Origin of the sequence: Dyella sp. 2RAB6 (assembly GCF_052115385.1) — a bacterium.
Classification (GTDB): domain Bacteria; phylum Pseudomonadota; class Gammaproteobacteria; order Xanthomonadales; family Rhodanobacteraceae; genus Dyella_D.
On record NZ_JBFRGP010000010.1, the window covers coordinates 56486 to 113423 of the forward strand.

Here is a 56938-nt window from a genome sequence, read left to right on the forward strand (position 1 = left end):
TCCCCGAAGGCGGCACCGGCCACAACGGCGTGATGCGCGTATTCCACGCGCGCATCTTCCAGGCCGCGCTGGACGCGGAGGTGCCGGTGCAGCCGGTGGCGCTGCGCTTCGCGCGCGCCGGGCGCCGGGTGGTCGACGCGGGCTTTCGCGAGCACGAGAACTTCATGCAGAACTTCCTGCGCCTGTTGGGCGAGGCGCCGCTGGACGCCGAGGTGCACTTCCTCGAGCCGGTCCCCGCCATGCCGGATGCGCGCCGCCGCATGGCCGAGCTGTCACGCGAACGCATCGCCGCGGCGCTGGAAGACCGCACCGCATGAGCCTCCCCCGAGGCGCCGATTTCCGCCCGGCATGGCCGCTGACCAGCGGCCATATCCAGACCATGCTGTCTTCCAGCGGCGTACGCCGCCAGCTGCTGCCGCGCGCCGCGCAGACCGTGCGCGAAGGCGCGGAAGAAGTGATGGTCAACGGCGGCGATGGCGTGCGACTGACCGGCGCCTACACCAGACAGCACAAGCTGCCCGAGGCGCGCGGCCTGGCCGTGCTGTTCCACGGCTGGGAAGGCAGCGTCGATTCCACCTATGTGCTGCAGACCGGCAGCCGGCTGCTGGCCGAGGGCTGGGACGTGTTCCGCCTGAATTTCCGCGACCACGGCGACAGCCACCCGCTCAACGAGGCGCTGTTCCATTCCTGCCGTATCGACGAAGTGGTGCATGCACTGGGCGATATCGCCAGGCGCTGGCCCTCGCGCAAGCTGGTGCTGGCCGGTTTCTCGCTGGGCGGCAATTTCGCGCTGCGCGCCGCACTGCGCGCGCCGGAGACCGGCGTGCCGCTGGATTACACGCTGGCGGTGTGTCCGATCGTCGATCCGGGCGAGGGCCTGTTCTCGCTGGAGGAAGCGGCGCCGTGGTTCTACCAGGCGTACTTCCTGCGCAAATGGCGCCGCTCGCTGCGCGCCAAGCAGGCGGCGTTTCCGCATCGGCAATATTTCGAGCTGGACGAGCTGAAACAGAACCTGCGCGGCCTCACCGAATCGCTGGTGCTGCGTCATACCGACTTCGGCTCGCTGCAGGCTTATCTGGACGGCTATTCGGTGGCCGGCGCCGCGCTCAAGCAGATGCGGATCCCGACCACCATCCTCACCTCGCGCGACGATCCGGTGATCCCCGTCGATGCGTTCGAGAAGCTGGAGCTGGCACCCTGCGTGGAGCTGGACATCGCACCGCACGGCGGCCATTGCGGCTTTATCCGCGGCATGGACATGACCAGCTTCACCGATGAGTACATCGCCGCGCGCTTCAACGCGCTGGCGGACTGAGGCTCAGGCGCGCCGGCTCAGATCGGCGAACCCGGCTCGCGCCGGCGCATCCAGCAGGCGATGCTCATGCGCTCGCGCGTGGCGGGCAGCACTTCGTGCTCGAAGCGCGAGGACAGGAACAACACCATCGCGCCCGCGTGCGGCAGCACGTCGTGGTGGCTGCCGTCGTCCAGATACAGGCGCAGCGCGCCGCCATCTTCCGCGCGCCAATCCGGGTTGAGGTAATAGACCGTCGATACCACGCGCGCTTCGAGCTGCCGCGGCTGATCCAGGTGGCGGGCATAGCGCGCGCCGGGCGGATACACGGCGTAATGCGCTTCGCTTTCCACCAGGCCCAGCATCAGGCTGCGATTGAAAGCCACGCGCAGCGCTTCCAGCGCATCGACGTAAGGCCGCTGCGCCGCGGTGGGTGCCTGCATCTCGAACCAGCGGGTGTGATCACCACGCAGGGTGGAAGCCACTTTCTCCCGCCCGATACGCGCGGCCGTCAGGTCGCCCGACGCATGCAGCGCCGCACACTCGCTCGCCAGCGCTGCCGTCGCTTCATCGGGAAGCAGGCCTTCGAGCACGCACCAACCCTCGGTGGCGAGTGCATCGATAGCGGCATCGATACGGGCGTGATCCATGAACGCTTCAATCCGCCGGCACGCAGCGCCCGCGCGCCCAGATGCGCAACGCCTCGACCTGTTCGCGCATCAGCACCGACAACGGCCGCGTGGCGCCGAGTGCGGCCAGCAGCATCGGCTGGTCCGGCGGTGTCGCGGCGCTGCTGGCGTCGTACAGCGCACTGACCACCGCCTGCTCGATCTCCGCGCCGGAGAAACCTTCGCTCGCGGTCGACAACGCCGTCAGGTCGAACTGCTCCACCGGCAACTTGCGGCGGCGCAGATGCATCGCAAAGATGTCGTTGCGCACCGAAGGCTTGGGCAGGTCGACAAAGAAGATCTCGTCGAAGCGGCCTTTGCGCAGAAGCTCTGCCGGCAGCTCTTCCACCGCATTGGCGGTGGCGACCACGAACACCTTCGACTTGCGCTCGGCCATCCAGGTCAGCAGATAGCCGAGTACGCGGCGCGACACGCCGCCATCTTCGCCGCCGCTGGCCAGGCCTTTTTCGATCTCGTCGATCCACAGCACGCACGGCGCCAGCAGCTCGGTGCTGTGCAGCGCCTCGCGCAGGTTCTTCTCGGTCTCGCCCTGGTACTTGTTGTACAGCGCGCCGAAATCCATGCGCACCAGCGGCACGCCGAAGCCGCCGGCGATCGCCTTGGCCGCCAGGCTCTTGCCGCAGCCCTGCACGCCCAGCAGCAGCACGCCCTTGGGCGGATCGAGCATGGGATCGGCTTCGGCGGCGAGGAAAATAGTGCGCCGCCGCTGCACCCAGTCGCGCACGCGGCTGACGCCGGCGATGTCGGCGAAGCTCGCGGTGGCGTATTCGTAATGCAGCAGGCCGGAGCGGTTGAGCAGCTCGAACTTGGTGCGCATCAGTTCCGGCAGGTCGTCGGCGGTCAGCGCGCCGTCGTTGTAGACCAGCTTGCGCACGATGCGGCGCGCGTCGGTCGCGGCCAGGCCCAGCAGGTTGCGCACGATGGTGCGCGCCGCGTCGCCATCCACTTCCACGCGCCGGCCATGCTCGCGCTGCCAGGCCAGCGCCTCGGCGCGCAGGATCGCCGCCAGTTCCTTGATGTCCGGCAGCGACAGCGGCACGCGCGTGCACAGCGCTTCGAGTTCTTCCGGCAGCTCGATGCGCGCGCCGACCAGCACCACCGTGTGCGCGGCCGAGCGCTGGCGCTGCACGATCTCGCGCAACTGGCGCAAGGTCATGGCGTAGCGCAGGAACGGGTGGAAATCGAACAGCAGATAGATGCCACGCTCGGGTGCCTCGCGGATCGCGTCGAGGGTGGCGCCGGCATCCGGCGCGATCGCCTCGCCGCCCTGGGCGAAGTCCAGCCGGGCCAGGCCGTCGGTCAGGGTCCAGCGCCACAGCGGCCGCAGCGCCTGCGCAATCACGTGGCGAAAGCACTCGATCACCCGCTGCTCGTCCACCGTCTCGATGACCAGCAGCGGCGTGGCCGCGCGCACCAGGGTGGTCAGGTCCTGCAGTTCGCTCATGCGTGATCCCTTGCTCAGGCGGCGCACATTATCAGAGCGGCAGAGGCAACTTCACGCGGGTCGGTATAGGCTTCGGGGCTCCGCCCACCCGGAGGTCACCCATGCGTTCGCTCCTTGCTCTCGCGCTCGGCTTGCTCGCCTTGCCGGCCCTGGCCGATCCCCAGCTGGACAAACTGACCCTGCCCAAGGGTTTCCATATCGCGCTCTATACCGACCAGACCCCCAATGCGCGCGAGATCGCGCTGGGCGCCAAGGGCACCGTGTTCGTCGGTTCCAACGACGCCGGCAAGGTCTATGCGCTGACCGACAGCACGGGCAGCGGCAAGGCCGACAAGGTGCGCGTGATCGCCACCGGCCTGCAGTTGCCGGTGGGCGTGGCGTTCAAGGATGGCGACCTGTACGTGTCCGCGGTGAGCAAGATCGTGGTGCTGCGCGATATCGAGAATCACCTGGACAGCCCGCCCAAACCCGAGGTGGTGTACGACAAGTTCCCCACCGAGACGCACCACGGCTGGAAGTTCATCGCCTTCGGCCCCGACGGCAAGCTGTACGTGCCGATCGGCGCGCCCTGCAATATCTGCGACAAGGGCAAGGACTACGCCAAGATCACCCGTCTCAACAAGGACGGCACGGGCCTGGAAGATGTCGCCTACGGCATCCGCAACACGGTCGGCTTCACCTGGCGCCCGGGCAGCAACGACCTGTGGTTCACCGAGAACGGCCGCGACCTGCTCGGCGACGACATGCCCAGCGACGAGCTCAACCGCCTCACCCGCGTGGGCGAGCACTTCGGTTACCCCTATTGCCATCAGGGCGACACGCTCGACCCGGAATTCGGCAAGGGCAAGAACTGCAAGGACTACACCGCGCCGGTGCTCAAGCTCGGCGCGCACGTAGCTTCGCTGGGCCTGCGCTTCTATGAGGGGCAGCAGTTTCCGGCCGCGTACAAGGGCGCGCTGATCGTTGCCGAGCATGGTTCGTGGAACCGCACCAAGAAGTCCGGTTACCGTGTGATGACGGTGCGTCTCAACGGTAACAAAGTGGTGTCATACGAACCGCTGATCGAAGGCTTCATGCAGGACGAGAAGGCCTGGGGCCGTCCGGCCGACGTGCAGCCGCTGCCGGACGGCAGCCTGCTGGTCAGCGACGATCTGGGCGGCGCGGTGTATCGCGTCACCTATCAAGCCAAATGATGACGACCGCGCGACCACGAGGAGACCGCCGTGCAACTTCGCAGTGACAGCTTCCAGAACGGCCAGCCGATTCCCGCGCGCTGCGCGTTCGGCAAGCCGGGCGATCCGGTCGCTCTGTCGGACAACTTGAGCCCGCACCTGGCATGGAAGGACGCGCCGCCGGCCACGCGCTCCTACGTGCTCACCTGCATCGACACCGACGTGCCCAGCCGCGGCGACGACGTCAACCAGCATGACCGCACGGTGCCGGCCGATCTGCCGCGCGTGGAATTCGTGCACTGGCTGATGGCCGATATTCCGGTCGAGTACACCGAACTGGGCGAAGGCGCATGCAGCGACGGCGTCGTCGCGCACGGCAAGCGTGCGCCGTCCGGCCCGCCCGGCAGCGTGCAGGGCAAGAACGATTACACCGGTTGGTTCCACGGTGACAAGGACATGGGTGGCGAGTACCTCGGCTACGACGGTCCATGTCCGCCGTGGAACGACGAGCGCGTGCACCACTATCAGTTTCGCGTGCATGCACTGGACGTGGAGAAGCTCAAGCTCGCCGACGGTTTTACGCTCGACGAACTGCGCAAGGTGATGCACGGCCACGTGCTGGCGCAGGCCGAGATCGTCGGCACCTATGCGATCTACGCCAAGGCCGTGGTGCACGCTTAGCGCAGGTTCAAGCGCAAGCTGATGTGTTGCGCGCCGATGTGGTGACGATGTGGACGCCGCGGTGCGCAACCTTCACGCGAGCGCGGCGCGGCGTATGGATGAATGCAGACAGGGGCTTTCGTCGCAATCATCCGAGGAATCGCGCCATGCTTCACTACGCCCTGGTCTTTCTGGTCATCGCCATCATCGCGGCGCTGCTGGGCTTCACGGGAATCGCAGGCACGGCCGCCGGCATCGCGAAGATCCTGTTCATCGTCTTCCTGATCCTTGCCGTGATCGCCTTCTTCCGACGAGCCAGCTGAACAAACGCGCGTTGCCGCGCCCATCCGGGCGGAAATTTCGCTACAGTCGATAGCCCGCAGTCCACGATCCCGTCCCAAGGAGAACGCCATGAGCAAAGAAGTCCAGGCGAAGGAAACGGCTCCCGAGCAAGCCCTCGGCACGGGCGGCAGCCGCATCGACGAGAGTGCCGAGCGCTTCAAGCGCGCCACCTCCGATGCGGTGGCCAATGCCAAGGACAAGGTCGACCACGTCGCCGACCGTGTCGAAGACGGCCTGCATCGCGCCACCGACAAGGCCGCCGATGCGGCCACCCGCGCCACCGACAAGGCGGGCGAATACAGCGAACGCGGCCGCGAGGCCTATGACGAGGCGATGGATCGCGCCGATGTATGGCTGGAACGCGCGCGCGATTACGTGCGCGAGAAGCCGGTGCAGTCGGTGGCCATCGCGCTCGGCGCGGGTTGGCTGCTCGGCCGCATTCTGCGTCGCTGATCCTTTAAAGAGCTCAAGCGGATGCATGATCCCGGCCGCGACGGCGGTGGGCGCGAGGACGGCCCCGCCGGCCCCGGGGAAGCACGTTCCAACGACGAGGAGCTGCGCGGACAGCCGTCCGGCGCAGCGGACGCCGCCGATCCAGGCATCCTCGACGACATCGGCCGCGCAGGACGCGCGGCCAGGCATCTGTTCGGCGCGCAGCTCTCGCTGCTGATCGCGGAACTGGGGCTGGCGCGCAGCGCCATTTCCTGGATCCTGGTGGCAGGGCTGGCCGCCACCGTCGCCGGCGTGGGGCTGGGCCTCACCGTGATGGCGCTGATCGGCGTGCTGCTGGCCTCGTGGCTGCATTCCTGGCCCTGGGCGCTGGCGGTGCTGGGCGTGCTGCAGCTGCTGTTCCTGGGCGGCATGATCATGCTGTTCCGCCGCTGCATGCATTGGCTGACCCTGCCCGACTCGCGTAACGCATGGCGTGAGACGATACGGCAGGCGATGCGCCGCTCGGAGCGCGAAGCGCCAGCGGAGCCGGCCGCCAAGCGGGAGGAGGGGATATGAGTCTGTTCAAGCATCTTCGTGCCGTACGCGAAGCACGCGAGCGGGTCGCCGATGCGCGGATGGCGCTGGCGGAACCGGCCGGCGCGCTGCTGGCGCGTGGCCGGGAGCATCCACTGGGCACGGTGAGCGTGGCCGCCGGCCTCGGCTTCGTGCTGGGCCAGTTGAACGTGCATCCGCTGCGCATTCCCGGCCTGGGCGCCTTGCTCAACGGCACCGTCGCCGAACTGGTCACCCAGGCCGTGCGGCTGGTGGCCGAATTCAGCGAAGGCGGCTTCGACCCGTCATGAGCGCCATCGGTCCGCTGGCGCCGCCGCCGGAGGGCAGCGGCGACGATGCACGCGCGGCGCTGCCGCCGCTCGAGGAACCGCCACCGCGCCATCGCCATCTGCCATCGGTGCGTTTCACCCAGCGCCATCTGCTGGGCATCCGCGTGGTGCTCAACCTGTTGCTGCTGCTGGCCCTGCTGTACACCGTCACGCTGGCGCGCGACCTGCTGATTCCGCTGGTGCTGGCCGGTTTCATCGGGCTGGCGCTCAATCCCATCGTCGCCTTCGCCGCGCGCCGGCGCGTGCCGCGCTGGCTCAGCGCCAGCTTCCTGGTGATCGCGCTGATCGCCGGCATCGGCACCGGCATCGCACGGCTGACGCCGCCGGCGCTGGAATGGTTTCACGACGCGCCCAGCCTGGTGCGCAACTTCGTGCCCAAGCTGCGCGCCATCATGCAGCCGTTCGAAGCGGCCAACCGCGCCACCCAGAGCCTGGTCGGCGGCCAGCCGGCGCGCGCCGCGCCGCGTCCGGACGCGATGGCCATCGACGCCTGGAGCGTGCTGGCCGGCACGCCGAAAGCGCTGGCCGCGGTGCTGACCGTGGTGCTGCTGGTGTTCTTCTTCCTGATCTACGGCGACACCTTGCTGCGGCGGCTGGTCGAGATCGCGCCGAACTTCCGCTACAAGCGGCGCACGGTGTCGATCGTGCGCAGCATCCAGGTGGAGGTCTCGCGCTACATCCTCACCACGGTGGTGATCAACGCGATCCTGGGCGTGTTCACCGCCACCATGCTGTGGGCGTATGACGTGCCCGATCCGCTGCTGTGGGGCTCGGTGGCGATGATCGCCAATTTCATTCCCTATGTCGGCGCCATCGCCACCACCACCATGCTGGCCCTGGTCGGCCTGATCCATTTCAACCAGCCCGGCCAGGCTTTGCTGCCGGCGCTTACCTTTGCCGGCATCACCGCGGTGGAAGGCAATTTGATCACGCCGCTGATCCAGGGCCGCCGCCTGCGCCTGAGCCCGGTGGCGATCCTGCTGTGGCTGCTGGTATGGGGCTGGTTGTGGGGTATTCCGGGCGCGCTGCTGGCGGTGCCGATGCTTACCAGCTTCAAGCTGATCGCGGAGAAGATCCGCGGCTGGCGCTGGTTCGCCCTGGTGGTGCAGCGCTAGGCGCATCCATCGAGGCGTCGTCCTCGCGCAGTTCGAACATCGCCCGCACGCGTTGCGCGCGCGCTTGCGCATCGCTGGCGAAGCACAGGCGGAAGCCATCGACGCGCGCCGATGGCCTCCGTTCGGTTCGCCTCACCAGTTCACCCGCACGCCCAGCGTGCCGCTCACCGCCTGCACGCCGCGGCTGAAGCCCTTCTGGTAACCCAGGTTGGCGTAGATCGAGGTGATCCGCGTGACCTGCGCGCTGGCACCTGCGCTCAGTTCGTACCACGAGCCCTTGAGGTTGGACTGGAACGGCACGTAGCCGGTCTCCGCGGAGATCTCGGTCTTGGGATTGGCCGAGAACTCATGCCACAGATTGCCGCGCAACCACGCCGTGACCAGCCGCGGCCTCGCGCCATCGTCCAGCGTCCAGCTACGCGCCAGCCGCGCGCCGACCCGTCCGGCCACGGAGTTGGCATTGCCGAAGCGCACCTGCGCCGCACTGTCGGAAGCCTTGTCCACGCTCACGCCCTGGTACATCAGCTGCGCCTGCGGCTCGACGATCCACTGGTTGCGCCACTGGAACGGATAGCCGGCTTCGACCGAGGCGCCGAACGCGAAAGCATTAGTCTTCAGATCCGCGAGCTGGCCCGAGCCGGATTTCGCGTCATACCAGCTGCCCTGCATCACCGCATCGACGTACCAGTTGCGCGCGCCGTACCAGGTCCAGTAGCCGCCGAAGCCGATCGCATCGAACTTGTTCTTGCCCGCGCGGCTGCCGTCGTAATGCGTGACGCTGCCGTTGCTGTGGCCCACCACGCCGTACAGGCCGGCGCGTTCGCGCGTGCCGTCGGCTTGTTCGCCGTGATAGAGGTCGGCGCCGGCCTGCACCGCCACGAAGTCGTCGTCGAACGACGGGCCCTGGTTGTAGAGGCCGCCGGGCTTGGCATTCCACTTGCCGTTCTGGCCGATCACGCGGGCCCAAGCGCCGTCGACGCTGCCGTTCGTGCCGGGCAGCTGCGCCTGCTCGCCCATGCGCTCGTGCAAGGTGCCGAGCGTGGCGCGGCCGAAGTTGAGCATCATCGACGACAGCGCGGTGTAGTCGGACACCTCGCGGCGATAGTCGGGGCGCGGATCGGGCTCAGGTTCCGGCGGCACCACCTTGTTGTCGATGTCGGTTTCCTTGATCTCAGTGCGCAGATACCACGCGTTCGGTGTGCTGCCATTGCGGCCACCGCGGTACAGCGAGTACTCGTACGGACCGGCGACCGCGCGGCCGCCCAGCGCGAAGGCATTCGCCGCGGTGCTGCCGCCGTTGATCGCATCGACCACCAGGATGCCGTTGCCGGGCGTTTCCTGGCCCAGGCCGCCGACGTTGGCGATCTTCAGCACGGACGATCCGGAGGCACGGCCGCCGTCGATCACCAGCCGGTCCGACGGCGCGTTGTCGCCGGCCAGCAGCGTGTTGAGCGCCAGCGTGCCGTTCTGGCCCACGTAGCCGCCGACCTTGAGCGTGTTGCCGATGCCGGCGCCGCCGAGCTGGGCGAGGCCGGCGTTGGTCAGCGTGCCGTTGATGGTGAAGCTGCTCTTGGCGCTGCCGGCAAAGGCCGGCAAGGCATCGGCCACCGCGATGGTGCCGGCGTTGTTCACCGCGCCGCCGATGCGGCCATAGCCGCCCAGCGTGGCGCCGGTCGCCACCTGCGCACTGCCCGCCACAGACGCCGTTGCATGCGCGGCATCGCCGACGGCGAGCGCACCGGCGGTGACGGTGGTCAGTCCGGTATAGGTGTTGGCGGCATTGAGCACGGTGGTGCCGCTGCCGAGCTGGTTGAGCGTGCCGCTGCCGCTGATGCTGCCGTTGAAGCTCACCAGGTCCGAGCGGTTGAAGGCCAGCGTGCCGTTGTCGATCACGTCGCCGACGAGGCTGCCGCTGCTGCCGCCATTGCCCAGCTGCAAGGTGCCGCCGTTGATGGTGGTGCCGCCGGTATAGGTGTTGCTGGCGGTGAGGATCGCCGTGCCGGTGTCGCTCTTGCCCAGGGCGCCCGCGCCGGTGATCGCGCTGTTCACCGTCAACTGGGTGCCCGCGGCGGTGGATAGCGTGCCGCCGCCGGCGCCCAGCGTGATCGCGCGGCTGGTGGCGAAACTGGTGCTGTTGCGCAGGGTGCCCTGGTCGAGACCGATCGCGCCGGCCGCGGCGCCAAGGTTGGCATCGCCGGACACCTGCACCGTGCCGCCGTTGATCTGCGTACCGCCGCTGTAGGTGTTGGCGCCGCCCAGCACCAGGATGCCCAGGTCGGTCTTCACCAGCGCGGAGCTGCCGGTCAGCACCGAGTTGATGGTGGCGGTGTACGCCGCGCCGCCGCTGCTGCCGTCGCCCACGCGGATCACCGAATGCGCCGGATCCGCCGCCGTGCCGACCAGCGCGATCGGATCGCCCTGGACGGTATAGCCGTTACTGGCGAACTGCATGCCGGCGACGCTGACATTGCCCAGGCTGTTGTCCACCGTCACCGTACCCGGCGTGGCGGTGAAGATGGCGAAGGCGCGATCCGAGAACGGCGCGTTGATCGCACCGGTGGCTTCGGTCCAGTTGTCGTTGCCCTTGGAGGTCTGCCACAGGCCGTCGCCGCCGTTGATCGCGCCGTTGTCCTTCGGGCCGGCCGCGCCATCCCAGTAATTGAGGGTGAGGCCATTGGTGTTGATCAGGTTGACCTGCTTGTCCACCGAGGTCTGCACGTAGAAGTTCGGCGACGGAATGGTGCCGATGTTCAGACCATGGTTGGTGAGCGTGCCCTGGTAATTGATCACGCGGTAAATGCCGGTGCCGAAGCTGCCGCCCGCCGGCACCTGCACGTTGAGCGTGCCGGCCAGCTTCAGGTCGCCGCCGACATTGACCAGGTCGTTGAGCGTACCGCCCGGCACATTGGCCTGGCCGAAGCGATAGTCGAGCACGCTGCCGCTGCCCAGGCTCAGGTCCTTCTGGATATTCAGCGTGCCCGGCGCACTCAGGCCGCCGGGCGACAGCGTCGCGCCATCGGCCACCAGCACCGTGCCGCCGATGGTGCCGGTGCCACCCAGCGTGGCGCCGCTGGCGACGGAGACGACGCCGGTGGCGGCGGCCTGGTTGCCGTTGACGTACAGCGCGCCGGCATTGACGTTGGTCGCGCCGGTATAGCTGTTGCTGCCGGTAAGCACGGTGGTGCCGGCGCCGACCTGATCGAGCACACCGCTGCCGCTGATGGCGCCGTTGAAAGTGACGGTGTCGGCGCGATCGAACACCAGGGTGCCGTTGTTGGCGACGTTGCCCACGATACTGCCGCTGGTGCCGCCATTGCCGAGCTGCAAGCTGCCGCCGTTGATGGTGGTACCGCCGGTGTAGGTGTTGTCGGCAGTGAAGATGGCGGTGCCGTCTTCGCTCTTGCTCAGCGCACCGGCGCCGGCGATCGTGCTGTTCACCGTCAGCTGCGTACCGCTTGTCGTGGCCAGCGTGCCGCCGCCCGCATTGAGGGTGACGGCGCGGCTGGTGGCGATATCCGCGGTGGTGCGCAGCGTGCCCTGGTCGAAGCTGAGCGCGCCGGCCGCGGCGCCGAGGTTGCCATCGCTAGATATCTGCACGGTGCCGCCATTGAGCAGCGTGCCGCCGGTGTAGGTGTTGGTGCCGCCCAGCACCAGGGTGCCCAGGTCGGTCTTCACCAGTGCGGAGTTGCCGGTGAGCACCGAGTTGATGGTGGCGGTATAGGCCGCGCCGTCGCTGCTGCCGTCGCCCACGCGGATCACCGAGTGAGCCGGATCGCTGGAGCTGCCGACCAGGGTCACCGGATCGCCCTGGATGGTGTAGCCGTTGCTGGCGAACTGCATGCCGGCGACGTTGACGTTGCCCAGGCTGTTGTCCACCGTCACCGTGCCCGGCGCGGCGGAGAAGATCGCGAAGGAGCGGTCGGAGAACGGCGCGTTCGGCGTGCCGTTGTCGTCGGTCCAGTTGTCGTTGCCGCTGAAGTTCTGCCAGGTGCCGTTGCCGCCGTTGATCTGGCCGTCGTTCTTGGGTCCGGCCGCGCCGTCCCAGTAATTGAGCGTGAGGCCGTTGGTGTTGACCAGGTTGACCTGCTTGTCCACCGAGGTCTGCACGTAGAAGTTCGGCGACGGAATGGTGCCGATGTTCAGGCCGTTATCGGTGAGCGTGCCCTGGTAGCTGATCACGCGGTAGATGCCGGTATCGAAGCTGCCGCCCGGCGGCGTCTGCACGTTGAGCGTGCCATCCAGCACCAGGTTGCCGCCGACCTTGGTCAGGTCGTTGAACGGACCGCCGACCACGCCGGCCTGGCCGAAGTTGTAGCTGAGCAGCGAGCCGCTGCCGAGATTGAGGTCGTTGCGGATGGTCAGCGTACCGGGCACGCCGGTATTGCCGCCCGGCGACAGCGTGCCGCCGTTGGCTACGGTCACCGAGCCGCCGATGATGCCGATGCCGCCGAGCGTGGCGCCGCTGGCCACCGTGGTCGCGCCGGTGGCGGCGCTCTGGTCGCCGTTGACGTACAGCGCGCCGGCGTTGACGTTGGTCGGGCCGGTATAGCTGTTGTTGGCGGTGAGCACGGTGGCGCCGCTGCCGATCTGGTTGACCGTGCCGCTGCCGGAGATCAGGTTGCCCAAGGTCACGGTGTCGCTGCGATTGAAGGCCAGCGTGCCGTTGTTGTTGATCGCGCCCAGCACGCTGCCGCTCGTACCGCCGGCACCGAGCTGCAAAGTGCCGCCGCCGATGGTGGTGCCGCCGGCATAGCTGTTGTTGCCGGCGAGCACCAGCGTGCCGGTGCCGGTCTTGCTCAGCATGCCGGCGCCGGTGATGCCCTGGCTCAGCGTGCTGTTGACGCCGGCCGCGGTATCGATGGTGCCGTTGTTCGCGCTGACCGACACCGCGCGTCCGGCGCCGAGGTTGAAGCTATTGGTCAAGCTCAATGCGCCGCCATCCAGCACGATGCCGCCATTGGCGCCGCCGATGGCGTTGTCCGCACCGATCGCGACGGTGCCGCCCTTGATGGTGGTGCCGCCGGTGTAGCCGTTGACGCCGGTGAGGGTGAGCACGCCGCCCTGGGTCTTCTCTACCGCGCCGCTGCCGTTGATTGCGCCGGTATAGGTACCGGCGTCCGGCTGCGCGAAGCGCACCAGGCCGTTGTTGGTGATGGCCGGCGGCAGGCTCTGCGCGCGTGCTTCCAGCGTGCCGGCGGCATTGACCTGCACGCTGCCGTTGAAACTGGTGTTGTTGCCGGTGAGCGCCAGCGTGCCTTGCTGCACCAGCACCGACAGTGGCGTGCCGCCACCGTTGTTGCCGATCGCGCCGGACAGCGTCCACATCCCCGCGCCGCTCTTGGTCAGGCTCTGGAAGTTGAGGATGTTGCCGGTCAGCGCATCGGTGGTGCCGGCGGCGCCGGACAAGGTCAGCGAGTTGGTGCCGCCGCCGCCGTTGAAGCTGCCGGTGATCACCGAGCCGGCTTCCAGCGTGAGGTTGTCGTTGCCATTGGCAAAGGACAGGCTGCCCTCCACCCGCGCGCCGCTGCGGTTGATGAAGGTGACGCTGCCGCTGCCACTGTTGCCGATCACGTTGGCATTGGTACCGGCCAGGCTGCGGATGGTGCCGTAGTTGTCCACCAGGTTGCCCGCGCCCACGCTGCGGTCCTCGAACCAGATGGCTGCCGCGCGCGAGGCGGAGATCAGCCCGCGATTGATGATCTGGTTGCCCGAGCCCATCACGTTGATGGCCTCGGCATTGCCCTGGGTGCCGGTCGCCACGACTTGCGCGCCCTGCGCGATGTTGATGATGCCGTTGGAGCCGAACTCCACCGTGTTGTTGCCGGCCGACCACAGGCCGGCGCCGCTGGTGGCGTTGTTCTGCACGCTGGCGCCGGTGCCGAGGGTGATGTTGGCGTTGTTGCCCAGGCTGATCGCGTTGGCGTTGCCGACCGAGATCTGCGCATTCGCGGCGAGGTTGAGCACCGCGCCGGCAGCGGTGCTCGGGCCGGTGCCGACCACCGAGGTCCATGGATTGGGCGCGGCGGTATCGCAGTTGGTGGTGTTGGTGGCGGTGTTGGTGACGCAGCTGGCCATGGATGGCGCCGCATGCAGGGCGCCGAAAGCGACGAGGCTGAAGACTGCGGTGTTGAGCGCGTACCGCGAAGTGCGGGATGGCTTGGTGTACTGCATAGATTCCTCCATGGATCAGGCGCGGCGTACACGCACACGGCTGGCTAGCCGTGACCAACCGCCCGGGTGCGCGGTCTTGGCGGAACTGCATCACAGTCAAACTGTGCGCTATTTCACATAAGAGCCATCAAAGATGCGTGATGCGCCCATGTGGGCATTCCGGGATGTACGGGGGTGGAGTCAGGGAGGGAGCAAAGTCCCCGGCCGCAAAAGGCGGCCTGTGTGGCCGCGTGAAGCGGGCACGGCGCGGGATTGCGCCGTGGGCGGCCGGGTCCTGGCGGCGCGGAGCACGGCGCGGATAGCGCGGGCAGCCGCCAGAACTTGCGACGCAGTCTAGCCAGCGCCGGCTTGCAGAGGCCTTGCATACGTATGGCAGCGACCTTACGCCACACCCGCAGATGGGTGCGCATTCGCGCCTTTTTAGCGCGGCTTACCAGGCAATCGGCGCACGATCGCGAAAGAATCCGCCGGTCAGCGAACCCTGCGGCGGCAGGCTGGCAGCCCATACGATGCCGGCCGCACCGTCGGCGACGGGTCGCCCGCCGGGGCCGCCCATGTCGGTGGCGACCCAGCCCGGGCACACCGCGTTGACCAGGATCCCGCTGCCGCGCAGTTCCGCGGCGAGCATGCGCGTATAGCTGTTGAGCGCCGCCTTGGACACGCGGTACGCCGGGCAATCCTCGCCCTCGCTGTCGATCGCGCCGCAACCGCTGGAGACGTTGACGATGCGCCCGTAGGCATGCTGGCGCATGAAGGGAACGGCGGCTTCGCAAAGCCGCCATGCCCCGAGCAGGTTGGTATCGAGCGCGCCGCGCACATTGGCCAGATCGACCGACGAGGCGCGGTCGTTGAGGTCGAAGTATGCGCCGGCATTGTTCACCAGCACATCGAGCCGGCCGTAGTCGCGCTCGATGCGCTCGGCCAGCGCATCGACATCCGCCTGCACCGTCACGTCCAGCTGCACCGCGACGACGTCGCCGCCTTCGCGCCGCAGCGCCTTGGCCGCCTTCTCGCCGGCGGCGGGATGGCGCGCGCCGAGCAAGACGGTCATGCCGGCCGCGGCGAGCTGGCGGGATACCTCCCGCCCGAGACCGCGGTTGGCGCCGCTGACCAGCGCCACGCGCTGGCTCGGCGGCGGTTCGGTGCCGAAGCGCTCGCGCGGGGCGCGGCGCGGAAACGGGACAGGAGGACTCATGACGCTACAACCTCACTTCACCTGCGCAACCTGGCTGCAGCTCTCGTCGCCGCAGGCTTCCCAACCGCCGCCGATGGCCTTGTACACGGCCACCGCGCGCAGGTTGATCGCCGCTTCCGCTTCGGCCAGCGCATCTTCGGCGGAGAGCTGGGTGCGCTCCGCATCGAGCAGCTGCAGGAAATCCGCCGCGCCCTCGTTGTAGCGCACGCGCGCCAGATCGGCCGCGCGGCGGCTCTGCGCCACCTGCTCGAACAGCTTCTGCACGCGTTCGCGCTGCAGATTGAAGCCGACCAGCGAGTTGCTGACGTCCTCCACCGCCTGCAGCACGGTGCGCTGGTAGTTGGCCAGCGCCGCGTCGGCGCGCGCTTCGCTCGCCTTCACGTTGTTGCGCACGCGCTGCACGTTCAGGCCCGGCCAGCTGATGCTCGGCGCGATCGACCACGCCCGCGTGGACGGCCCGCCGAAGTCATTGCTGCGTCCGGCCAGGAAACCGACGAAACCGCCCAGCGTGATATGCGGGAACCAATCGGCCTTGGCCACGCCGATGCGCGCATTGGCCGCGGCCAGTTCGCGCTCGGCCACGCGCACGTCGGCGCGGCGTGCCAGCACATCGCCGGCATTGCCGATCGGCAGCGCCACGTCGATCGGCTTGAAGTTGCCGGGCGACAGGTCGATATCCAGCTCGCCGGGACGCTCGCCCAGCAGCACCGCCAGGTGCGCCTCGTCGGCATGCGCCTGCGTCTCGAGCACCGGCAACTGCGCTTCGGTCGAAGCCAGTCGCGCATTGGCGCTGGCCACGTCCTGCTCCGAACCGGTACCGATATCGAAGCGTGCGCGGATCAGCCGCATCGTCTCGCGCTGGTTTTCGATATCGCGCTTGGCCACGTCGACGCGCAGCTGCGTGCCGCGCAGGTCGAAGTAGTAGCGCGCCACTTCGGCGAACAGCGACACCTGGGCATCCTGCAGCGAGGCCGCGCTGGCCTGCGCCTCGGCGCCGGCCGCTTCGACCGAGCGGCGCACGCCGCCGAACAGGTCCAGCTCCCAGCTCGCGTCGAAGCCGGCGCGGTAGCTTTCGGCGGTGACGCGATCGGTGCTGAAGCCCGGCTGCTGCTGGCGGCTGCGCTGGTAGCCGACATTGGTATCGATGGTCGGCCACTGGTCGGCGCGGGTCACGCCGAGCAGGGCACGCGATTCCTTCAGATGCGCCACGGCGATCTTCAGGTCCGGCGCGTTCTTCGCCGCGCGCTGGATCAGGGCATCCAGCGCGGGGTCGTTGAACTGCTTCCACCAGGCGGCCTGGAAGCCGTCGGCGCTTTCCTGCCTGACATCCGCTTCCTGCAAGGTCAGCGGCTTCTCGTCGGGCCGGTGGTAGTCCGGCCCGACGCTGACGCAACCGGCCAGCAGCAGGGCGGCGGCCATCGCGCTAAGGCGTGCCTGTTTCGGCGCGCGGCGGGCAAACCAGTCCTGCACCGCTTTGATCAAGGACGATTCAATCAAGCTAGACATCAGTGTTTCTCCAGCGCGGGCGTGTTGAGGCCCTTGGCAGCGCGGCGGGCGGCGCGGCGTTCTGCGGCGCGTTCGCTCCAGCCGCGGATGATCACGTAGAACAGCGGGGTGAAGATCAGGCCGAAGAAGGTGACGCCCAGCATGCCGGCGAACACCGCCACGCCCATCGCGTGACGCATCTCCGCGCCGGCGCCGTGCGAAGTCACCAGCGGCACCACGCCCATGATGAAAGCGATCGAGGTCATCAGGATCGGACGCAGACGCAGGCGGGCGGCTTCCAGCACGGCCTGCGTGCGGTCCATGCCTTCCAGGATCTGCGCTTCGCGAGCGAACTCCACGATCAGGATCGCGTTCTTGCAGGCCAGGCCCACCAGTACGATCAAGCCGATCTGGGTGAAGATGTTGTTGTCACCACCGGACAACCACACGCCGGAGATCGCGGACAACAGCACCATCGGCACGATCAGGATCACCGCCAGCGGCAAGGTCAGGCTCTCGTACAGCGAAGCCAGCACCAGGAACACCAGCAGCACGCACAAGGGGAACACCAGCACCGCGGTATTGCCGGCGAGGATCTGCTGGTAGGTCAGCTCGGTCCATTCGAACGACATGCCGTTGGGCAGGTTCTCGCGGGCCAGCTTCTCCATCGCATCCTGCGCCTGGCCGGAGCTGAAGCCCGGGCCGGGGCCGCCATTGATCTCGGCGGTTGGATAACCGTTGTAATGCTGTACGCGATCCGGACCGACGCCTTGATGCACGCTCAGGAACGAACCCAGCGGAATCGCATCGCCACGCGCATTGCGGGTGCGCAGCTGCAGCAGGTCTTCGGGTTCACGACGGAAGTGCTGGTCGGCGGATACGTTCACCTGGTAGGTGCGGCCGAAGCGGTTGAAGTCGTTGACGTAGAGCGAGCCCATGTAGGCCTGCATGGTCTGGTACACGTCGGCCAGGTCCACGCCTTCGGCCTTGGCCTTTTCGCGGTCCACGTTGGCGTCGATCTGCGGCACGCTTACCTGGTAGCTGGAGAACAGGCCGGCAAGGGTCGGCGTCTTGCGGCTTTCGCCGATCAGGTTCTGGGTCTGCTTGTACAGCTCCTCGAAGCCGGCGTCGCCGCGGTCCTCGATCTGCAGGCGGAAACCGCCGATCGTGCCCAGGCCCATCACCGGCGGCGGCGGGAACACCGCGATATAAGCATCCTGGATGCCGCCGAACTTCTGGTTGAGCGCCATCGAGATCGCACCGGCCGACAGCGACGCGTCGCGGCGCTCTTCGAACGGCTTGAGCGTGGCGAACACGATGCCGGAGTTGGTGCTGTTGGTGAAGCCGTTGATCGACAGGCCCGGGAATGCCACCGCACTCTGCACGCCCGGCTGCTTCAGGGCGATGTCGCTCATGCGGCGGATCACGTCTTCCGTACGATCCAGCGAAGCCGCGTCGGGCAGCTGGGCGAACGCCACCAGGTACTGCTTGTCCTGCTGCGGCACGAAGCCGGTCGGCACGTGGGCGAAGCCGAGGAAGCCCAGCGCCACCAGGCCGCCGTACACCATCAAGGTGACCGTGCTGGCGCGCAGCACGCGCTTCACGCTACCGACGTAGCGGTTGGCACCGCTGGTGAACACGCGGTTGAACGGACGGAATACCCAGCCCAGGCTCTTGTCCATCCACACCGTGAGCTTGTCCTTCGGCGCGTCATGGGCGCGCAGCAGGATGGCGGCGAGCGCCGGGCTCAGGGTCAGCGAGTTGAACGCCGAGATCACCGTGGAGATGGCGATGGTCAGCGCGAACTGGCGATAGAACTGGCCGGTCAGGCCGCTGATGAAGGCCGTCGGCACGAACACCGCGCACAGCACCAGGGCGGTGGCCACGATCGGGCCGGTCACTTCCTTCATCGCCTGGCGCGTGGCTTCTTTAGGCTGCATGCCGTGTTCGATGTGACGCTCGACGTTCTCCACCACCACGATCGCGTCATCCACCACGATGCCGATCGCCAGCACCAGGCCGAACAGCGACAGCGCGTTGAGCGAGAAGCCCGCCAGGTACATCACCGCGAACGTGCCGATCAGCGACACCGGTACCGCCACCAGCGGGATGATCGAGGCGCGCCAGGTCTGCAGGAACAGGATCACCACCAGCACCACCAGGGCGATGGCTTCGAACAGGGTGTGCACCACCGCTTCGATCGAGCCGCGCACGAACACGGTCGGGTCGTACACGATGTGATATTCGATGCCCTGCGGGAACTCCTTTTGCAGGCCCGCCATGGTGGCGCGCACTTCGTCGGAGATCTGGATCGCGTTGGAACCCGGCCGGGCGAAGATCGGAATCGCCACCGCCGGCTGGTTGTCGAGCAGGCTGCGCAGCGCGTAGTTGTTCGAACCCAGTTCCACGCTGGCCACGTCGCGCAGATGCGTCACGCCGCCGTCGGCGGTGGTGCGCACGATGATATTGAGGAAGTCCTCCTCGGTGATCAGGCGGCCCTGCGTATTGATGTTGAGCTGGAACGCCGCGTTGCCGGGGCCGGGCGGCGCATTCAGCGCACCGGCGGCCACCGCCACGTTCTGTTCCTGGATGGAATGGATCACGTCGCCGGTGGTGAGCTGGCGCGAAGCGAGTTTTTCCGGGTCCAGCCACACGCGCATGCTGTACTCGCCGGCGCCGAACAGCTGCACGTCGCCGACACCGTTCAAGCGCGCGAGCTGGTCCTTGATGTGCAGGCGCGCGTAGTTGGACAGGTACAGCATGTCGTAGCGGTTATCGGGCGAGGTCAGATGCACGACCATGGTCAGGTCGGGCGAACTCTTCTGCGTGGTCACGCCCAGCCGCTGCACTTCCTGCGGCAGCTTGCTCAGGGCCTGCGCCACGCGGTTCTGCACCTGCACCTGGGCGTTGTCCAGGTCGCTGCCCAGTGCGAAGGTGACGGTCAGCGTCATGGCGCCGTCGCTGGTCGACTGCGAGGAGGTGTAGAGCATGTTCTCCACGCCGTTGATCTGTTCTTCCAGCGGCGTAGCGACGGTTTCGGCGATCACCTTGGGGTTGGCGCCGGGATAGCTGGCGCGCACCACCACGGTGGGCGGCACCACTTCGGGATATTCGGAGATCGGCAGGCGGAACAGCGAGATGCCGCCCGCGATAAGGATCAGTACGGAGAGGACGCCGGCCAGGATCGGCCTGTCCACGAAGAATTGGGCGATTTTCATCGGATCGGTCCTGAGAGTTCTTTAGGACAAGCCGGCCCTGAAGGCGCGTGTTCGACGCGCCTGGAGATGCCGTTCGTTGCATCCCTCCGCCGCGCTCGGCGGAGGGTCATGTCCATCGGTCAGTGCTGTGCGGCGACCTTGGTGTTGTTGCCGCCGCCGAGTGCCAACTGCTTGTCGGGATCCAGGCTGCGGGTTTCCATGGCGACCTTGGTGGCATTCACTTCGGCGCCGGGACGCACGTGCTGCAGCCCGTTGACCACCACCACGTCGTCCTTGCCGAGGCCTTCGTCGACCACGCGCAGGCCGTCGAGCAGCGGGCCGGTGACCACGCGGCGGTATTCCACCTTGCGGTCCTTCAGCACCAGCACGTACTTGTTGCCGAGGTCCGAGGCCACCGCGCGGTCGTCGATCAGCGCACGCGGGCGCTGGCTGTCGCTGCGCAGTTGCACGCGCACGTACAGGCCGGGGGTGTAGCTGCCGTCGGCGTTGTCGAACACCGCGCGCAGGCGGATCGTGCCGGAGCCGGCGCGCAGCTGGTTGTCGACGAAGTCGATGCGGCCGGCGTGCGGGAAGCCCTGCTCGTTGGACAGCGCCATCGTCACCTTCGGCGCCACGCCACGCTCGCGGCGCAGCTGTTCGAGCTTCAGATAGCTGTGCTCGTCGACGTCGAAGTAGGCGTAGACCGGATTCACGCTGACCACGCTGGTCAGCACGTCATTGCTGGTGACCAGGTTGCCGGGCGTGATCAAGGCGTTGCTGACGCGGCCGTCGACCGGTGCGCGCACCTCGGTGAAGCCGAGATTGAGCTTGGCGGCCTCCAGCGCGGCGCCGGTCGAGGCCAGTTGCGCCTTGGCGCTCTGGGCGGCGGTGCTGAGGCGGTCCCCTTCCTCGCGCGAAACGGCATGCTGTTCCAGCAGGCGCTGGCCGCGGGCGGCGTTGGCGTCGGCCAGGGTCAGTTCCGAGCGGGCCTGGCTGAGATTGGCCTGCAGGCGATCCACTTCGGCCTGGTAGGGCCGCGGATCGATGCGGAACAGCAACTGGCCTTTCTTGACCATGGCGCCCTCGGTGAAATGCACCGAGTCCACATAGCCGCTCACGCGAGGCCGCAGCTGGATGGTGTCCACCGCCTGCAGGCGGCCGGTAAACTCATTGGAATCGTTGACCGCGCGGACCAGCACCTGGGCGACGGTCACTTCCGGCGGCCCGCCGGCGGCGGCCTGGGCGTGGGTTTCGCCGCGGCTGCCGAGCACGGCCCAGCTGCCGGCCACGGCAACCACGGCGAGGGTGGCGAAGATCCATCGTTTCTTCATGATGCGCTCCGAGAATTAGTAAACCGATCGGTTCAAACCGTTCGAGGCGCGAGAGAATAGGTGTACCTTCCAGTTTAGAAAATCCCCCGGTTGTGCAATGCAGTAGTGACTCCGAGTCACGAATGAGCGGAGAATCGCCCGTATGGAAGACTTTGCCGCAATATCCGCCTTCGTCCGCGTGGTCGAAGCCAAGAGCTTTGCCGCCGCCGCCGTCCAATTGGGCATGACCCCGTCCGGCGTGAGCCGGGCGGTGTCCCGGCTGGAAGAACGCTTGGGCGCCCGACTGTTGTTCCGCTCGACACGTTCGCTGCGGTTAACCGACGATGGCGCCGCGTTCCACGCCCGTTGCAAGGAAATCCTCGCCGATCTCACCGAGGCGACCGAGGCCCTGAACTACGCCACCCGCAAACCCACCGGCCGCTTGCGTGTGGGTATTTCGCTGGCCGTGGGCCGCGCCGCGGTGATCCCGCGGCTGGACGAATTCGAGCGCCGCTACCCGGACATCCGCCTGGAACTGTCCATGAGCGACAGTCCGGCCGACCTCAACGAAGAAGGCATCGACTGCGCCATCCGCGTCGGCGAGCTGGAGGATTCCAGCCTGATCGCCCGCAAGATCGGCTACCTGCGCAACGTGGTCTGCGCCTCGCCCGAATACCTGCTCAAGCACGGCGCCCCGCTCAGCATCGAAGACCTCAAGCAGCACCGCATCATCAACTACGTCTACCCCAACGGCCGCCCGCGCCAGTGGCAGTTCGATACGCCCAGCGGCCAGGTCGGCGTGGACGTGGAAGCGCACCTGCTGATCAACGACGGCGAATCGGTGATCCAGGCCGCTTCGGCGGGCCTGGGGATCACCCAGGCCCCGCACATGCTGGTGGCCTGCATGCTCGACAAGGGCATGCTCGAGCTGGTGATGACCGACACCATCTCCACCGGCAAGCCGGTGTGGATCGTGTATCCGCAGAAGAAGCACCTGTCGGCGCGCGTGCAGGCCTTTATCGAATGGGTGCGCGAATTGTTCGATCGCACCAACGAGCCGGGCTACAAGAAGGCACCCGTGGTGGGGAAGGTGGACACGCCGGAGCGGTTGAGCGCCTGAGCGTGGGGCTCATCGCGGATCGCATCTGCGGCTTGCTCTTAATTCCGTACGGAAAAGACAGGCCTGCGCTTGCATGGCTGTTACGTTGCCGTCCGTGCTTGCAGAAGATCGCGATGACTCTTCCTGCTTGCTCTTGAAAAGCATCCATTGCTTGGAACGGGAGGGGGGCATGCATCGCTGGGTCATGGCCCTGGCGTTTTCAATGACTGTCGGAGCACCGCTCTCCGGCAATGCCGCTGAACTCCAGAAGAGCACGGTTTCCAAAGATCCCAACCTTGGCGTGCTTTCCTCACTCCTGCAGCAACCCGACGAGCAGATTGATCTGGCGCGTGCCGAAGTGGCCATCGAACGAATGATCGATCCGGCGGTGGATGAGAAGTCGACCTTGGCCCTGCTGGACGCATGGGCCGCCAAAGTGAAAGCGCGCTTCCCTCAAGGCGAGGCGACCGGCAACGACATCAAGGTCACTGTGCTGATATCCACGCTCTATCAAACCGGTCCTTGGAATGACTTTCGTCCTTTCAGCTACGACCTGGACGATGAGCTTGGCCTAAGCATTCCGGGGAAGCTGATCTCGCGCTACCTCGCCACCCGCAAGGGAAACTGCGTTTCGATGCCCATCCTGTTCGTGATTCTCGGGCATAAGCTGGGTCTTCCCGTCACGCTCGCAACCGCACCGCATCATGTCTTCGTCAAATACCAGCGTGAAAACGGCGAATGGCTGAACATCGAGGCGACGTCCGGCGGCACGAAGTCGGATAGCCAGTACCGGGAGGAGCTGGGCATCACTTCTCGGGCCATTGCGACCGGTATCTACCTGCGCCCGCTCAGCCGGCGTGAGGCTTTGCTGGTTCCGATGGGGACTTTGATGCAGTTCTATGTTGAGAATCGATCCCCCGAACGTGTCGTGTCACTCACCGACTTGGCGCTGGCAATCGACCCGAACAACATCGTGGGACTGTTGGTTCGAGGGGATGCCTACCGCCGCATGGTCGATGAGCGCTACGCGAAGTTCTATCCGACCCCGGACAAGATCCCTCTCGCGATGAGGGACGGCTATATGGACATCTATCGCAACCAGGTGGCATTGGCACGAACAATCGAAAGCCTTGGCTGGGTATCTGAGACTCAGCAACGCCAAGCAGCATACTTGCAATCAGTCGAGCGAGCGAAAGCTGGGCAACGAGGTGGTTCCCAATGAGAACGGCGATAGCTATATGGGCAGGAATGCTCTGCTTAGTCACGATCAGCCAACACGCAGATGCACGTTATATCCAGTCTGATCCTTTGGGTTTGGTAGCCGGCCATAATACCTATGCTTATGTGGGCGGTAATCCATTGACAGCGATTGATCCGCTCGGTCTCGCTACGGTGGTGATCTACAGCGGTGCAACTGCCGGCAACCCTTTCGGTCACATCGCGGTAGCAACCTCACACGCTGGCCTGTTCAGCTACGGAACGGCCGATCCGTATGGATCCAGTGTTACTAGTTATCTAGATACACAGCTGATGCAGCGGAAAGTCTCCATCGCTGTCATTCCATATACGGCACCGGGTGATGAAGCATCGATGGGGTGGGCAATGCGGGCTTACAGCAAGGAAAAATACGGCGTCATAACCCATAACTGCTCTACGGCAGTGGGACATGCACTCCAAGCCGGAGGTATTCCGGTCAGCCCGACGACTGCGCCTGGGGAGATGTTCGATCAGATCTCTGGATTGCCAGGAGTTCAGGTCTTCACTCTTAGTCCTGGCACCGTGCCGCCTGATCTTTCTGGATTCAACCAGGAATGATGGGGCACTCAACTGTGAGCAGCCAGATGCGGACAACGAGCGCTTGGTTATACGGTAGTGGATTGCTGGCTGTGATCCTGATCGCTGTCGGTGGCGGTTTCCTTGCTCTCTCTGATTACTTTGATCGGGGCGAACTCGGCACCAAGGATTACTACGCTACTTTGCAAGCTTTGGAGTTTGATAACCGCGACAACAAAGATCCAAGCCCCATCCTGAAGAAGAACGTCAACGGTTCAGGCCTCGATGTTCTGGGGGTTCGTGGAGGAGATGCAGATCGAACCAGGGTCTGGGTAGTTCTCAACCGGACGTCGCCCGACGGGCGTCCCCTGATGATCCCACTCAATCTTTCGATCGGAACGGATTGCGCTTCGATCCTAGGTGCCGTCTCGGGTAAGCAGGTGGTGGACGCTGCAAAGCAATATTTGCTCAACCATTGCGATCAACATCCGGAAGTAAGGTAACGAGGTGGCGGCGCGTCAGGCGGAAGCGTGATCGACGAATTGCAATGGGTTTTGCCCTAGCCGATGCACCTTGGTTTTGCGCGTCACAACCATCGACTGGCCGACTCAGCCAAAGCCGTGCCGGCGACGGCAGCACAAGTCGCTGAACTTAAAGCACTTCAGAAATCTTCATTCGGTCTTCCGGCGCTTCATTCGCCGCCGCGCTGGACTCCATGGGCACCTCAACCGTGGAGTCCGACCATGCACCATCCCAGGCGTTACCTGCTCGCAACCTTGCTGGCGAGCTGCTCGCTCGCGTTGTCCGCCGCCGAATATCGAGCCCCCGCCGCGCACGACGACGGCTGGCCCGTCGCCGATGCCCGCCTCGCACAGGTGGACACCGCCCCGCTCGCGGCCCTCGAAGCCAAGCTCGCCGACGGCAGCTACAAGAACATCACCAGCGTGCTGATCGCCCGCGACGGCAAGCTGGTCTACGAGCACTACTTCAACGGCAGCGACGCCGATCACCTCAACGACGTGCGCTCGGCCAGCAAGAGCGTCACCGCGCTGCTGGCCGGCGCCGCCATCGACCGCGGCCTGATCCCCAGCGTGCAGGCCAAGGTCTACGGCTATTTCCCGGACAAGCAGCCGCTGCAGCATGCCGACCCGCGCAAGCAGGCGATCACGCTGGAAGACCTGCTGAGCATGAGCTCCTTGTGGGAATGCAACGACGAGAACGAGTTCTCCTCCGGCAACGAGGAGCGCATGTACGTCACCGAAGACTGGCTGCAATTCGCGCTGGACCTGCCGATCAAGGGCTTCGCGCCGTGGATGGCCAAGCCGGCCGACAGCCCGCACGGCCGCGCGTTCGCCTACTGCACGGCCGGTGCGTTCGTCTCCGGTGCGGTGGTGGAACGCGCCGCGCATATGCCGCTGTCGCGCTTCGCCGCCGAAGCGCTGGAAAAGCCGCTGGGCATCGAGCACGTGCAGTGGAACGCCTCGCCGCTGGGCATCGGCATGGGCGGCGGTGGCACGCGTTACCGCAGCCGCGACCTGGCCAAGCTCGGCCAGCTCGCGCTGGACGAAGGCCGCTGGCACGGCAAGCAGGTGATCTCGGCGGCGTGGATGCACGCCATGCTCAGCGTGCATGCGCAGGCGCGCGACGACGCGGACTACGGTTACCTGTGGTGGAGCTTCCGCAAGCCGATCACCGGTATCGACGAACCGGTGTGGGCGATGAGCGGCAACGGCGGCAACTACGTGTTCGTGGTGCCGTCGCGGCACCTGGTCGCGGTGGTCACCAGCACCGCGTACAACCAGCGCTATGCGCATCCGCAGTCGCAGGAAATCTTTCGCGATTATCTGTTGAAAGCGGCCCTGCCGGGCCACTAAGGCAGGTCGCGCAGATCCGCTGGCCGCCAGTCGGCGGCCAGCACCTGCGCGCGTTGTGCCGCGACGCGTTGGCTCAGCGTATCGATCGACGCGGCGTAGGCCGGATCGTTGGCGAGGCCGCGCAGCAGGGGCGAGGTCTGCAGGTAAGCCCGGTCGCTGTAGCCCGCCTGCACGGCCGCATCCACCGAGTGCAGCGCATCGGCATGCAGTCCGCGCGCTTCCTGCACCAGGGCCAGTTCGAGATAGTCTCCGGGATAGCCGGCGCCGCCGAGGAACTGGCGCTGCATCTGCGCGATGCGCTGGTCGAGCCATGCCGCGGCGGGTGCCGTCGCCCCATACAAGGTGGCCAGCGTGGTGGGCAGGCTCATCTGCGGACGCAGTTGCCGTGCTTGTTCGAAGGCGCGGCGTGCGCCGTCACGGTCGCCGCGCAGCAGCGCGAGTTCTCCGCGCAGCACATAGAGATCGACATGCGGCGTGTTGCGCGCCAGCGCCTGTTCCAGTGCCTCCTGCGCTTCCTTGAAACGTCCCTGCAGGAACAGGTGGCGTGGCCAGGCGATATTGGAGAACAGATTGTCCGGATAGAGCTGGAAGCTTTCGCGGTGGCGTCGCTCGGCCGCGTCGGTGAAGCCCAGCAGCTCCAGCTCGCGTGCGATCTGCACGGCGCGGAAGCGCACGCGCGACGGATCGCCATGCATGTCGAGGTTGGCGTGCAAGGCTTCCGCCAGGCGGCCTTGCTCCTGATAGAGATAGGCCGCCGAAGCGCGTGCCCCATCGTCGTTCGGATCGAGCGCGATCGCCTTTTCGTAGGCGCGCAGCGCGGCCGCCAGTTCGCCCGCGCAATCGTTCGCATAGGCCAGCGCGGACCAGGCACCGCTGTTGTCCGGTTCGGCCTTCAGCACGGCCTGCGCTTCGCCGCGCGCTTGCTGCGTCCAGCCGTAAGGGAAGTTGTACAGGCACACTCGCGCGCTATAGGCGCGGCTCAGGCCCACACGCGCCGCGGCATTCGTCGGATCGCGGACCAGCACTTGCTGATAGAGGTTGATCGCGCGCTCGTTGTTGTCCTTCTGGCCGATGCCGGCGTAGTAGGCGGCGCGGTTCATCAGGGTCTGCGCGGGATCGATGCGGCCGTGCTCGATGGACGAGCGATACCACCACGCGCCGCCCAGGGCGAACACGGCGATCGCAGCGAGTCCGGCCATCCACGGGCGCAAGCTTCGCTGCCGCGTCACCGGCTCGTCGGCGATCGAGGCTTCCGCCATCCGCGGCGCTTCGCACAACTGATAGCCCCGGCCGCGCACCGAGCGGATATAGCGCGGATTGCGGCCGTCGTCGCCCAGCGCCTGGCGCAGCAACTTCACGCGCTGGGTAACGGTTTCCTCGTTCACCACCGCCGGCGCCCACACCTCGGCCATCAGCGTGTCGAAATCGACCACCGCATCGCCGTGCCGCAGCAGGCAGGCCAGCAACTGGAAATTCAGGCCCTGCACGTCGAGCAGGTCGCCATCGCGCGTCACGCGCTGGCGCGCGACGTCGATATGCAGGTCGAGCAGGCGATAGTGGGATGACGGTTCCATAACACGGGGAACTATGTCATGGAACGTCGTAGGTTGGGGTGAGCCATAAGGCGAATCCCAACATGGCGAAGCGCATGGAGCTGGCGATGTTGGGGTTCGCCTGGCGGCTCACCCCAACCTACCTCGCGGTGCTCTTATGCGCCGGCCGGCATCAACAGCAGCAGCGCAACACCCAGCGCGATGCGGTAGATCGCGAACGGCGTGAAGCGGTGCGTGCGGATATAGCCCAGCAGCCACTTCACCGCGACGAAGGCGACGATGGCCGAGACCACGAAACCGACCACCAGCGCGGTCCAGTCCTCGTGCGCCACGCCGCCGTTCTTCAGCACCTTCAACAGCTCATAGCCGGTGGCGGCGTACATGGTGGGAATGCCCACCAGGAAGGCGAACTCGGTGGCTGCCGCGCGATTGCTGGTGCCGGCCAGCATGGCGGTGAAGATGGTTGCGCCCGAGCGCGAGGTGCCGGGGAACACGCCAGCCACGATCTGCGCGATGCCGACCAGGATCGCCACCGTCCAGGTGACCTCGGTGCGGTCGACCTGGCGGGCGGCCATCTGCTCGGCGCCGAGCATCCACAGGCCGCCGATCACCAAGGCCCACGCGATCGGGGTCACCGCCTCGGGCAGCTTGAAGCCCATGTGCGTGACGATGAAGCCCAGCACCGCGGTGATCATGAAAGCCACGAACAGCTTCAACAGATAGTCGCGGTTGGCCGAATCGCGCCACTGCGTCAGCAGGCTCCAGATGCGCTTCCAGTAGATGAAGGTGACCGCGAGGATGGCGCCGGCCTGGATGCCCACGTTGAACAGGTCTGAGCGCTCACCCAGGCCCAGCTTCTCGGCGATCAGCAGGTGGCCGGTGCTGGAGATGGGCAGGAACTCGGTGATGCCTTCGATGATGCCGAGCAGGACGACTTTGATCAGATCGGTCACGTGCGGAACTCCGGGCTACTGCAAAGCGCCATAGCTTAAGCGCTAGCCCTTGGCTTGGGGCACCGCCGTGGCCGGTTTGCTGACTGCTGGTTCATGCGGAGCTTCTTGCGATGCGGCGGGCCAGGCACGCAGCGCCGGCAGTGCGGGATCGATACGCGTGGCGTCCATGCGCGTGCGCAACCAACGGGAAACCTGGTCCAGCGGGCATCGGTCGCTGCCGGGGCAGGGCGCGAGCTTCAGCGTCTTGCGCACCAGCGCGTCCGCTGCGGCGAAGTCCGCATGGCGCAAGGCATCCAAAGTGGGCATCGCGGTGGAGACGGTCACGCTGACATTGCCATGCGCCTGCCACAGATCGAACACCAGCGCGCCACCGGGTGGATAGTCGTCCGGGTGCGCGGCGTCGTGCCAGTCCACATCCAGCAGCCCGGCCAGTTGCGCGAGGTTGGTGTCGTGACCCACCACCAGCACGGCACGCGCCGAGGCTGGCGCCAGCGATGCGGCTTGCGGCTTCTCGCCGGCCGCCTGCTGCAGGGTCGCCAGCACGTGCGCCAGCAAGTTGGAGCCACCGCGCGCAGCGGCCGGCATCGTTTTCTTGGCCAGTGCGAACTGCAGGTTGTGCATGGTGACCAGACGGCCGATCGCCGCTTCGTCACCCTGGCCCCAGGCCACCTGCGCGGAAGGGAAGCCCTGCGCGTATTCCAGCATCAGGTTTTCGCTCAGGCTGCCGGCGGTCTTCAGCGCCTTGGCGCGTTCCGTATCGTCGGCTGCGTCGAGCAAGGTCTTGCGGCCGTCCGCATGCGCCTGGGCCAGGCAGTTCGAACCTTCGCAACCGAGCAGCACGCGTTGCAGTTCGGCCAACTCCGCGGGTGGCCATGTCGCGGGCAGCGCCGGTTTGTCGTCGTCGTCCTTGTCGTCATCCTTGCCGCCGACATGGAACAGCGCGTTGTTCTGCTCGGTAGGCAAGGCGAGATACGTGCCGTGGCAATCCGGCATCAGCCCCTGCACCAGCGCCGCGCCGCTGGCGTGATTGCGCGGCGTGCTGTCGGCAATCACGACAAGCTCGCCGGCTCGATCGCAGGCACCGGACCACAGCCCGTCAACCGCGAACATGCGACGATAGCTCGCACCCAGCGCGCGCATGCCGTCGATGCCGTGCGGGGTGAGCTGCCCCGGCGCCACCGGCCACGCGGCCCACGGCCGGTTGGCATAAGGCGCCAGCGCATCCGGCGCCTTGGTCGGCGCACGCACGCCATGGCGCAGCACCACGATGCGCAGGCGCAGCGTCGCCTCATCTGCCTGCGCCACTACGGGTGCCAGCAGCGCCGCACCCAGCAGCGCTACGCGGACGATGCCGCCCGGCATCCTCACAGCTTCACCGACAGATCGAGGAACACGCCACGGCCCGGCAGCCCGAAGTACAGCGGCGTGCCGCTGACCGACTGCGTGCCCGCGTAGCCGGCCAGCTTGTGCACGTTGAACAGGTTGTTGATGTCCACGCTCACCGAGTAGCCCTTGCCGCCCCAGGGGCCATGATCGCCACGGAAGCCGAATGCCGCATCCCACGACATATAGCCGGAGATGCGCGCCTGGTTGGCGAACACGTCCTTGCCGCTGGCATCGGTGGCGTTGTCCAGTCCGTACTGATGGCCCACCAACTTGCCCATCAGCGATCCGAACCAGCCCTGCTGGCTGCTGTAGAGCAGGCCCAGCGCGGCCGTCACTTTCGGCGTGGCCGCGACCTGCACGCTGCTGCCTTTGTAGGTTGCCTGGTTATAGCTGGCGTTGCCGTAAAGGCTCAGGGACGGCGTCAGCGCATAGGTCGCTTCCGCCTCGGCGCCCTTGTAGACCGCACCGCCGCCGTTGACGTAGGCGCTCTCGTTGCCATTGGCGGTCTTCACCTCGGTCTGCGCGATCAGGTTCTTGAAATCGATGTAGTACAGGTTGGCGCCGAAGGTCAGCCCGCGCGTCGCATAGGCCGTGCCGATCTGGTAATTGGTGGTCAGTTCCGGATCCAGCCCGCGCGTGCCGTTCAATTCGATCACGTCGATCGGCGGGGCCAGGAAGCCTCGCGCCACCTGCGCGTAGGCGCTCCATTCGTCGCTGAGGCGGTCGTGCAAGCTCAGCGAGGGCAGGGTGGCGCTATAGGTCGCCTCGGCATGCGCGGGCACCGGCGGCGAGATCTTGTTGAGGCTTGCATCCAGACTGCGCGTGACTGAGGCATAGCGCAGGCCCGGGCTCAGCGTGAGCTGGTCGGTGAGGCGCCAGTCGTACTGCACGAAGGGCTGCGCGGTGTCGGTGCGGTCCTGCAACTGGTAGTTGTAGACCGGGCCGTACTTGGTGCCGCTGTGCTGGCCGGTGGTCATGTCCAGCGGCAACTGATAGCGCTGATCCAGATTGCGCTCCAGCCACACGCCCGTCTGCAAGGTGCCCGGACCCAGCTCGCGCCCCAGGCGCAAGACGTCGCCAAACGCGCGGAAGCCGTTGTCGGCCTGCTTGCCCGGCACGTCGGTGGCGGACTTGCCCAGCTTCTTGCCTTTCGCGTCGTAGAAGGTCACGCCGTTGTCGGCGAAGTTGTTATCGGTGGCGTCGCTGGTCTTGAGCGACCAGTGGTCGAAGCTGTTGTAGTAGACCTTGTTGTCCACGTCCCATTCGCCCAGCCGCGTGACCAGGCCGACATAGGTGAAGCTGGAGTAGTACGCGGCCCGGTTGTAGTCCTGGTACGACTGCAGCCGCGGATCGTCGCGCAGGCCATAGCGCCAGCCGTACTGCGCGATCTCGCCCAGGGTCGCGCCCTGCACCGTGTTCTGGTGTTCCTGGTTGTAGCTGGTGACGAAGGTCAGCGTGGTGGCGGCGCCCAGATCGGTCACCGTCTTGACGAAGGCATGCTCGCGGCGGTCGTCGGTGCCCTTGAGGTAGGTGTCGCTGGCTTCCTTGGAGATATCGGCGAACAGCCTGGTGTGCGCGCCCAGCTGCTCGTCCACCGCGACACCGCCGGCGCGCGTGTTCCAGCTGCCCACGGTGAGGTAGGGCGTGATGCCCGGCACGTCGCTGGGATCGCGCGAACGCAGACCCACCGTGCCGCCGAAGGTGGCGTTGCCGATGGTCGAGCCGCCGCCGGGGCCGCGGTCGATCTCGGCCTGGCCCAGCACGTGGTTGTTGAAGTAGGCCGAGGTGGTGTGGTGCAGATCGCTGGCGTCGCCGAACGGGATGCCGTCGAAGGTGATGTTGAACTGGCCGTCCTGGAAGCCGCGGATGCTGATGCCTTCGTTCTTGCCCAGGCCCGGACCTTCCGGCGAGGTGACGGTGACGCTGGGCGCGTACTTGATGATGTCGTCGAAGTTGGAGTTGAAGCGCAGGCCGTCGCGGATAAAGCGCTCGTCGATCACCGAGGTCGGCTGCACCGCATCCAGCGGCGCAGCGCTCGGCGCCAGCGTGTCTACCGCGTTGGCATGCACGCTGATCGGCGCCAGTTCGCGCGTGGCGTTATCGGTGTCCACCGGCGGCAGGCCGCGCGATGCCGTCGCGTCCGCCGCCGGTGCGTTTCCCGTGCGCGCCGCCGGCACGATGGTGACGGTGGTGGGGGTGACGAAGCGGTAGTCCAGGCCGGTGCCGGCGAGCAATTGGCGCAACTGCTCGCGCGGCGCGCCGGCGCTGGCGCCGCGGCTCTTTACGCTCTCGGCCACGTCGGCCGAATAGACGAGCTGCAGGCCGCTGCGGCTGGCCAGCAGGTCCAGCGCCTGTGCCAGCGGCATCGGCGCGATCGCCGGCGCGGAGGCAGCAGCGGGTTCCTGCGCATGGAGCGACACGGACAGCGTGCCGCCGAGCAGCAGCGCGATATGGAGGGCGAGCGTCTTGCGCATGGAGCGAACCTTGGGGCGAGAGGGAAAAGAAAGGCGGCGCTGCACACGCATCGCCGCCACATAACCTCTACGAGTGCCCGGCGCGCCAGTCGGGTACCGCCGATTCGATGAATTTTTTCTTACAGCTTGCGCGTAATACGAATGTCATCCGCGCCGCGCTGCACGCGCACGCCGGGCAAGCTGCCCAGATAGGCCACGAATGCTTCCGGGTCGCGCGCGTGGAAACGGCCGCTGATGCGGGTGGTGGCCAGCGCCGGGTCGTCGATGCGCAACGGCTTGCCGCCGTAGGCGTCGAAGCGGCGCGCCACGTCGCCCACCGTGCTGTGTTCGAAATGGATATCGGCCGGCAACCAGGCGGTGTGCTGTGCCAGGTCGGCCCGTCGTTCCAGCGCAGCGAGGTGGCCGCCGGTTATTTCCGCGTACTGGCCGGCGCGCAGGTCGGCCAGTGCTTCCGGTCGTGCGGTCCGTGGTTCGCCCGGCCAGATGCGCACTTCGCCGCTGATCACCGCGACGCTGGCGCCATCCGCGGTGCGGTGCGCGTCGAAGACGGTGCCGACATCTTCCAGCACCTGCGGGCCCACGCCGACGCGCAGCGGACGCGACGGATCCTTGCCTACGTCGAACAACGCGCCGCCGCGCAGCAGTTCGAAGCGGCGCTGCGTGCCGTCGTAGCGCACGGCTACGGCGCTGCCGCGGTCGAGTTGCAGCAGGGTGCCGTCGTCGAGGGCGAGCTGGCGCACTTCGCCGGCGGCGCCATAGACGTCCATCGGTGCAGGCATGTCGCGCAGGAAGGCGGCGCCGCCGATCAGCGCCACCGCGCAGGCGGCCAGGGCCTGTTGCCACCATGGCGTGCCGGTGCGGCGCGTCGGCGCTGCCGAGGGCGCACGTGGCAGCAGCGGACGCAGCGGCACCACCGCGCGTTCGGTCGCGGCCAGTTCGGTGAGCGCGGCGGTGTCCAGCGATTCGAGCGCGGCGGCGGCGCCCAGGTCGCCGTGCAGGCGGGCCATGCCGAGGTATTCGGAGACATGCAGCGGCGATTGCCGCAGCCAGGCGAGGAAGCGCGTGCGCTGTGCCGCGTCCAGTCCTTCGCGCTGCTCCAGGTACCACTCGGCGGCCTGTTCGGCGACGCGGCGCAGCAGGCGCGGATCGACGGCGTCAGTCATAGCGCGCCATCCCGATGCGGCACGCGGCCAGCGCCTTGACGATGTATTTCTTCACCATGTTCGAGGACACGCCAAGGCGTTCGCCGATCTCGCGATAGCCCAGTTCGTCGCGGTAGTGCATGACCAGCACCGCGCGGCAGCGCGGGGTAAGCCGGGCAATCAGTTCGCCGAGCCGGCGGCGGCGCAGTTCGCGGTCCACGTCGGCCGCCGCTTCGCAGGGAATCGCCAGCCGTTCCAGCACGTGTTCCAGCGCATCGCCGCTCACCGGTGCGCGCTGGCGCAGCGTGGCGTGCTCGCGCAACAGGTTGGAGGCGATGGTGAACAGGTAGGCCTCGGGGTTGCGGATGTCCTGTGCACCGTGCCGGTCCGCGCGCAGCAGGCGCAGGTAGACCTCCTGCACCAGGTCCTGCGCATCCCAGGCATGCGCGGTGCGCCTGAGGAAATAGCGGTTGAGGGTGTCGCGCTGTTCCTCGAACAGGCGCGACAGCCCGGCGGCGGGGTCGGTCACGGGCGCTCGCAGCGCGAGATGGATGGGCGCGGGACGCTAGTGGGCGGGAGTGACGGTGGTATGACGTCGCAGGTTGGGGTGAGCCGGAGGCGAACCCCAACAACCCCGCACCGCCATGTTGGGGTTCGCCTCCGGCTCACCCCAACCTACGCGGGCGGCTTGGACTCGGGCTAGGATGGCGGACGTTGTCGGCGAGGGAGTGCATTCAGCCTTCTTGGTGCAATTGCGCTTCGGGATCAGCCCCAATATGGTGCAATGCGACCACCTTGCTTCACGTCGTCCTTACGCAAGTAACTGATCCGGCTTGGCTCCATCCGCTGGCATGGAGTTTGCCAAAGAGCGAATTGTTTCCACGTCCCCACCCATTCGAGGTTCGTCATGTCCGCCCAGAAAGTGCTCGACCTGATCCAGGAACACGACGTCGAGTTCGTCGACTTCCGTTTCGCCGACATGCTTGGCAAGCACCACCATGTCACCTTCCCGGCGCACAGCATCGACGAGTCGACTTTCGAAGACGGCAAGATGTTCGACGGCTCCTCGATCGCCGGCTGGAAGGGCATCAACGAGTCGGACATGATCCTGCTGCCCGACCCGGACACCGCCTACCTCGACCCGTTCAGCGGCCACACCCAGATGGTCCTGCACTGCGACGTGCTCGAACCCAGCACCATGCAGGCCTACGGCCGCGACCCGCGCTCGATCGCCAAGCGCGGCGAAGCCTTCCTGAAGTCCACCGGCATCGCCGACACCGCTTTCTTCGGTCCGGAGCCGGAATTCTTCATCTTCGATTCCGTGCGCTGGCAGAACGACATGGGCCGCGTGTTCTACGAAATCGGCTCCGAAGAAGCCGCGTGGTCGTCGCGCTACAAGTACGAGGACAACAACACCGGCCACCGTCCGGGCGTGAAGGGCGGCTACTTCCCGGTCAGCCCGGTGGACTCGCTGGGCGACCTGCGCGCCGACATGTGCAAGGTGCTGGAGTCGCTGGGCCAGGTGGTGGAAGTGCACCACCATGAAGTGGCCAATGCGGGCCAGTGCGAGATCGGCGTGAAGTTCAACACGCTGGTGCAGAAGGCCGACGAGCTGATGACCATGAAGTACGTCATCAAGAACGTGGCCCACCAGAACGGCAAGACCGTCACCTTCATGCCCAAGCCGATCGTCGGCGACAACGGCAGCGGCATGCACGTGCACCAGTCGCTGGCAAAGGACGGCAAGAACCTGTTCGCCGGCGACCTGTACGGCGGCCTGAGCCAGACCGCGCTGTGGTACATCGGCGGCATCTTCAAGCACGCCAAGGCGATCAACGCCTTCGCCAACTCCACCACCAACAGCTACAAGCGCCTGGTGCCGGGCTTCGAAGCGCCGGTGATGCTGGCCTACTCGGCGCGCAACCGTTCGGCGAGCTGCCGCATTCCGTACGTGTCCAACCCGAAGGGCCGCCGCATCGAAGTGCGCTTCCCCGATCCGATGAACTCCGGCTACCTGGTGTTCACCGCGTTGATGATGGCCGGCCTCGACGGCATCATCAACAAGATCGACCCGGGCGCGCCGGCCGACAAGGACCTGTACGACCTGCCGCCGGAAGAAGAGAAGAACATCCCGCAGGTGTGCTCCAGCCTCGACCAGGCGCTGGATTCGCTGGACAAGGACCGCGACTTCCTCAAGGCCGGCGGCGTGTTCACCGACGACTTCATCGACGCCTACATCGCGCTGAAGATGCAGGAAGTCACCCGCTACCGCGCCAGCACGCATCCGCTGGAGTTCCAGATGTACTACGCGCTCTGACCTTCAAGGGTCGGAGTTCTGCGAGGTGATCTGAAGGACTGCTGGAACAGCGATGTTCCAGCAGTTTTTTTATGCGCCCGGATCGACGGAACCGTTTCCCGGCTGCGTCAGGCCTTGTCGCTTTCCATGATGCGTCGCGCGGATTTCCTCGCCTCCTTGAGCAGTACCTCGTACCTGGCAAGAAACCTGCGCACCAGGTTCGCCGCAAAGCGCTGGGCTTCCATCAGCGCCTCCTCGCCAGCGGCGGCGTAGTGGAAGCCGGCGTACTTCACCGGACCGTCGCAGGTATGCGACAGCTCAGGCCGGCTGGGGTGGACGAACGAGAATTGCAGTGCCTCGATGCCGGCATCGACGGCGGCGCCATGCAGGCCCGACAGTTTTTTCCCGACGAACATGCCGGCCATCTCTTCGATGCTTCCTGCGTACTGCAGAACATGGATGAGATCCGCGGCATCCTTGGGCGCATACCGCTGGTTGAGAGCCAGCGCCTTGAGGATGACGAAGGCCGGTACGTCGGCGACGTGAACCTTGCGCGTGAGTACGCCGCCGCCCACCGCCTGCGCCGTCAACTCGCGGGTGATGAACCAGTCGCGCGCAATGCCTGCATGCGGCATCGCCATGGTCGAAACATCTTCGCCCGCCAGCGGCACCTGTTTCGGACGCGACGCATTGCCGCCGTCGCTGAGCAATTCGACCAGTACCGGAATAGCGCCGACCTCGAGACGCCATTGCCATGACGAACTCCTGCCGCCTTCCATATGGCGCCTGAAGCCGCGCTCGATCAGCTGCGCTGCCAGCGAGGCGTAATTCTCTCCATCGCCGATCACCGCCAGGTCCAGCACGATGTCCACGTCGGTGGTGCCCGCATGGGCCGGCACTTCCGGAGGATTCGCTGGCGTCAGATAGCGCGGCGCAAGGCCGCCGATCAATCGCAAGTCATCACCCAAAGTGCCAAAGGCGCCGAGCAAGCTGATGAGTGCCTGTTCGCATGCGCCGGTGACTTCTTCGCCATATCCGTCGGCGGTGCGAGGCTTGTTTTCAGATCCCATCGGCACCCAGCTCCATCTTCATGCGGACGTTGTCGGCGAGCTCTTTGTTTCTGCCCCGTCCGTTGAGCAGATCCAGGTAGAGAATAAAGGGACTGGCTGACCACAGTCCGTCGTCATCGCATGCACGGAACAGCAGGCTGGAGACGTCGCGCTCGATCAGTGTGACGTTGAAGCCTTTGTCCGCGGGTTCCAGATCCAGCTGCTGCGCGAGCCGTGCAGCGTGTCCCGGCGCAACGATGATCTCGGCATCGCTGACCGCGGTGAGCAGCGGCGCATAGGCGTTTGCCGGCGCCGTGCCGGTGAATGCCCAGGGGGACGATGATGCATACGCGGCCAGCGGCTCGGCCACGCGTTGCCGCAGGCTGCCAGGCGTCGGCGGAGCGAAGCAGTACCAGTGGGTGCGCTTCTCGTGCTTCGGAGGCCAGGCCTGCGCCCACGCATCGAGCAGCGCATTGGGCTTGACCAGGCGCCGGCGCCGGGCGGGGCCGGTGCCCTCCGCTTCGCACCACTCCAGCAACTCCAGTTCCTGCAGGACTTTGGAGCAGGTAAAGCCCGTGGTCTGCGCCGACTCGGCCAGTTCGGTCACCTGCAGCCATTTGCGCCTGGAGTGAAGCAAGGCATGCACGACGCTGGCGCGTGCATTCGTAAACAGGTTCATGGCTTTCTGTTTCGGCTTGTGCGCGGGTCCGGCTTCGGCCTGGCGGATGTCGATGATCCAATGCCGCCAGCGCAGGTGCAGCGTGCCCTGCCGGTCGAAGTAGGCGATGCCCTCCCGGCGCAACAGTTCCCGGGCGCCACGGCTGAGTGCTTCGGCGGCGATCAGGGGAATGACCGGCGTGTCGCCGCGCGGCTCGAAGCTCCGGACCTGGGTGATGGCTTGGGCGATGTCCCGCGGATAGGCCTGTCCCAGCAATTCGATGGCGAAGTCGACCGCCTGACCGTCGACGATCAGGCGCAGGTAGAGGTCCAAGTAGCGGCCTGGACTCAACAGGTACTCATCGTGGCGGACGGCCACCTGGCCCCTGGTCGCCTCCAGCAGACCCACCAGGACCGCGTCGGCCAAGGAATGGGGGGGGGCACGCTCAGACGTTCCCGCAAGGTTTTCGCCCATGGCTTGCGCCTTTTTAGTTAAAGTGACTTTTTTAGCTGTACAGCAAATATGGCATATTTAGCTAATATTAGCTAGACAGTGCATTTTAGCTGTTCAGCTAAAATGGCCAAAAGAGCTAAACCAAAAAGTCACCGCACCGGCTTCAAGCGCATGGAACCGACGCCAGATCCAGACATCGACACCCTGCTGGAGGAACGCAAGCGAGGTAGCTCAGGTCACCGCGGCGGCGGTCCTCGCGCGAAAGCCGAGGACCACCATCGCTACTGCACCGAACAACACCAGCGCACTGCCCGCGAACACCCCGCGCGCGCCGCCGGCATCGAAGATCACGCCGCCGATCGCCGCGCCCAGGCTGATCGCCAACTGCACGGCCGCCACGATCAACCCGCCGCCGCTTTCGGCCTGGTCCGGCACCGTGCGCGTGATCCAGGTCGACCACGCCACCGGCACGCCGCCGAAGGCCATGCCCCATAGCGCGATCAGTGCGGCGTGCGCCGCCGGCAAGCGGCCGAGCGTGACCAGGCCGATCGCGACCAGCCCCATCAGCAGCGGCATGCCCAGCAGCATCGCGCGCAGGTTGCGTTCCAGCACCAGGCCGGCGAGCGAGGTGCCGACGAAGTTGGCGATGCCGAAGCCGAGCAGGATCGCGGACAGGCCGCTCACACCCACGCCGGTGACGGTTTCCAGGAACGGCCGCAGATAGGTGAAGAACGCGAAGTGGCCGGTGAACACCAGGGTGCAGGCGAGCATGCCGCGGCTCATGCCGGGCCGCTGCAACACCTCGACCAGGGTGCGCAAGCGCGTGGAACCGCTCGGCGCCATCCGCGGCAGAGTAACCAGCTGCCACACCAGCGCCAGCACGCCCAATCCCACCGCGAGCAGGAACACGTTGCGCCAGCCGATCAGCGCGCCGAAGTAACTGCCCATCGGCGCTGCCGCGATAGTGGCCAGCGACACCCCGCTGAACATCAGCGACAGCGCGCGCGGCACCATGTGCTCGGGCACCAGCCGCATCGCGGTGGCCGCCGACATGGTCCAGAAGCCGCCGATGGCGATACCCAGCAACACGCGCCCGGCCAGCACGGCGGCGAGGTTGGGCGCGAACGCCACCAGCAGGTTGGAGACGATCAGCAGCACCGAGAACGCCATCAGCACCCGGCGCCGGTCGATGTTCCGAGTCGCCGCCGAGATCAGCAGGCTGGTGATCATCGCCACCACCGCGGTAGCGGTCACCGCCTGGCCTGCCACGCCTTCGGTGATGCCCAGGCTCGCGGCCATCGGCGTGAGCAGGCTGGCCGGCAGGAATTCCGCCGTGACCAGGCCGAACACGCCCAGCGTGAGAGAGAACACCGCGCCCCAGGCGGGCTTGTCGCGCGCCGTGTCGCGGGCCATCGACTGCATGCCTCCGTCCATCGTGTTTTCCGTTCTTGGTTGTCCAGGAAGGGACGCAGCGTAGGAAAGTGCGTCCGGACGGTCTATGATGCCGGCTCTTCCATGCTTGATCGATCGTCCGGATCACCATGAGCAACCTCCTCCCATCCGCCGCCCCGCACGACCTGGCCAGCGAGCTGCTGCTCGGCATGCGGCTGGTGGGCGTGCAGTACCGGCGCATCGAGGTTTCGGCGCCGTTCGGGCTGGCCTTCGGCGAGGAGCCGGGGCGTGCGCAGTTCCATTTCGTGGCGCGCGGGCCGGTGTTTCTGCGCAGCCCCGACGGCACCGTGCATCGGCTCGATACCAGCGCCGCCGTGCTGTTGCCGCGTGGCGGCGCGCACCATCTGCTGTCCGATCCCGAGCCGAAGCACGCTTGCAAGGACGTAACCACGCTGAGCGCCACCGACTTGTGCCCGACCGTGCGCGGCTGTGCGGATATCGGCGTGTGCCACGGCGACAGCACGCTGGTCTTCAGCGGCTGTATGGAATTCGATCTGGGTGGCATGCAATCGCTGGTGGCTGCGATGCCCGAAGCGATGCTGGTCGGCACCTTGCTGGAGCGCAATCCGGAACTGTGCGCGATGCTCGACGCGATGGAGCGCGAGTCGCTGTCCCCGCGCGCCGGCTCCGCCGGCATTCTGGCGCGGCTGGCCGATGTGGTGTCGGCGTTTATCGTGCGCGGCTGGGTGGAATGCGGCTGCGGCGATGCCACTGGTTGGGTGGAAGCGCTGCGCGATCCGCGCCTGGGCAAGGTGCTGGTGGCGCTGCATCGCGAGCCCGGCCGCCACTGGACGGTGGCCGAACTGGCCGCGCAGATGGACAGCTCGCGCTCCGTCTTCGCCGAACGCTTCCTCGCCGTCACCGGCATGACGCCGCTGCGCTATCTCACCGAACTGCGCATGCGCCTGGCCGCGCAGTGGTTAACGCGCGACCGCGAGCCGATCGAGAGCGTGGCGTACAAGCTCGGCTATGGTTCGCTGGCGGCGTTCAGCCGCGCGTTCAAGCGTGTGGTGGGGCGACCGCCCGGCGCGCTGCGTGGACACGCGCCGGGGGAAACCCGCAACGCCAAGGAGTCGACTGCATGACACGTACCGCACTGGCGATTCGCCACGTCGCGTTCGAAGACCTTGGCTTGCTCGCGCCTTTGCTGGCGGAACGCGGTTACGAGGTGCGTTATCTGGAAGCCGGTGTCGATGCGATCGACGCGGGCACGCTGGACGCAGCCGATCTGGTGGTGGTGCTTGGCGGGCCGATCGGTGTCTACGAAGTCGAGCACTACCCCTTTCTTGCCGGCGAGCGTGCGGCGATCGCGTCGCGGCTGGCCGCACGCAAGCCAACGCTGGGCATTTGCCTGGGTGCGCAACTGATCGCGCAGGCGCTTGGTGCCGAGGTGGTGTCGACTGGGAAGGTGGAGATCGGTTTCGGTGCGTTGACGCTGACCGCTGAAGGTCGCGCCTCCGTGCTGAAAGATATCGGCGAGGTGCCGGTGCTGCATTGGCATGGCGACTAGTTTGCGATTCCCGTCGGCGCGCAGCGCTTGGCGCAGACGCCTGGTTTTCCGAATCAGGCGTTTGCCATCGACCAGCATGTGCTTGGCTTGCAGTTCCATCTGGAAGTAGAGGCTGCGCAGTTGGAGCGTTGGTTGATCGGGCATGCGCACGAGTTGGCCTCGCATCGGATTGATCCGAATTCGATACGTCGCGATGCAGCCATGCAGGGCGCAACGCTCACCCGTGCAGCGCGGGGAATCTTTGCCGCATGGCTGGATGGGCTGTGATGATTTCCGCCAAAGTCATGATGATTTTTATCAACGCGGTCGTGACCTCGACGGACAACTGATCGCCCGGCGTGCATACTCCGCCTCCTCGGCCATCGCACCGCAGCGATGCCATTGCGGAGGACAAGGGATGAAACGCAAAGCCGGCAACGCACTGCGCTGCGCCATCGTGTTCGGACTGGCCGGCTGGATCGGCCTTGCCATGGCGCAACAGGCGCCGACTGCGCACCCATGGAGCGACGCCAGGCTTTCTCCCGACCAGCGCGCCGACCTGCTGCTGAAGCAACTTACGCAGGACGACAAGTTCCACCTTATCCGCAGCTACTTCGCCGGCCCGCGCAAGCCGGAAGACAAGCCGGTGCCGCCGGGTTATATCGGTTCGGCCGGCTATATCCCCGCGATCGAGCGGCTGGGTATTCCCGCCATACAGGAAAGCGATGCCGGCCTTGGCGTGGCCAGCTCAGAGCGCATGCGCCCCGGCGATTACGCCACGCCGCTACCGGCCGGCCCCGTCACCGCCGCCACCTGGGACCCGAAAGTGGCCTTCCGCGGCGGCGCGATGATCGGCGGTGAAGCGCACGCCAAGGGTTTCAACGTATTGCTGGCCGGCGGCACCAACCTGATGCGCGAGCCGCGCAACGGCCGCAACTTCGAATACGCCGGCGAAGACCCGCTGCTGGCCGGCACCCTGGTGGGCGAGGCGATCCGCGGTATCGAGAGCCAGCACGTGGTGTCCACCATCAAGCATTTCGCCTTGAACGACCAGGAAACCGGCCGCACCACCGTCGACGTGCGCATCGGCGAGCAGGCGATGCGCGAATCCGACCTGCTGGCTTTCGAGCTGGCGATCGAGCGCGGCAAGCCCGGCTCGGTGATGTGCTCGTACAACAAGCTCAACGGCGACTGGGCCTGCGAGAACGACTATCTGCTCAACCAGGTGTTGAAGCGCGATTGGAAGTACCCCGGCTTCGTGATGTCCGACTGGGGTGGCGTGCATAGCGCGGCGAAGGCGGTGAATGCGGGGCTGGATCAGGAATCCGCCGCCGAAATCTTCGACAAGCAGATCTATTTCGATGCACCGCTGCGCGAAGCGCTGGCGAAGGGCGAGGTGAAGCAATCGCGCATCGACGACATGACGCGGCGCATCCTGCGCAGCTTCTTTGCGGCCGGCGTGTTCGAGCATCCGGCGAAGAAGGCGCCGATCGACGAGAAGGCCAACCTTGCCGTGGCGCGCGAAACATTGGAGGCAGGCGCGGTGCTGTTACGCAACGAGAATGGCTTGTTGCCGCTCGATGTGGCCAAGCTGGAATCGATGGCGGTGATCGGTGCGCATGCCGACAAGGGCGTGCTGGCCGGTGGCGGTTCGTCGCTGGTGACGGCCAAGGGTGGCAATGCGGTGCCGGGTTTGAAACCGACCGATTGGCCGGGCCCCGTGACGTACCACCCGTATGCGCCGCTGAAGGCGCTGCAGTCGATCGCGCCGAAGGCGAAGGTGCAGTTCGCCGGTGGCGAGGATGTGGCTGCCGCTGCAGCGTTGGCGGCGAAGTCGCAGGTCGCGGTGGTGTTCGTGCAGAAGTGGGCCGGCGAAGATTTCGACGCACGCGATCTGTCGCTGCCCGATGGCCAGGACGCGCTGGTCGCCGCCGTCGCCAAAGCCAACCCACGCACCATCGTGGTGCTGGAAAACGGCAGCCCCGTCGCGATGCCGTGGCTGGAGCAGGTCGGCGCGGTGCTTGAGGTGTGGTATCCCGGCGGCGATGCGGGCAACGGTATTGCCAACATCCTCTCCGGCAAGGTCAATCCCTCCGGCCGCCTGCCGCTGAGCTGGCCACGCGATGTATCGCAGCTGCCGCGACCGGAGCTGCCGGGTGCAGGTGGCGGCACGCCGCCGGAGAGCGTGGATTACGCGATCGAAGGTGCGAATGTCGGTTATCGCTGGTATCAGTCGAAGGATCTGCAGCCGCTGTTCCCGTTCGGCTACGGGCTTTCGTACACCACGTTCGAGCATGGGCCGGTCAAGGTCGAAGTGCTGGGCGGAAAGGTGACGGCCACGGCGACAGTGCGCAATACCGGCAAGCGCGCCGGTGCCGATGTGGCCCAGGTTTATGTGCAGGTGCCCGGCTCCAAGGCGCGGCGTCTTGCGGGTTTCGCCAAGGTGTTTCTCAAGCCGGGTGAGCAGCGGGCGTTGAGTATTCCGCTGGAGCACAAGCTGCTGGCGGATTTCGATACGACGAAGCATGGGTGGGTGGTCCGTGGGGGTGAGTTCGTGGTGAGCGAGGGGCGTTCGTCCGCTGATCTTGGTAAGCCGGCAGTGGTGCAGCTTCCAGGCGACTCGCACTGAGCATGAGCCTGCCTTGCTGATTCCAATGCATGTCATCGATGCCCACCCGCATACCCCAGCAATGAGCCGTAACGTGGATTCCCCGTCCAATCGATTTTCCACCTGCGTACGCCGGATACTTACGGGCGCAGTACTGGACGAGATTCGTGTCCACAGCACGCAGATGTGGCTGCGCTTTCTCAGCGATCAGCGGGTGAGCGGCAAGCTTGTGTACGTCGATCTGGTGTTTGGATGCGCGGCTTACCTTGTCGACGCGGCACACCCTGGCGATCTGGCCGAGTTCGATTTCTTCGAGCAAAGGTCCGTGCTCCTGGCGAACCTTTATCGATGCATCGGGCATGAAATGGCCGGTGCCGAGGTTGCCGATGACGGTCGTTTGCGCATCGATGTGGGCAACGGCAAGGCGCTGATTCTGCGGCCCTCAGAACAGGATCTTGGGGATGATGATTCGGTGTGGCGTTTGTCGGTGGAAGACAAGCCGGGTGATACGGATGACCTTCCGTACGTCTACTGCGTTGCCAATGGCGAGGGGTTCGAGGTGGGATCTGGCCGCAAGCTGTAAGGGTGAGCGTCAAAGAGGGTAGCGGTAGAATCTCCAGCATTCCCGTGACCATGTTCGGACGGAAGCTGCTATGAGGCATGTGCTGCCGGTCAACTTCAATAATGCGGACGCCGATGGCGTCGTGCGGTTGAACACCAGGGGCGTGCTGAAGGCCCTGGGTGAGCTGTCATGGGCACTGACCGAAGGTGCGGAAGTCTTCATAACAGACGGCGAAATCCACGCGAGCGCCGTAGTTCAGCTGAGCGACGGCATCTGGATTGCGCGGGTTACCCAATGGTTGGATGAACCGTTTGATACGAAACGCGAGACCCTGTGCGAGCAGAAGATCTACCTTCTCCAGCACTGCCGCAAAAATGCGGACCGCGAAGACGACTACAAGATGATCGGCGCGTATGGGACTGCAGAGGCCGCGGAAGAAGCCATGGCCAGGGCGGTCCAGCGGCCGGTATTCAAGGACTATCCGGATGACTTCCAGATCGTTGAATATGTTCTCGGGCAAGATCATTGGGTCGACGGTTTCTTTGTTTGGACACCGGACTCCGAGTAACTGGGGGCTAAGTGAAATGAAGACCATCATCGCTCTGCTGCTCGCGGTGTGCTCCGGTAGTGCCATGGACGGCAACGTCGACAGGTTCTGCTTCAAGCTCGGCGATATCAAAGAACAGGTATGCGCCGTATCGATCAGCACACTCATAGCCAACGGCCAGGACTTCGATGGTCGCCTGGTTTCTGTCAACGGCTACTTCGCTTACGCCGACATTCCCATGCTGTTCGCCACGAAGGATTCGTTCATGTCGTCGAACGTGGCCGATGGCGTGGCGGTGAGCATGCCGAAGAACCCGAGGCTCGCATCGAAGCTGTATGGCCTGGATCATGGCTTTATCCAGATCATGGGGCGATACAGCGCGAAGCCTGTCGACACGACGAGGTATCAGGCCTATAGGACGGGTGGGCGGATTGCCGAGATCGAATCGGTGGGGGCGGCTACGACCCCGTGGGGCTATACGGGGACGGCGCCATACCAGCCGGGAAAGAGCACAGAGCGGGGAGCGGAGTGATGTTTATCCCTTCGCTAAGCCTGTGCGATGGCGTCCTGATCAGAAGAAAGAGCCTGTTCAAGCAACATAAGATGCTGATCTCTTCGGTTGCGAAGATTATGGCGATCAACCGGGATGCGCTGACTCATGATGAAGTGCTTATAGCCTTCATCAGCGCTACTGGAGAGCAGTTGATGGTCTCGGAACTTGAGAAGGATTTCCACCTGACCATGGATTCGATATGCAAGCTTTTCGTTGGCATGAAGCCGTGGAGAGACATCGAGGAAGGTGCGCCACTCGAATTCAGAAGCCTGGTTCTATGGGAGCGTGAAGTTCAGCTTGATGATGTGCTTCGGCGCCAAGAATGATCGGCGGCGCCGAGCGGATGCTTTCTTTTGCCAGGATCAACAAATAATGGGACATGTCTGGTCGGAGCAAGTAGACGCCATCCTGGCGGCTGGCCGAAACCTGGATGGTATCGGGGTACGTAACTGGGCGTTGGCGCGGGAAGATGCATTGCTTGCCTTGGAGCGGTTACGGGAGATTGGTGTGGCAGTGCTTGGCGGTGATGTCTACGTGGTGTCGGGGAAGGCGGTTGTTCCAAGTTACGACAATTGGCATTGCGATCAGGATGCCGGAGAAGTCGCGGCTGATTTTCTAAGCCGTAGTATCGATAGTGCCAGGAGCTACATTTCCAGCTATGGTTCTGCGGAAGCCATGTTTGCCATAGTGCCGTCGATTTGAAGGGGTGGCAGCCAGTCGATGGCTGCATGCAAGTGGCTTCTCCAGGGGGATGCAGCAAGTGAGGAAACTCGTCTGTCTGTTTGCAGCTGCTTTGCTGCTGCAATGCGCGGCTGCCCAGCGTGCGTATGGCGATGAGCTTCCCGTCGTAACACCGAGGCAGCTCAACGCGAACCCCGATGCTTACGATCGCCGTTACGTGCGCGTGCGCGGCTACGTTGTCGTGGCTTTCGAGCAAAGATATCTGGTTGAAGATGCTGAGAGCTACCTGTCCTGGCCGAGCGACAAGGTATGCATATCCCTGGTCAGCTACGCGAATCCACTGTCGAAGCGCGGGCCGGGGCTTGAGAATATGAAGATGCAGGTGGTCACCGGGGTCTTCATCAAAGACATCGATCAAACCCATGTGCTGTACATGGGGGCATGTAATAAAACCGGGATTGACCTTGATACCCGGCCCGGTAGGAAACAGGGGCACGACATGAGGTAGGGAGGTAGGGGGTGGGATTCTATGCAGTCATGGTTACTGGGAGTGGTATTCGTCTGGCGCTTGACGATGGGTACATCGCCATCGGCTTCTTTACAACACGCTATGTAGCTGCGCAAAACGGAGAGCTGGCTGTCATGGCTATGCTCGACAACTTGCGCAAGGAGTGGGCGAGTGGAGCCTTGGGTGACGTCGATGAAGCGGGTGTGCCGGAGTTGGCCGTGGAGAGCTGCGACAGGATCGGCTTCCTGAAATGGCTGCGCCGACCGTCTGGCTATACTTTTTACCCGGCACGGTAAGAAAGGAACGGCATTGCCATTCGCATGAGCAAACGATTTCTCTTCGATGCTTCTCTGAGAGTTCGTCATTCTTCCATGAGCGCACAGCAGGTCGTCGACATCTTTGATTGGAATCCGCATGTCGCTCATTCCGTGCATGAGCAACGTAGGACAAAGGCCGGGAATGAACTGCCTGGCCGTCACAAGGAAACCTTTGTGAGCTTCTCATTGGAGATCGAAGACCATAGGTTCCCGGAGGATTTCCTCTCGGCGCACTTGGCCGAATCGAACTCGGCGGAGCAGCTGGCGATTAAGCGTGCGATAGCTGCAGGCTGCGATGTGGCTTACACCTTTGGTATTTCGTGCCCTGGGGACAGTGGGTTCGAGCTGGATGCGAACTTGATTGAGGCGATTCGCGCAACGGGTGCCTCGCTATCGTTCTATATCTATGGCTTCTGATAGAGCATTGAACGCGTCCATGGGGCTTGAGTATCCGAGGGATCGCGACCTGCTTTGGATGGCGTCGGATGCCAAGGGTCATGTGGGCGTCTTTCTCACTGCTGGCCAGGGACCCATTCCCACGCAGGTGCTATCAAGGCTTGAAGAGCTTTGCGAGACGGAGGAAGAGATCAGCCACCTTCGTCGCTTAGGTGGGCACCGGCTTTTAGTCTCTGTGCCGAAGCCTGACGATTTGATCGCGTTGGCGGAGCAAGGTTTCTTCGTATACGACTGGCAGGATGCACATCGAAGCGCCGCCAATGCCTCACATCGCTATGAGCTGGTGTCGATACCTGACAATCCGGTTCTGATCGGCGACTTGCAAGAACGACTAGCAGGACTGGCGGTGGCGCTTGAAGGTTTCGATTTCGAACGCGGTGTGGCCTTGGATGTACGTTCAATGGTCGACTGTTGCATGCGCGACAGTTGATAGCTTTCGCGAGAGCAAGGGCAGGGGGAGCCATGTCGTCCGACGGGGAACGTCAGGCCATGAGCGAGCAGAAGATCTATCTGCTCCAGCATTGCCGCGAAAATGCAGATGGGGAAGATGAGTACAAAATGGTCGGTGCGTACGCGACCGCGGAGGCTGCGGAAGAAGCCAGGGCCCGGGCGGTGCTAAGGCCGGGGTTCAAGGACTATCCGGACGACTTCCTGATCGCTGAGTATGTTCTGGGGCAGGATCATTGGGTGGATGGCTTCTTTGTTTGGACACCGGGCTCGGAATAAGCAAGGAGCGGGACTTGCAGACCATGAACTACTACGAAGAAGAAATCCTCAACGCTTTGGAGGGTGTCGAGAGCGACGTCGTCTGTGTTGAGGGTGGAGCGGACGAGATCTTCTCGCGAATGCTCGAGCGGTATCCGGTGTCTGGATCCAAGATCGATTGGGCGCGGGTTGAGGGTTCTGTCGAAGAGGTGGAGTCGAATCTTGATCTTCAATCGCAGAGGTTTGAGCGGTTCTTTCGCGATGTGATTTCGAGGTTTGGATTGAAGGGGGAGGTTGTCTACGTGGGAGATAGCCTGACGGATTTCTCTTTGTGTGGGTCGAGTGATGGGTTTGGTGGGCTGGTGGGCGCTATTTTCGAGGTGCCGCAGCATCATTATTTTCTTGGTCGTGATCTTGGTTGGTGTATGTGTTTTTCGATGGAAGGGTGCATGAGTTTTGGTTTTTCGGGGCGTTCTTGAAGGGCTTGGGGTTGATGTGATCCTTGGCTCACCACTCCGACTGGCCCCTCACCCCAGCCCTCTCCCCGGCGGGGAGAGGGAGTCCGGAGGTTATCGCTAGATAAATTATTGGCCGTCGCTCTCGGTTTCGATCGTTGCGCGCTCTTCATCGCACACCTGCAGCCACTGCATACGCCCATGTGCTTGCGCCGCGCAGCGTGCGCCCATGTCGATGAAGGCGCCGATGCCTTCCAACATGATCGGCAGGCGACGTGCGTCGACTTTGCGGCGTTCGTGGCCGATTTCCGCCAATAGCTGGATCGCGTTATGTGCGTACCGCAGCCACTCGGAGGCGTCGTTAAGCAGTGCATCCGGACTAGCGTCAGGATCGGAGAAATAATTCGCGTGGCGGGTGATCCAAGGTTCGCCAAAGGTGTTCATAAGCAACTCCTTGCCTAGCGCCGCATCTTCGTTTCCTAAAACGGCACGCCGCCAACAGCTCGGCGTGCCGCCGACCTTACGGACTCGAAGATTCACCGACAGCCCAAAGACTGGGCGCCGGGCGGCTGGATTGAGGAAGTGGGTTGCGGCGTCAGCAGCTTTCGCCGTCGCGCAGGGCGACGTGCCGGGTAGGACGGCTCAGAACATTCCTGCGAAAACTCTTAGGCCGCGGTTCTTCAACCGTGTCCGCGATGTGGGCGGACGGCCTGGATGTTCGGTGGGTGTGTCGTCCTGGGGATCGACGAGCGCGTCGGTGCCGTATGATCTGGGGTAGCCATGATCGACTCTCCTACAGTTGGTGATGGTTAGCGGGTCAGGGGTGCTGGTAACACCCTTGGCTCGCGCTTCTCACAGCATTGCTGCCATGGTTACCCGCGACGCGTCGAAAACACTCCGCGGGTAACAGCTACCAAAGTAGCAAGACGACTTAGCCGCTGTCTTTAGGTGAAATCCGATATTGCGCCCGAGATGAAACCCTTCTCCCTTCGGGAGCACGCGGGGAGCGCACAGGGGTGTGCGCGGCTCTCCTCGCTCATCAAAGCCGGGCACATCCCTGTGCCCTCTTCGCGTGGAGGAGCGAGGAAGGTGGCGGCAGCCGGATGAGGGTTCGGGCGGAGTCGAGTGCACCACTCCGGCCGCACCCTCACCCCAACCCCTCTCCCGGAGGGAGAGGGGCTCTAAGATCAGAACGAATACTTCGCCGTCAGCAACGTCGTCATGCCCGAATCCACCACGTCGGAAATCGCCAGGCTGTTGCGACCGACATGCGACCAATACGTGTAGTTCTTGGTCAGGTTCGAGATCGACAAGTCCACCTGGAAGCCATGCGGGAACGCGTAGCCAGCATGCAGGTCGACGCGCGTCACCGGCCGGATCCACAGGTTGTCCCAAGGCTGGTTCTGCCCGAAGTAATCGTAGGTCGACACATACGAACCGGCGTAGTGATAGCTGAGGTTCACTGAGAAACCGTGCTTCTCGTAGAACAACTCCGCGTTCGCCATCAGCTCCGGCGCGTTCTGGATGCGCTGATGGTGGAAGCCATCCAATCCAAGATCCACCGACGTCCACTGCCGCGTGGCATTGAGGCCCACGCCAAAGCCATCGAACGGCACCGGCATGTCCTGGAACTTCTGCCGCACAGCAGCCTCGACGCCATAGACCTTGCCGTCGCCACCATTCTGCGGCCGCACATACTGGATCGAGCCGGCATCCACCGTGCCCGCATTGACCGGATTGCTGCCCGATTCGTAGATGTAGTTGGACAGGCTCTTGTAGAACAACGCCGTCATCGCATGACCGCCGTGCTGGTTGCCCCACTCACCGGACAGGTCGAAATTCAGCGACTTGATCGGCTTCAGGTTGGGGTTGCCTTCGGTAATCGTGGTCAGGCCGTCGGCCGACACGCTTACCTGCGAACCGCCGCCGAGCTGCACGAAGGCGGGGCGTGTGTAGCTGGTCCAGATCGAGCCGCGATACACCGCGTTGTCGCCACCGCGGTAGTTGACGAGCAGGCTCGGCAGCGGCTCGTCGTAGTGGGTGAAGTTGCGCGCGAAGTGGCCGGTCTGCTCGGCGCCGGTGGCGTCGTGCGGCGTGCTCCAGAAGGTGTTGCGGATGTCGGTATGCTCGAAGCGCAGGCCGGGGATCACTTCCAGATCGCCCCACTTGAAACTGGCCATGGCGTAGGCGGCGCTTACCGTCTCGCGGGCGCGCTGGGTGTTGCAGTTCCAGTTGTTGACGTAGAGGCTGCCGCAGGTGTCCAGGTTGGCATCGGTGACGCGCGAGGCGATCAGGCGCTTGAGCGCAGCCTGGTCGATGGTGGGCACGGCGTAGTCGTAGACGCCGGGGAACACCGACGAGTAGCCGCCATCGATCAGGCCCAGCGAACCGAAGCTGCGGCCGTCGGTGTACTTGGCGGTGGTCCAGTCGCGGTTGGTGAACTCGCGGTGGGCGTCGCTGTACTTCACGCCGAACTGCACGGTGCGCAATGCGCCGTCTTCGAAGTCGTAGCGGGCGTCGAACTTCGCGCCACCTTTCTGCTGGCCACTGAAGGACTCGGTCAACTGGCCCGCGCGGCGCGCGTACATGGTGGCCGCGCTGCTGAGCTGCGCGTTCATCGCGGGCGTCAGCATGGGGTAGGGCAGGTGGTCGGCGCCGTAGCTCATCACCGAACTGGCGCCGTAGGGGAAGTTGGCGGAGCTGTACTGGTCGTTGCGCGCGGAGATTTCGACGTGGTCCGGGCGGTCGTTGTCGCCGAAGCTGTAGAACAGGCTGGGCGACAGCGTCCAGCCGCCCAGGGTCTTGTCGCCGCCGACCTGGAAGGTGGCCAGGTCCGCCTTCTCCGGGTTGGTTTCGTACCAGAAGCGCGTGGCGATGCGGCCGATCACCGGCTGATACAGGCCGGTGCTGCCGATCGGCGCGTAGCTGACGTTGGCGGGGATGATCTGCAGGTAGGTGGTGTTCTGCTCGGTCTTCGCATAGCCGTAGGTGGCGCGGGCGTAGGCGGTGAGCGTGTCGTCCACTTTCCAGTCCAGCGAGACGTTGCCGCCGTAGCGCTTGGTCTGGCCGGAGGAGGTGCCGATGTTCATGCCGGTGCTGAGCAGGTTGCGCACGGGGTCGAAGCCAGGTGCGTTGTCACCCTTGGCCGTGGTGCGTGCGAACTCCCAGGAGCCATCGTTCAATGCCGACGAGGCGGCCGCCGCTTCGCTGTTCACGTAGTTGCGCTTGTCGTAATAAGCGCTGGCATAGATGCCGAACTGCTTTTCCTGGCCGAACTTGCTCTGGAACTCACCCGCCAGGCCGCCGCCCAGGCCGTTGTCGCCGTAGTCGCGGGCGCGGCTTTCCATGCGGCCGCTGGCGGTGACGCTGCCGCTCGTCGGTGCGCTGAAGTCGAACGCGGTGGGCGTGCGGAAATCGATGGTGCCGCCGATCGCATCGCCGTCCATGTCGGCGGTGGAGGTCTTGTTCAACACGATGGTCTGCAGGCCCGACGGCGGCAGCAGGCTGAGCTGCACACCGCGGCTATATGCCATGCCCTGCGCCACGTTCACGCCGTTGATCAGGTTGACGTTGTACTCGGCATTGAGGCCGCGCACCGAGGTGAACATGCCCTCGCCGCGCGAGGCGCCGTCGATGCCGCCGAAGTACGACTGTCCCGTGTTGAACACGTTGACGCCCGGCAGCAGGCCCAGCGCCTCGGCCACGTTGTGCACGGCGGTGTACTTGAGGTCATCCGCGGACAGCACGTTGACCGTGTTGACTGCGTCCATCTGCAGCTGGCTGGCATCGTAGCGATTGGCGGCCACGGTGATCTTGCCGAGCGTGGTCGCGGCGGCGGGTGCGGCGGTGCTGTCCTGCGGGGCGGCGGGTGCGTCGCCGGCGAAAGCCGCGCCGGACAGGGCAGCCGCGGTGATTGCTGCCGCGATCGCGCGCGCCAGCAGGTGGTGTTTGGTCGAACGCATGCAGTACAACTCCGGAGTGGCTCACGTGGGGATGAAGCTCGGCCATGGGGAGTGGCCGAAGGAGCCGGCGAAGCTAGAGTGCGCGCGTGAAAATTCCGTGGCGCCCGGATGAAAAACCCACACCAAACTGACGCGTCCAGACGTCTAAATGAAATACGCGCCGATTCGCCTGCGTCACATGCGTGACACATGGCGCAGCAAAAATACCCCTAGATAGATCGATTTAAATGAAATCCGGGGTCAGGCGACCCTGGCGCCGGGGGCGGCGTCGCCATCGACGACCACGCGGTTGCGTCCACTGCGCTTGGCGCGATACAGCGCGGCGTCTGCGTCGCGACACAGTGGCTGCATTGCATAGCCCGAAGTAGCGGTAACCGCCATGCCGATGCTGGCGGACAGCGCGACGGCCTGCTCTTCGCTGCCGGCCGGCGACGACTCGATCGTCCGGCGCACGCGTTCGGCCAGCATCAGGCCTTGCTCGCGGGCGCAGTCCAGCAGCAGGATGCCGAACTCTTCGCCGCCGAGGCGACCGAACAGATCGCTGGAGCGCAGCAACGGGCGGCACAGCGCGACGACGTGCTTGAGCATGTCGTCGCCCATGGCGTGGCCGTGCGTATCGTTGATCTGCTTGAAGTGATCCAGGTCGATGAACATCAGGCAGGCCGTGCCGTGCTTCTTCTCCAGCAGGTGCAGCGCGCGGTCGGCATCGGCGATGAAGGTCTGGTGATTGAGGATGCTGGTCAGGCCATCCACGCAGGACAGTTTCTTGAAGCGCAGCTGCGAGCGCTTGAGGCGGAACAGCCAGAACACGATCGAGACCAGCAACAGCAGCAACATGGCGATGTAGAGGCGGCTGGTCTCGACGGCCTTGGTGTTCAACGCCTGCTGCAGCCGGAGGATGCTGTTCTGCTTGCTCAGCGCTTCGGTCTCCAGGCGCTGCACGTGCAGGTGCTGCTGGGCCATCTCGTAGGCCAGCGTGCGTGCGCTGACGTCGTTGAGGTAGCCCTTGTCCTGCGCCGAATACTGTTCGTGGTAGGCGAGCGCGGCGGCAGCGTGGCCCTGGCGCTTCTCGACTTCGTACAGCACCTGGTAGGCGACCATCAGCCATTCGCTGATCTCGCCCTGATGCGCCATGGCGACGGCGGCGAGTCCGGCCTTGCGTGCTTCGCCATCGTTGCCGAGCATGGCATGCGCCTGCGCGCGCTCGGCCTGCGCGGACAGGATGTGCGGATAGAACCGGTTGAGTTCGATCGCGGGTGCGATGCGATCGAGCAGCGTCATCGCCTTGGCCGGCTGCTTCTCGTCGATATACAGGCTGCCGAGCACCAGCCGGATGCTGTTGGTGGCGACCGGCTGCTGGGCGGCGATGCAGGCATCGATGCCTTGCTGCACTTCCGGGCTGGCCGAATGCAGGCGCTTGCCGTTGTACAGCGCGGCCACCAGCAGGTTGAGCGGCAGGCAGCGGTTCTCGCCGGGCGGGATGGCCTCGTCCATCATGCGCGCGTACTTGATGGCCAGGTCGGTCTGGCCGGCCAGATCGAGCATCTGCGAGAGATTCATCAGGACCAGGAAACGCGTCATCGGGTCCTTGACGACCGGCAGCTCGGAAGCCAGCCGGTTGGCCAGGGTGAAGGCCTCTTCGTAGCGCTGGTTCCAGCCCAGGTTCATCAGCAGCAGCGACGAGGCGCGCAGGCGGATGGCGGCGTCGCTGGCGTGCTCGATGATGTCGCGCAGTGCCTGTTCGGACTTGGCGTAGTTGCCCTGGAACATCACTTCCCACGCATCGAGATAGCGCAGGCGCCACTCGTCGCGCGGGGTGAGCGGCGGCGTCTGGCGGTGGATCTGGGCCAGCATCTGCACGAACCTGGGATGGTCTTTCCGCTGCAGGCTCTCGGCCTGGTCGAGGAAGGCAGACGAGTTGTCGATCGTGGGCGTCGTGGCGGGTTCGGTGGTTCCCGGCACGTCGGCATAGCCGGGCTGCGCAAGCACGCCTAAAGCCAGGGCCGCGCAGGCGGACCAGGTCTTGATGCGGCTTGGCAGCCGGGCCATGGCGTCGTCTTATCCGACGCGGGTACCGTGCTTACTCTTCTTCAGGCGCCAGAGGCGGCATTTCTTCGGGCGCCTCTTCTTCTTCGTGGCCCGGAGCCTGGGTGACCTGCGGCGGCTCGGACTTCTGGGCGCCCAGCTCGACCACCAGCGCGGCGTTGTCGCCGCTGGCTGCGGCGGTCTTCAGCGCCTCGGAAGCCTGCGCTTCGAGCTTCCTGGCCAGTTCGTCGCCGGGCATGTGGCGCAGCGAAGCATCGCTGCCGATCGCTTCGAGCAAATCGATGGTATCCATCATGGCTTTCCCCTAGTCCCCTGTTTGCGTTCGTTATGATGCGGCCGCTTGGTATCGCCCGCCGGCGGGATGGATGCGCCGGTCGGTTGCCAGGCTGTCCACTGCGCCGAAGGCGCAGCGTACCGCCGGGTCACGCGGGGCGGTGTGCCCCGAAAAGCATAAGCGCGCGCCGTGTCGGCTTTATGCCAGCGCGCTCTCCTTGTCCAAGGCTTCCAGTCGTTCCTGCATGGCGAGATTGCGCTGCAAGGTCTGTGCCGGCGGCAGCACCACCGTCTCCTCGGAGGTCACCGGCACATGGGGCAGTTCGCGCAAGCTCACGCGGCGGATGCGCGGCTGTTCGATCGGCAGCGTCGCACCGCGGTAGATGATGACTTGGTGGTCGAGCGGGTAGTCGCGGCTGAGCAATTCCACCAGCAGCTCGCGGTACTTGGGCCCGGTGGTGAAGCGGCCCAGCGAGCGATCGCCGACCAGGCCCACCTGCCACAGCACCAGGTAACCGGCGTTGTCGATGCGGCGGTCGTAGAACAGCAGCTGGCTGGCTTCGAAATGCTGGCAGCCGTAGCGGCCCGGGTCGATGCCCAGATCCGCATACAGGCAGTCTTCGGCGGAGATGCCCGGCTCCATATGCGCCTGGAAACCTTCCGCGCGCGCCGTTTCGATCACCTTGTGCGGCGACCACGCAAAGATGCCCGGATGCCCATAGAACACGCCGCACACGCGCTTGCCGGCGCGCACCTCGGCCATCATCACCTCGACCCATTCGCGATAGGTCTTCATGCGCGACTTGCCTTCGCGGTAGTACGGCTGAAGGCTGCGCACGTCCGAATGCATCCGCTGCAGCCACAGCTCCACCACACCGTCGGAAAGCCCGGCGAACACCACGTCGGCCTGCTGGATATGGCTGCGCGCCAGCGGGGTGAGGTGGGAGCCGAGGGTCATCCCGAGACCGACGCAGGCGAGGCTGCCGCGGCGCGGCTCCGGTTCGTTGGCGAGTAGTGAAGGCGAGGTCGGCATCGCGTGATAGTAGGGCAGTTTTGTGAGCGGACGCACATCTTCATTTGTAAAAGAGAGGGGCGGGATGTGGGTCCGCGTCGCTGCATAAATCGCGGCTGGCGCGACGAGGCTTGGCACATCCCATTTGCACCAGCCCAAAGCATTGTCCATGATGGTGCAATGGACACGGCATCCTGGCGCGCCTGGGCGGAACCGATGTCGACCGGGCTGGCCCTGGTCGACGCCGGACTGCGGGTGGTGTGGATCAATCCCGCCCTGGCGGAATGGCTGGATACCGGGCCGCGCAGCGCGGCCGGGCAACCGCTGGGCTTGCTGCTGCACGAGCCCGACTGGCTGGGCCAGGCCGAGCGTGCCTTGAGCGAACAACGCGCCGTGCAACTGCGCGGCGTGGCATTGCCCGCCGCACGCGGGCGCGAATGGCCAGCCGACGTCGCGCTGCAACCGGTGGATGGCGGCCTGCTGCTGGAGGTGCACGTGCTGGCCCCGGCCTCGCCGGGCGCCTCGCCGTTGTCGGCCACGCTGCGCGGCTTCGCGCACGAGGTGAAGAACCCGCTGGCCGGTTTGCGCGGCGCGGCCCAGCTGCTGCAGCGGCGCGTGGCCGACGAAGACTTGAAGGCGCTGGCTGGCCTGGTCATCGCCGAGGCCGACCGGCTCGCCTCGCTGGCCAACCGGCTGCTGCATCACGACGGCGCGCCGCGGCTGGGGCCGGTGAACATCCATGAGCAGCTCGAATGGCTGACCGACCTGCTGCAGGCCGAGCCCGAGCCGCCGCTGCTACGCCACGACTACGACCCCAGCCTGCCCGACGTGAAGGGCGATGCCGAGCGCCTGCAGCAGATCCTGCTGAACCTGGCGCGCAATGCCATCGAAGCCGGTGCGCGCACGCTCGTCCTGCGTACGCGTGTCGAGCACGGCTTGCGCGTGGGCGAACGCATGTTGCGCACGGCGCTGCGCGTGGACGTGGCCGACGACGGCCCGGGCGTGCCTGCCTCGCTGCGCGACACCTTGTTCGAACCGCTGGTCTCCGGACGCGCCGACGGCACGGGCCTGGGCCTGGCGCTGGCGCGCGAGATCGCACGCGAGCACGGCGGCGAGTTGCGCTACGCCAGCCGGCCGGGCGAGACGGTGTTTTCGCTGTACCTGCCGCTGGAGCGCACGCATGACTGATGAGATCTG

At 65.5% G+C, this 56938-nt stretch carries 53 protein-coding genes (2 of these 53 cut by a window edge); 32 read left to right on the plus strand and 21 right to left on the minus strand.

Features of this window, described 5'->3' with window-relative positions:
- Positions 1–317: the end of a lysophospholipid acyltransferase family protein gene (locus AB4083_RS15070; RefSeq protein WP_441608896.1), read on the plus strand. It extends 484 nt beyond the left edge of the window; the window shows 317 of its 801 coding nt (coding positions 485–801); its start codon lies beyond the left edge, outside the window; it ends in the stop codon at positions 315–317.
- Positions 314–1315 (plus strand): YheT family hydrolase, encoded by a 1002-nt coding sequence (locus AB4083_RS15075; RefSeq protein ID WP_441608897.1) that lies wholly within the window; start codon positions 314–316, stop codon positions 1313–1315. Before AB4083_RS15070 ends, AB4083_RS15075 begins: the two co-directional genes overlap by 4 nt.
- Before the next feature lie 17 nt (positions 1316–1332).
- Here AB4083_RS15075 and AB4083_RS15080 read toward each other — a convergent pair whose 3' ends face one another.
- The gene (locus AB4083_RS15080) at positions 1333–1941 is read right to left on the minus strand and encodes a 2OG-Fe(II) oxygenase (RefSeq protein WP_441608898.1); all 609 of its coding nucleotides are present in this window, start codon (positions 1939–1941) and stop codon (positions 1333–1335) included.
- A 7-nt stretch (positions 1942–1948) separates the two neighbouring features.
- Entirely contained in the window at positions 1949–3424 is a 1476-nt protein-coding gene (locus AB4083_RS15085) for an AAA family ATPase (protein WP_441608899.1), read from the minus strand.
- 101 nt (positions 3425–3525) lie between these two features.
- Here AB4083_RS15085 and AB4083_RS15090 point away from each other — a divergent pair, with 101 nt between their 5' ends.
- The 7 genes from AB4083_RS15090 (at position 3526) to AB4083_RS15120 (ending at position 8047) form a co-directional block, all read left to right on the plus strand.
- Entirely contained in the window at positions 3526–4617 is a 1092-nt protein-coding gene (locus tag AB4083_RS15090) for a PQQ-dependent sugar dehydrogenase (protein ID WP_441608900.1), read from the plus strand.
- Between the two features lie 30 nt (positions 4618–4647).
- A complete protein-coding gene (locus AB4083_RS15095; RefSeq protein ID WP_441608901.1) occupies positions 4648–5277 on the plus strand; it encodes a YbhB/YbcL family Raf kinase inhibitor-like protein in 630 nt (209 codons plus the stop codon).
- Positions 5278–5423: 146 nt separating this feature from the next.
- Entirely contained in the window at positions 5424–5579 is a 156-nt protein-coding gene (locus AB4083_RS15100) for a DUF1328 domain-containing protein (protein WP_167252827.1), read from the plus strand.
- A gap of 88 nt (positions 5580–5667) precedes the next feature.
- Positions 5668–6051, plus strand: a complete 384-nt coding sequence (locus tag AB4083_RS15105; protein WP_441608902.1) for a DUF883 family protein — start codon at positions 5668–5670, stop codon at positions 6049–6051.
- A gap of 21 nt (positions 6052–6072) precedes the next feature.
- Positions 6073–6606: an ABC transporter ATP-binding protein gene (locus AB4083_RS15110; protein ID WP_441608903.1), complete on the plus strand. Its 534-nt coding sequence runs from the start codon at positions 6073–6075 to the stop codon at positions 6604–6606.
- Positions 6603–6893, plus strand: a complete 291-nt coding sequence (locus AB4083_RS15115) for a hypothetical protein (RefSeq protein WP_441608904.1) — start codon at positions 6603–6605, stop codon at positions 6891–6893. The genes AB4083_RS15110 and AB4083_RS15115 overlap by 4 nt, the downstream gene beginning before the upstream one ends.
- Positions 6890–8047 (plus strand): AI-2E family transporter, encoded by a 1158-nt coding sequence (locus AB4083_RS15120; protein ID WP_441608905.1) that lies wholly within the window; start codon positions 6890–6892, stop codon positions 8045–8047. Before AB4083_RS15115 ends, AB4083_RS15120 begins: the two co-directional genes overlap by 4 nt.
- 132 nt (positions 8048–8179) lie before the next feature.
- On the opposite strand, the gene AB4083_RS15125 is transcribed toward AB4083_RS15120, so the two are convergent.
- The 5 genes from AB4083_RS15125 to AB4083_RS15145 all read right to left on the minus strand — a co-directional run bounded on the left by AB4083_RS15125 (position 8180) and on the right by AB4083_RS15145 (position 21426).
- Positions 8180–14218 carry an autotransporter outer membrane beta-barrel domain-containing protein gene (locus tag AB4083_RS15125; RefSeq protein WP_441608906.1) on the minus strand — a complete coding sequence of 2013 codons (6039 nt, stop codon included), beginning with the start codon at positions 14216–14218 and terminating at the stop codon, positions 8180–8182.
- Between the two features lie 430 nt (positions 14219–14648).
- Positions 14649–15413: an SDR family oxidoreductase gene (locus tag AB4083_RS15130; RefSeq protein ID WP_441608907.1), complete on the minus strand. Its 765-nt coding sequence runs from the start codon at positions 15411–15413 to the stop codon at positions 14649–14651.
- A 12-nt stretch (positions 15414–15425) separates the two neighbouring features.
- Positions 15426–16832: an efflux transporter outer membrane subunit gene (locus tag AB4083_RS15135; protein WP_441608979.1), complete on the minus strand. Its 1407-nt coding sequence runs from the start codon at positions 16830–16832 to the stop codon at positions 15426–15428.
- Positions 16833–16918: 86 nt separating this feature from the next.
- On the minus strand, positions 16919–20116 hold the full coding sequence (locus tag AB4083_RS15140; RefSeq protein ID WP_441608908.1) for an efflux RND transporter permease subunit: 3198 nt from the start codon (positions 20114–20116) through the stop codon (positions 16919–16921).
- 119 nt (positions 20117–20235) lie between these two features.
- Positions 20236–21426 (minus strand): efflux RND transporter periplasmic adaptor subunit, encoded by a 1191-nt coding sequence (locus tag AB4083_RS15145; protein WP_441608909.1) that lies wholly within the window; start codon positions 21424–21426, stop codon positions 20236–20238.
- Positions 21427–21568: 142 nt separating this feature from the next.
- Here AB4083_RS15145 and AB4083_RS15150 point away from each other — a divergent pair, with 142 nt between their 5' ends.
- The 5 genes from AB4083_RS15150 to AB4083_RS15170 all read left to right on the plus strand — a co-directional run bounded on the left by AB4083_RS15150 (position 21569) and on the right by AB4083_RS15170 (position 26151).
- A complete protein-coding gene (locus AB4083_RS15150; RefSeq protein WP_441608910.1) occupies positions 21569–22525 on the plus strand; it encodes a LysR family transcriptional regulator in 957 nt (318 codons plus the stop codon).
- 169 nt (positions 22526–22694) lie between these two features.
- Positions 22695–23726: a transglutaminase family protein gene (locus AB4083_RS15155; protein ID WP_441608911.1), complete on the plus strand. Its 1032-nt coding sequence runs from the start codon at positions 22695–22697 to the stop codon at positions 23724–23726.
- On the plus strand, positions 23723–24319 hold the full coding sequence (locus AB4083_RS15160; protein WP_441608912.1) for an RHS repeat-associated core domain-containing protein: 597 nt from the start codon (positions 23723–23725) through the stop codon (positions 24317–24319). The genes AB4083_RS15155 and AB4083_RS15160 overlap by 4 nt, the downstream gene beginning before the upstream one ends.
- Before the next feature lie 71 nt (positions 24320–24390).
- Positions 24391–24780, plus strand: a complete 390-nt coding sequence (locus AB4083_RS15165; RefSeq protein ID WP_441608913.1) for a hypothetical protein — start codon at positions 24391–24393, stop codon at positions 24778–24780.
- 240 nt (positions 24781–25020) lie between these two features.
- Complete coding sequence (locus tag AB4083_RS15170) at positions 25021–26151, plus strand: serine hydrolase domain-containing protein (RefSeq protein WP_441608914.1); 1131 nt, start codon at positions 25021–25023, stop codon at positions 26149–26151.
- On the opposite strand, the gene AB4083_RS15175 is transcribed toward AB4083_RS15170, so the two are convergent.
- The 6 genes from AB4083_RS15175 to AB4083_RS15200 form a co-directional block, all read right to left on the minus strand.
- The gene (locus AB4083_RS15175; RefSeq protein ID WP_441608915.1) at positions 26148–27725 is read right to left on the minus strand and encodes a tetratricopeptide repeat protein; all 1578 of its coding nucleotides are present in this window, start codon (positions 27723–27725) and stop codon (positions 26148–26150) included. The genes AB4083_RS15170 and AB4083_RS15175 overlap by 4 nt on opposite strands.
- Positions 27726–27859: 134 nt before the next feature.
- On the minus strand, positions 27860–28657 hold the full coding sequence (locus AB4083_RS15180) for an undecaprenyl-diphosphate phosphatase (protein WP_441608916.1): 798 nt from the start codon (positions 28655–28657) through the stop codon (positions 27860–27862).
- A 42-nt stretch (positions 28658–28699) separates the two neighbouring features.
- Positions 28700–30019, minus strand: coding sequence for a histidine-type phosphatase (locus tag AB4083_RS15185; RefSeq protein WP_441608917.1), 1320 nt, complete (start codon positions 30017–30019; stop codon positions 28700–28702).
- A 2-nt stretch (positions 30020–30021) separates the two neighbouring features.
- Positions 30022–32517: a TonB-dependent receptor domain-containing protein gene (locus AB4083_RS15190; RefSeq protein WP_441608918.1), complete on the minus strand. Its 2496-nt coding sequence runs from the start codon at positions 32515–32517 to the stop codon at positions 30022–30024.
- A gap of 119 nt (positions 32518–32636) precedes the next feature.
- Positions 32637–33680 (minus strand): FecR family protein, encoded by a 1044-nt coding sequence (locus AB4083_RS15195; protein ID WP_441608919.1) that lies wholly within the window; start codon positions 33678–33680, stop codon positions 32637–32639.
- Positions 33673–34188 carry an RNA polymerase sigma factor gene (locus AB4083_RS15200; RefSeq protein WP_441608920.1) on the minus strand — a complete coding sequence of 172 codons (516 nt, stop codon included), beginning with the start codon at positions 34186–34188 and terminating at the stop codon, positions 33673–33675. Before AB4083_RS15200 ends, AB4083_RS15195 begins: the two co-directional genes overlap by 8 nt.
- Positions 34189–34566: 378 nt before the next feature.
- Here AB4083_RS15200 and glnA point away from each other — a divergent pair, with 378 nt between their 5' ends.
- Complete coding sequence (glnA, locus tag AB4083_RS15205) at positions 34567–35976, plus strand: type I glutamate--ammonia ligase (RefSeq protein ID WP_441608921.1); 1410 nt, start codon at positions 34567–34569, stop codon at positions 35974–35976.
- Between the two features lie 107 nt (positions 35977–36083).
- Here the strand turns inward: glnA and AB4083_RS15210 are convergent, their stop codons facing one another.
- The 3 genes from AB4083_RS15210 to AB4083_RS15220 all read right to left on the minus strand — a co-directional run bounded on the left by AB4083_RS15210 (position 36084) and on the right by AB4083_RS15220 (position 39549).
- Positions 36084–37025 carry a hypothetical protein gene (locus AB4083_RS15210; RefSeq protein ID WP_441608922.1) on the minus strand — a complete coding sequence of 314 codons (942 nt, stop codon included), beginning with the start codon at positions 37023–37025 and terminating at the stop codon, positions 36084–36086.
- On the minus strand, positions 37015–38136 hold the full coding sequence (locus AB4083_RS15215; RefSeq protein WP_441608923.1) for a type IV toxin-antitoxin system AbiEi family antitoxin: 1122 nt from the start codon (positions 38134–38136) through the stop codon (positions 37015–37017). The genes AB4083_RS15210 and AB4083_RS15215 overlap by 11 nt, the downstream gene beginning before the upstream one ends.
- Before the next feature lie 210 nt (positions 38137–38346).
- Complete coding sequence (locus AB4083_RS15220) at positions 38347–39549, minus strand: MFS transporter (RefSeq protein WP_441608924.1); 1203 nt, start codon at positions 39547–39549, stop codon at positions 38347–38349.
- A 107-nt stretch (positions 39550–39656) separates the two neighbouring features.
- Here AB4083_RS15220 and AB4083_RS15225 point away from each other — a divergent pair, with 107 nt between their 5' ends.
- From AB4083_RS15225 to AB4083_RS15295, 15 genes are all read left to right on the plus strand, one after another.
- Complete coding sequence (locus AB4083_RS15225; protein WP_441608925.1) at positions 39657–40652, plus strand: AraC family transcriptional regulator; 996 nt, start codon at positions 39657–39659, stop codon at positions 40650–40652.
- Complete coding sequence (locus tag AB4083_RS15230; protein WP_441608926.1) at positions 40649–41077, plus strand: glutamine amidotransferase-related protein; 429 nt, start codon at positions 40649–40651, stop codon at positions 41075–41077. Before AB4083_RS15225 ends, AB4083_RS15230 begins: the two co-directional genes overlap by 4 nt.
- Positions 41078–41104: 27 nt before the next feature.
- Complete coding sequence (locus AB4083_RS15235; protein WP_441608927.1) at positions 41105–41344, plus strand: hypothetical protein; 240 nt, start codon at positions 41105–41107, stop codon at positions 41342–41344.
- A 130-nt stretch (positions 41345–41474) separates the two neighbouring features.
- Positions 41475–43685 carry a beta-glucosidase gene (locus AB4083_RS15240; protein ID WP_441608928.1) on the plus strand — a complete coding sequence of 737 codons (2211 nt, stop codon included), beginning with the start codon at positions 41475–41477 and terminating at the stop codon, positions 43683–43685.
- A gap of 73 nt (positions 43686–43758) precedes the next feature.
- The gene (locus tag AB4083_RS15245; protein ID WP_441608929.1) at positions 43759–44247 is read left to right on the plus strand and encodes a hypothetical protein; all 489 of its coding nucleotides are present in this window, start codon (positions 43759–43761) and stop codon (positions 44245–44247) included.
- A gap of 70 nt (positions 44248–44317) precedes the next feature.
- Positions 44318–44794: a DUF7336 domain-containing protein gene (locus AB4083_RS15250; RefSeq protein ID WP_441608930.1), complete on the plus strand. Its 477-nt coding sequence runs from the start codon at positions 44318–44320 to the stop codon at positions 44792–44794.
- Between the two features lie 16 nt (positions 44795–44810).
- Entirely contained in the window at positions 44811–45305 is a 495-nt protein-coding gene (locus AB4083_RS15255) for a hypothetical protein (protein WP_441608931.1), read from the plus strand.
- Positions 45305–45652: a hypothetical protein gene (locus tag AB4083_RS15260; RefSeq protein ID WP_441608932.1), complete on the plus strand. Its 348-nt coding sequence runs from the start codon at positions 45305–45307 to the stop codon at positions 45650–45652. Before AB4083_RS15255 ends, AB4083_RS15260 begins: the two co-directional genes overlap by 1 nt.
- Positions 45612–46028, plus strand: a complete 417-nt coding sequence (locus AB4083_RS15265; RefSeq protein ID WP_441608933.1) for a hypothetical protein — start codon at positions 45612–45614, stop codon at positions 46026–46028. The genes AB4083_RS15260 and AB4083_RS15265 overlap by 41 nt, the downstream gene beginning before the upstream one ends.
- A 58-nt stretch (positions 46029–46086) precedes the next feature.
- The gene (locus tag AB4083_RS15270) at positions 46087–46515 is read left to right on the plus strand and encodes a hypothetical protein (protein ID WP_441608934.1); all 429 of its coding nucleotides are present in this window, start codon (positions 46087–46089) and stop codon (positions 46513–46515) included.
- Positions 46516–46526: 11 nt separating this feature from the next.
- The gene (locus AB4083_RS15275; protein WP_441608935.1) at positions 46527–46811 is read left to right on the plus strand and encodes a hypothetical protein; all 285 of its coding nucleotides are present in this window, start codon (positions 46527–46529) and stop codon (positions 46809–46811) included.
- Positions 46812–46835: 24 nt separating this feature from the next.
- Positions 46836–47249 carry a hypothetical protein gene (locus AB4083_RS15280; protein ID WP_441608936.1) on the plus strand — a complete coding sequence of 138 codons (414 nt, stop codon included), beginning with the start codon at positions 46836–46838 and terminating at the stop codon, positions 47247–47249.
- 19 nt (positions 47250–47268) lie between these two features.
- Positions 47269–47718 carry a hypothetical protein gene (locus tag AB4083_RS15285; RefSeq protein WP_441608937.1) on the plus strand — a complete coding sequence of 150 codons (450 nt, stop codon included), beginning with the start codon at positions 47269–47271 and terminating at the stop codon, positions 47716–47718.
- A gap of 59 nt (positions 47719–47777) precedes the next feature.
- Entirely contained in the window at positions 47778–48014 is a 237-nt protein-coding gene (locus AB4083_RS15290) for a DUF7336 domain-containing protein (RefSeq protein ID WP_441608938.1), read from the plus strand.
- Positions 48015–48028: 14 nt separating this feature from the next.
- Positions 48029–48472 (plus strand): hypothetical protein, encoded by a 444-nt coding sequence (locus tag AB4083_RS15295; RefSeq protein WP_441608939.1) that lies wholly within the window; start codon positions 48029–48031, stop codon positions 48470–48472.
- A gap of 105 nt (positions 48473–48577) precedes the next feature.
- Here the strand turns inward: AB4083_RS15295 and AB4083_RS15300 are convergent, their stop codons facing one another.
- From AB4083_RS15300 to AB4083_RS15320, 5 genes are all read right to left on the minus strand, one after another.
- Entirely contained in the window at positions 48578–48892 is a 315-nt protein-coding gene (locus AB4083_RS15300) for a hypothetical protein (RefSeq protein WP_441608940.1), read from the minus strand.
- 743 nt (positions 48893–49635) lie between these two features.
- Complete coding sequence (locus AB4083_RS15305) at positions 49636–52410, minus strand: TonB-dependent receptor (RefSeq protein ID WP_441608941.1); 2775 nt, start codon at positions 52408–52410, stop codon at positions 49636–49638.
- Between the two features lie 240 nt (positions 52411–52650).
- Positions 52651–54459: a tetratricopeptide repeat-containing diguanylate cyclase gene (locus tag AB4083_RS15310; protein WP_441608942.1), complete on the minus strand. Its 1809-nt coding sequence runs from the start codon at positions 54457–54459 to the stop codon at positions 52651–52653.
- A gap of 31 nt (positions 54460–54490) precedes the next feature.
- On the minus strand, positions 54491–54748 hold the full coding sequence (locus tag AB4083_RS15315; protein ID WP_441608943.1) for a hypothetical protein: 258 nt from the start codon (positions 54746–54748) through the stop codon (positions 54491–54493).
- A 180-nt stretch (positions 54749–54928) separates the two neighbouring features.
- Complete coding sequence (locus AB4083_RS15320) at positions 54929–55762, minus strand: SAM-dependent methyltransferase (RefSeq protein ID WP_441608980.1); 834 nt, start codon at positions 55760–55762, stop codon at positions 54929–54931.
- A gap of 159 nt (positions 55763–55921) precedes the next feature.
- Between AB4083_RS15320 and AB4083_RS15325 the strand changes: the two genes are divergently transcribed.
- On the plus strand, positions 55922–56929 hold the full coding sequence (locus AB4083_RS15325; protein ID WP_441608944.1) for a two-component system sensor histidine kinase NtrB: 1008 nt from the start codon (positions 55922–55924) through the stop codon (positions 56927–56929).
- Positions 56922–56938 carry the 5' portion of a nitrogen regulation protein NR(I) gene (gene ntrC / locus AB4083_RS15330; protein WP_441608945.1) on the plus strand. It continues 1372 nt past the right edge of the window, so the window shows 17 of its 1389 coding nt (coding positions 1–17); its start codon is at positions 56922–56924; the stop codon falls past the right edge of the window. The genes AB4083_RS15325 and ntrC overlap by 8 nt, the downstream gene beginning before the upstream one ends.

Bases quoted from the DNA above. Each gene is read 5' to 3' on its own strand.
- AB4083_RS15075 (WP_441608897.1), top strand. From the start codon at position 314: ATGAGCCTCCCCCGAGGCGCCGATTTCCGCCCGGCATGGCCGCTGACC.
- AB4083_RS15080 (WP_441608898.1), bottom strand. From the start codon at position 1,941: ATGGATCACGCCCGTATCGATGCCGCTATCGATGCACTCGCCACCGAG.
- AB4083_RS15085 (WP_441608899.1), bottom strand. From the start codon at position 3,424: ATGAGCGAACTGCAGGACCTGACCACCCTGGTGCGCGCGGCCACGCCG.
- AB4083_RS15090 (WP_441608900.1), top strand. From the start codon at position 3,526: ATGCGTTCGCTCCTTGCTCTCGCGCTCGGCTTGCTCGCCTTGCCGGCC.
- AB4083_RS15100 (WP_167252827.1), top strand. From the start codon at position 5,424: ATGCTTCACTACGCCCTGGTCTTTCTGGTCATCGCCATCATCGCGGCG.
- AB4083_RS15105 (WP_441608902.1), top strand. From the start codon at position 5,668: ATGAGCAAAGAAGTCCAGGCGAAGGAAACGGCTCCCGAGCAAGCCCTC.
- AB4083_RS15110 (WP_441608903.1), top strand. From the start codon at position 6,073: ATGCATGATCCCGGCCGCGACGGCGGTGGGCGCGAGGACGGCCCCGCC.
- AB4083_RS15115 (WP_441608904.1), top strand. From the start codon at position 6,603: ATGAGTCTGTTCAAGCATCTTCGTGCCGTACGCGAAGCACGCGAGCGG.
- AB4083_RS15120 (WP_441608905.1), top strand. From the start codon at position 6,890: ATGAGCGCCATCGGTCCGCTGGCGCCGCCGCCGGAGGGCAGCGGCGAC.
- AB4083_RS15125 (WP_441608906.1), bottom strand. From the start codon at position 14,218: ATGCAGTACACCAAGCCATCCCGCACTTCGCGGTACGCGCTCAACACC.
- AB4083_RS15130 (WP_441608907.1), bottom strand. From the start codon at position 15,413: ATGAGTCCTCCTGTCCCGTTTCCGCGCCGCGCCCCGCGCGAGCGCTTC.
- AB4083_RS15135 (WP_441608979.1), bottom strand. From the start codon at position 16,832: ATGGCCGCCGCCCTGCTGCTGGCCGGTTGCGTCAGCGTCGGGCCGGAC.
- AB4083_RS15140 (WP_441608908.1), bottom strand. From the start codon at position 20,116: ATGAAAATCGCCCAATTCTTCGTGGACAGGCCGATCCTGGCCGGCGTC.
- AB4083_RS15145 (WP_441608909.1), bottom strand. From the start codon at position 21,426: ATGAAGAAACGATGGATCTTCGCCACCCTCGCCGTGGTTGCCGTGGCC.
- AB4083_RS15150 (WP_441608910.1), top strand. From the start codon at position 21,569: ATGGAAGACTTTGCCGCAATATCCGCCTTCGTCCGCGTGGTCGAAGCC.
- AB4083_RS15155 (WP_441608911.1), top strand. From the start codon at position 22,695: ATGCATCGCTGGGTCATGGCCCTGGCGTTTTCAATGACTGTCGGAGCA.
- AB4083_RS15160 (WP_441608912.1), top strand. From the start codon at position 23,723: ATGAGAACGGCGATAGCTATATGGGCAGGAATGCTCTGCTTAGTCACG.
- AB4083_RS15170 (WP_441608914.1), top strand. From the start codon at position 25,021: ATGCACCATCCCAGGCGTTACCTGCTCGCAACCTTGCTGGCGAGCTGC.
- AB4083_RS15175 (WP_441608915.1), bottom strand. From the start codon at position 27,725: ATGGAACCGTCATCCCACTATCGCCTGCTCGACCTGCATATCGACGTC.
- AB4083_RS15185 (WP_441608917.1), bottom strand. From the start codon at position 30,019: ATGCCGGGCGGCATCGTCCGCGTAGCGCTGCTGGGTGCGGCGCTGCTG.
- AB4083_RS15190 (WP_441608918.1), bottom strand. From the start codon at position 32,517: ATGCGCAAGACGCTCGCCCTCCATATCGCGCTGCTGCTCGGCGGCACG.
- AB4083_RS15195 (WP_441608919.1), bottom strand. From the start codon at position 33,680: ATGACTGACGCCGTCGATCCGCGCCTGCTGCGCCGCGTCGCCGAACAG.
- glnA (WP_441608921.1), top strand. From the start codon at position 34,567: ATGTCCGCCCAGAAAGTGCTCGACCTGATCCAGGAACACGACGTCGAG.
- AB4083_RS15210 (WP_441608922.1), bottom strand. From the start codon at position 37,025: ATGGGATCTGAAAACAAGCCTCGCACCGCCGACGGATATGGCGAAGAA.
- AB4083_RS15215 (WP_441608923.1), bottom strand. From the start codon at position 38,136: ATGGGCGAAAACCTTGCGGGAACGTCTGAGCGTGCCCCCCCCCATTCC.
- AB4083_RS15220 (WP_441608924.1), bottom strand. From the start codon at position 39,549: ATGGACGGAGGCATGCAGTCGATGGCCCGCGACACGGCGCGCGACAAG.
- AB4083_RS15225 (WP_441608925.1), top strand. From the start codon at position 39,657: ATGAGCAACCTCCTCCCATCCGCCGCCCCGCACGACCTGGCCAGCGAG.
- AB4083_RS15230 (WP_441608926.1), top strand. From the start codon at position 40,649: ATGACACGTACCGCACTGGCGATTCGCCACGTCGCGTTCGAAGACCTT.
- AB4083_RS15240 (WP_441608928.1), top strand. From the start codon at position 41,475: ATGAAACGCAAAGCCGGCAACGCACTGCGCTGCGCCATCGTGTTCGGA.
- AB4083_RS15250 (WP_441608930.1), top strand. From the start codon at position 44,318: ATGAGGCATGTGCTGCCGGTCAACTTCAATAATGCGGACGCCGATGGC.
- AB4083_RS15255 (WP_441608931.1), top strand. From the start codon at position 44,811: ATGAAGACCATCATCGCTCTGCTGCTCGCGGTGTGCTCCGGTAGTGCC.
- AB4083_RS15260 (WP_441608932.1), top strand. From the start codon at position 45,305: ATGTTTATCCCTTCGCTAAGCCTGTGCGATGGCGTCCTGATCAGAAGA.
- AB4083_RS15280 (WP_441608936.1), top strand. From the start codon at position 46,836: ATGAGCAAACGATTTCTCTTCGATGCTTCTCTGAGAGTTCGTCATTCT.
- AB4083_RS15285 (WP_441608937.1), top strand. From the start codon at position 47,269: ATGGGGCTTGAGTATCCGAGGGATCGCGACCTGCTTTGGATGGCGTCG.
- AB4083_RS15290 (WP_441608938.1), top strand. From the start codon at position 47,778: ATGAGCGAGCAGAAGATCTATCTGCTCCAGCATTGCCGCGAAAATGCA.
- AB4083_RS15300 (WP_441608940.1), bottom strand. From the start codon at position 48,892: ATGAACACCTTTGGCGAACCTTGGATCACCCGCCACGCGAATTATTTC.
- AB4083_RS15305 (WP_441608941.1), bottom strand. From the start codon at position 52,410: ATGCGTTCGACCAAACACCACCTGCTGGCGCGCGCGATCGCGGCAGCA.
- AB4083_RS15310 (WP_441608942.1), bottom strand. From the start codon at position 54,459: ATGGCCCGGCTGCCAAGCCGCATCAAGACCTGGTCCGCCTGCGCGGCC.
- AB4083_RS15315 (WP_441608943.1), bottom strand. From the start codon at position 54,748: ATGGATACCATCGATTTGCTCGAAGCGATCGGCAGCGATGCTTCGCTG.
- AB4083_RS15320 (WP_441608980.1), bottom strand. From the start codon at position 55,762: ATGCCGACCTCGCCTTCACTACTCGCCAACGAACCGGAGCCGCGCCGC.
- AB4083_RS15325 (WP_441608944.1), top strand. From the start codon at position 55,922: ATGGACACGGCATCCTGGCGCGCCTGGGCGGAACCGATGTCGACCGGG.